Genomic DNA, 54,994 nt, shown 5'->3' on the forward strand with positions numbered 1-54,994 from the left:
ATGCGCTGGATTTCCTCCTGGGAGCGCGGCTCGTAGCTGCGCACGCCGTCGGCGGCGGTTTTCCAGGTGCCGTTGACCAGCACGGCGACGCTGACGCGGCGGATGTCGCCGGGCTCGATCACCGTTTCGCGGGCGACGTTGGAGATCTCGTAGTTGACCGTCTCCTCCTGCCGCTTGGAGTCGGTGGAGGAGCGGTTGTTCTGCGCCTGGGCCTTCACCTCGCGCTGCGGCAGGTTCTGTTCCGCCGTGACCGGCGGCTCGCCCGACGTGTCGAGGCTGCGGTCCTGCTCCTGCACGGTCTGGGTGGAGCGGACGACCTGACTCGCGGGATCGAAGCTCTGGCTGCGCACGACCTCGCGCTTGGTTTCGACATCGACAGCAACTTGAACGCGAACATTGCCCTGGCCGAGGCGGGCGACGAGCATCTGTTCGATGGCGCGGGCGATGCGCGCCTCGTGCCCGACGCGCAGGCCGTCGGCCTTGGCGGCGGTGACGGTGTCGCCGTCGTCCTCGGTCAGCTGCACCTCGCCCGACGCGTCGAGCACGGTGACCGCGCTGGCCTTCAGGTTCGGCACGGCGGCGGAGACGAGGTGGCGGATGGCCAGTGCCTGCCGCCGCTCCATCGGGGCGCGGCCACGCATGCGCACCACGACGGAGGCGGTGGGCTTGGGGGCGGTGCGCGAGAACTCCTCCCGGTCGGGCAGGACGATGTGGACGCGCGCGGCCTCCACCCCCGACAGCGTCTCGATGGTGCGGGCGAGTTCGCCCTCCATGGCGCGCAGCCGGTTCATGCGCTGCATGAAGCTGGTGATGCCCAGCGGCTTGTCGCTGTCGAACAGCTCGTAGCCGATGCCGCCGCGGGACGGCAGGCCCTTTTCGGCGAGCAGCATGCGCAGGCGCGCCACGTCGGAGTCCGGCACCTCCACCGCCGTGCCGTCGAAGGCGGCGGCGACCGGCACGCCCATGGCCTCCACCGCCTTGACGATGCGGCCGGCGTCGGCCGGCTCCAGCCCGGTGTAGAGCGGTGTCATGTGCGGGCGGGACAGCAGCACCGCCATGGTGGCGACCGCCAGGACGATGCCGACGCCAGTGCCGCCCAGCACCAGCAGGCGCCCGCGGCCCAGCGTCCGCAGATTGTCGATCAGACCGGTCACGACATCCGCACCTTTAAAGTTTCCGAAAAGCGGCGCCCGTAATCTTCGCTCCAGGCACCGGTCCACGGTACCGGTTCCGCTTTTAAGCGGAGTAAAAGCTGGAAACGTGGACCGCGAAAGAAGTCCGTAAAACTTGATCGTTTAAAATACTCGATCAAATTTTCGGGCAAATTTTCGGCAGTTTGGAGGCTCATGCCGCGATGAATACAGACGCTGGAAAGGCGCAGACGGTGTTTTCCGGCCTGCCGGGCCGGCAGCGGATGTATGTCGTCGTGCTGCCGCTGGCCCGTCTGGCGTTGGGGGCGGCGGCGCTCGGCGGCGTCGCGGCGGCGGGCTTGGGTGGCTACTGGGCGGCGGTCGGCAGCGACGGCGTGGCCCGGCTGTTCGCCGGCACGCCGATCGTGGAGCGGTCGCAGATCACGCTCGACCTGCCGGAGCTGGTGGTGAACCTGCGGCCGGAGACGCCGTCGCGCTTCCTGAAGCTCGGCATCACGCTGGCCGTCGCCCCGAAAGACAGGGCCGCCGTGGAGCAGGCGATGCCGCAGTTCGTGAACGCCGAGCAGGAGTTCCTGCGCAACCTCGACCAGCACGACCTGCAGGGCTCCGCCGGGCTGCTGCGCCTGCGCGGCGAGCTGCGCCGCCGCTTCAACCTGATCCTGGGCCGGGACGCCGTCGCCGACGTCCTGCTGCGCAGCCTTCTCACGCAATAGCGGTTCCGGGAATTCCCAGAGGACGTCGATGAGCAACCCAACCGACCATGATACGGACATCTCCGGCTTCGACAGCGTCCTGGACGGCGGGGCGGGCGAGGCGAAGGCGCTGAGCCAGGAGGAGATCGACCGGCTGCTGGATTTCGCCGCCGCCCCGGCGGAGACGCCGGGCCAGCCCGGCGCCATCGAGCGGCTGGTCAGCTCGACCACGGTCAACAAGGACCGGCTGCCGATGCTGGACGTGGTCTTCGACCGCATGGTCCGGCTGCTGAACACCTCGCTGCGCCAGTTCTCCTCCACCAGCGTGGAGGCCAGCCTGCTGCGCATCGACTGGCTGCGCTACAACGAGTTCCTGGACACCATCGAGCTGCCGGCCCTGGTCGGCGTGGCGCGCGCGGAGCAGTGGGACAACCAGCTCGTCGTGTCGGTCGACAGCGCGCTGATCTACTGCATGATGGACGTGCTGCTGGGCGGCCGGCGCAGCCGCGCCCGGCGCATCGACGGCCGCAGCTACACCTCCATCGAGCGCAAGATCACGGAACGGCTGGTCAAGGTCATCCTTCAGGACCTCAGCCAGTCCTTCGACCCGATCGCGCAGGTGGACTTCACCTTCGACCGGCTGGAGACCAACCCGCAGTTCGCGACCATCACCCGCGCCACCAACGCGGTCATCCGCGTGCGCATCGCGGTGGAGGTGGAACGCCGCGTCGGCCACGCCGAGGTGGTCATCCCCTACGCCACGCTGGAGCCGGTGCGCGGCAAGCTGGTGCAGACCTTCATGGGCGAGAAGTTCGGCCACGACACGGTCTGGGAAAGCCATCTGAAGGCGGAGCTGATGCGCGCCAAGCTGGACCTCGTCGCGGTGCTGCAGCAGACGCAGGTGCCGCTGGGCGAGGTGCTGAATTGGGAGAAAGGCACGTCGCTGAAGCTGCGCATCGACCCCGACGCGCCGGTGATGCTGCAAAGCAAGACCACCCCCCTCTTCGCCGGCCACATGGGCCAGCGCAACGGCAACATCTCCGTCAAGATCGACACCGACCTGGAGACCAAGCAGGAGCTGATCGATGGTCTCTTTTCTCATTGACGCCGTGCTGGCGGTGATGCTGGTCACCGCCACGGTCTTCCTGGTGATCGTCAACAAGCGCCTGAAGGTGATGCGGGCGAGCCAGGGCGAGATCGGCGCGCTGATCACCACCTTTTCCAAGACCATCGACGAGACGGAGGCCTCCGTGCAGCGCCTCGTCGCCGCGGCGACCGAGGCGTCGGCCAAGCTGTCCGACGGGCTGGAGCGCGCTAGGGGGGTGACCGAGGAGGTCGGGCTGATCCTCGGCTCCTGCGAGCGCGCGTCCAAGCGCATCGAGGAGTCGGTGCAGGAGGCCCGCGCGCTGGTCCGCCGGCTGGAGGACGGCCCGGTGGTCCGCCCGCGGCCCCGGCCGGCGCCTGTGGTGCCTGTGGTGGAGAAGGAGGAGGAAGAACCAGCCGCCGTTGCCGAGGAGCGCGACGACTTCCGGCCGATGCTGGCTTCCGCGCTGGCGCGGACGCAGGCGGAACTGGCGGAGTTGCGGGCGGAGCCCCGGTTGGAGGCTCCTGCGGACGGTGACGGCGCGCGGCAGGCCGCGGCCAGCGCCTTCTACGCGCGCCTGCGCACCGTCGGGACGGAGCGCTGAGCCATGCTGCGCGTCCTTCCCATCACTCTGGTCGCGATCCTGATGGTGCTGCCGCTGAAGCTCGGCGCCCTGATGGACGGCTTCCCGGTCATCGCCCAGCAGTTCGACCGTGAGTTCGGCAAGCACGAGCGCCCCTGGGCGACCGACCTGAAGGGCGACGGCACGGCCGAGCCCGCGAAGGATCCCGCCTTGGCGATGCCGCCGGTGTCCATCGCCCCGCCGCCGCCCGTGCCCGCCGAAGTCGCGCTGGCGACGCCCAGCTGCACCGACCCGGCGCTGCGCGCCGCCATCACGGAGCAGAAGGCCGACGTGGCCGCCCGCACCCGCCACCTGACGGAGGCCGAAGCCGTGCTGGCCGCCGCGGAGACGCGCGCCACCGCGCAAATCCAGCGGCTGGGCGAGATCAAGCGCGATGTGGAGGCGCTGATGCAGCAGCGCTCCAGCCTCCAGCAGGAGGACCTGAAGCGGATGGTGTCGATCTACGAAACCATGAAGCCGCGCGACGCCGCGCGCATCTTCAACGACCTGGAGACGGACATCATCATCGACGTGCTGGACCGCATGCCGGAGCGCCGCTCCGCCCCCATCATCGCGGAGCTGGAGGACACCAAGGCACGCGAGGTCACGCGGCTGGTCCTGCAACGGCGCGCCCTACCCGGCGACCGCCCGGCGCCCCAGGCGGCAGCGCGCGTGCAGCCGGCGGCAGCAGGCTTCCCCGCAGCCTCCCGGTCGGTGAACTGACGCCATGCCCGCCCTTCCCGACGCCATCGCCGCCCCGCCGCCCCGGCCGGTTCGCCCGGCGGAAGCCCCCCGGGGGGAGGAAGACACCGCGCCCGGCACGCCCTTCGCGGACCTGCTCGACGAGGCGGACCCGGTGGACGACGCGGCTGCCGATGACGAGACGAAGCCGCCCAAGGGCGGCGCGCCGGCCAACGCGGACGCGGCGCTCGCCGCGCTGCTGCCCTTCCTGGCACCTCCGCCGCCTCAGGCACCAGCCGCGGCGATCACGGGGCCGGGCTTGACGGCACCACCGCAGGGTGACGGCGCCGCGATTCCCGTCGATGAGGCCGTGGCGTTGGCGACGCTGGCGTCCGCCGCCAAGGCGGAGGCAACCACCGGCGCCGCCCTGCCGAAGGGAAGCGACGCCGTCCTGGCGGCAGCGGTGACACCGCCTACGGGGTCTGAACCGCAGGGTGATGCCGTGCCGCTGCCCGCTGTGACACTCGCCGAGGCCATTCCGATGGATGCGGCGCCGGTGCCGGTGGTGTCGGGCACGCCGGCCAAGCCGACCGACAAGCCGTTGCCGAAACCCGCGGACGCGACGCCGACCGCCGCTGCACCCGATGCTGGAGCGCCCGACACGTCGGCGCCGGTGACAGCCTCCGCGGCACCGAGCGCGGGCAATTCCGGAAACAATGGCCCTGGAAATAATGGCGCAGGGGCGAACGGAAGCGGCCAGCGCCCCTCCCCCGCTCCGGAGGTGGTGTCGGCTGCGCAGGCCCATGCCGACGCCGTGCCGCCGCCGACCGTCGCCACGGTGCCGGCGCACGCCGCGGCGCACTACGCGGCCAGCCCGGCCGACGGTGCCCAGGCCCCGCGCTTGCCGGCGGCGCAGCTGGCCCAGCCGCTCGTCCGGGTGGTCGAGGCCGGGGGCGGGGAGTTCCGCATCGACCTCGCCCCGGACGACCTCGGCCCGGTGCGCGTGGTGGCGGAGCTGCACGCCGGCCGCGTGGCGCTGACGATCCAGGCGGAGCAGGCCGACACGCTGTCCATGCTCCGCCGCGACATCCACCATCTGGAGCGCGCGCTGAACGACGCCGGCTTCGAGCTGGACGGCGGCACCCTGCAATTCTCCCTGCGCGGCGACAACCAGCCGCGGGGCTTCGCCTCCCCCCGGCAGGAGTTCGAGGGCCAGGGCGGCGCGCGCCCGGCGTGGCGGGAGGATGCCGCGCCGGCAGTCCCGGCCGAACGGCGCGCCGTCCTGCTCGACGGTCTTGTCGACATCAGCGTCTAGGGGATTTCCAAGGAACAGCCATGACGACCACTCCGACCACGACCGGCTCTCCGACCGCCAAGGCGGCGAAGGACGCCATCAATCAGGCGACCACCCAGAAGCTGGGCACCGCCGGGGCAACCGGGGCCGATGCTGGTGCGAACAAGCCGACGGTCGATTACGAAGCCTTCCTGAAGCTGCTGACCGCGCAGCTGCGCAACCAGGACCCGCTGGCCCCGATGGACGCGTCCCAGTTCATGACGCAGCTCGCCCAGCTCTCCACCGTCGAGCAGGGGGTGCGGACCAACGACACCCTGGCCCAGGTGCTCGACACGCTGAAGAACAGCGGCATGCGGATGGACATGGCCTATCTGGGCCGCAGCGTGGAGGTTTCCACCGACCAGCTGAGCCTGTCCGGCGGCAAGGCCCAGATGGCCTACGCGGTGGAGGGGGCCGCCGCCTCGGTGAAGATCGAGGTGCTGAACGACGCCGGCCAACCGATCTACAGCGCCGCGGGCTCGCCCCAGACCGGCCGGCAGACCTTCGCGTGGGACGGCAAGCGCGCGGACGGCAGCGCGGCGCCGGACGGCGTCTACCGCGTGCGCGTCACGGCCAAGGACAAGACCGGCGCCGCGCTGAAGGCCGCGACCGTCGTGACCGACACGGTGAAGGAGGTCCGCACCGCCGACGGCGCCACCAAGTTCGTGCTGAAGGGCGGCGCCACCGTCAGCGGCACGGACATCCTGTCGGCGTCGTAGGCGGTGGGGAATTTTTTACCCTCTCCCCTCCGGGGAGAGGGAGGGGACCCGCGCCGCAGGTGCGGGGAGGGTGAGGGGGACGGCGCGCTTCGCGCGCCGCCAAGGGGCATTCTGCCCCTTGGCAATCCCCTGGCACAGGCGCTGCCTGTGCTGCCCCCTCACCCTCCCCTCTCCCCGGAGGGGAGAGGGTTGCTTGCGCGGCCTACCAGGTCCAATTGTTGGGCGGCGGGTTGGACAGGCCGTAGGTGGTCAGGTTCACGTCGAGGTTGTTGACCGTCAACGAGCTGGAGCCGTTGGTGATCTCCGCCCCGAGCTGGACGCCCGAGATCCAGTCGTCGCCCTTCAGCACGCCGGTTTTTTCGAGATTATCGATGATACCGCCGAGGTCCAGCTTGCCCGACTGGATGTCCTTGTCGTACTGGACGGCGGTGTAGTCCCAGGTTCGGCCGACGGAGTTGTTCGCTTCCGGCTCGTGGAAGATGTGGGCGGACCCCATGCCGTCGCTGAAGACGCCGGTTTCCTCGCCGTCCGGGCCGAACCAGCCCGTGTGGACCCAGACCATCACCTCGTCCTGGATGTTCTGGCCGACCGCGTTGGGGTCGGGCTTGGTCCAGAGAGAGAAGGCGACGTTGTGCCCCTCCGGGTTCTTGCCCAGGTCGTAGTCGAAGTCGACCTTCAGGTCCTTCACGTCCTTGACCTGGACCGGAAATTCCTTGCTCGTGGTGTCGTAGTCCTCCCAGGTGTCGCGCCCGGCGGTGAGCGTCGGGTAGGACAGAACCGGATATTGGTCCCACGGGGCTTCCCACCAGCGGTCCTCGGACGGGTTGCCGTCGGGAAAGCTCCACTTGATCGAGGTGCCGGCGGGGTCCTGCGTGTTCGGCACGGTGATGGACTGGCTGTACCCCTTGCCGTCCGGGACGGCCCAGGCGTTCCACACATTGTTGTGCGCAACGAAGCCGTTCATGCGGATCTCGTCGTCGTTTCCCGTAATGGTCTTGGCCATTCTTCTTCCTTCTGCAACGGAACTGGGCAAGGGGCGCAGTGATACAGCAGGAAGGACGAGCGATCCCGGTCGCACCGGTGGTGGTCTAACCTCAAGGATGAGGGTTCATCGGGGCGGTTTATGGGGCATGGGGTACTCCCCCGGTTCGTTCCACCCCGCCGCCGAACGCACCCGCGGATCGGCGTGAAAGCCTTGGCACGCCTGAGCTGGAGGTGCGCTGCGGGTGCGAAGGCGGGGGGATGGAGGAGGCGTGTCCGTCCGTACGGGCCTTTCGACGCGACCAGGCCGAAGGCCATAGAAGGCACCCATGGGGCAGAAACGCCCCGCGACCGTAGGTTGGGTGGAGGCGCAGCCGCAACCCAACAGGCGTGGCATTGGCATGGATGTTGGGTTGCGCTGCGCTCCACCCAACCTACAAACAAAAACGCCTTCCCTGGCTGGCCGGGAAGGCGTTCTTTATTTTGTTTTTTACTTGGCGGAGACGGTGCCGGTCCAGCCGGGTTGGACGCCGTTCATGTCGGGCAGGCGGTGGGCGATGCCCTTGTGGCAGTCGATGCAGGTCCGCTCGCCGGTGAACAGGTAGGTTTCGTGCATCTTGGCCGCCCGCGGGTTCTGGCGGGTGATGTCCATGGACTCCGCGCTGTGGCAGTTGCGGCATTCCAGGGAGTTGTTGGCCTTCAGGCGGCTCCACTCGTGGTTCGCCAGCTCCAGCCGCTTGTCCAGGAATTTCTCGCGCGTGTCGATGGTGCCGAAGATCTTGCCCCAGACCTCCTTGGAGGCCTGCATCTTGCGGGCGATCTTGTCCGTCCATTCGTGCGGCACGTGGCAGTCCGGGCAGGTGGCCCGCACGCCGGAGCGGTTGGTGAAGTGGATGGTCTGCTTCAGCTCTTCATACGGGTTGTTCTTCATCTCGTGGCAGGAGATGCAGAAGGCCTCCTTGTTGGTGGCCTCCAGCGCGGTGTTGAAGCCGCCCCAGAACAGCACGCCCGCCAGGAAGCCGCCCAGCGTCAGGAAGCCCAGGCTGAAATGCACGGAGGGGCGCGCGAAGACGCGCCAGACGCGCGCCGCCAGATTGAGAGCGCAGGAGATCATTTGGCGCCTTCCTTCCCGCCGCCCAGCGCTCCATTGCCAAGGACCTTGTCAATATCGACGAAGCTGTTGCCGACGATCGGCTTGGCGTCGGTCTGCGGGACGTGGCACTGGATGCAGAAGTAGCGGCGCGGGGATACGGTGCCCAGGGTCTGGCCGTCGCGGTCCTGGAAGTGCGTGACCGAGATCATCGGGGCCTGCGAGCCCTCGGTGTTCTTGCGGTCGTGGCAGGTCAGGCACTTGTTGATGTTCAGGTCGATCTGGTAGTCGCGGATGGCGTGCGGGATCAGCGGCGGCTGGTCGGCGTAGTTCCGCACCTTCTTGATGTCGTCGGTGACCTCGCGGCCCATCGGCTCGGCCGGGATGTCCTGGGTGATCGGGTGCGGGCCGGAGGGGACCTTCGGCGCGTCGGCGGCGAACACGCCCGACGCGAGCACGGGAATGGCGGCGGCGAGCGCGAGGGCGCCAAACGTAAGACGGATCTTCATGGTCGGGCTCCTCACGCGACGGGGACGATCTTGACCGCGCACTTCTTGAAGTCGGTCTGCTTGCTGATCGGGTCGGTGGCGTCCAGCGTCACCTTGTTGATGAGCACGGTGTGGTCGAAGAACGGCACGAAGACGAGGCCCTGCGGCGGCTTGTTGCGGCCCCGCGTCTCCACACGGACGCGCACCTCGCCGCGGCGGGAGACCACGCGCACCTCCTGCCCGCGCCGGACGTTCAGCGTCTTGGCGTCGTCGGGGTGCATGAAGACCACCGCGCTCGGGAAGGCCTTGCGCAGTTCCGGCACGCGCAGCGTCATGGAGCCGCTGTGCCAGTGCTCGATCACGCGGCCGGTGGACAGCCAGAAGGGGAATTCCGCGTCCGGCGCCTCGGCCGGCGGCTCGTAGGGCAGCGCGAAGACGTTCGCCCGGCCGTCCTTGTTGCCGTAGAACTTCACGCCCTCGCCGGCCTTGACGTAGGGGTCGAAGCCTTCGCGGTAGCGCCACTTCGTCTCCTTGCCGTCCACCACCGGCCAGCGCAGGCCGCGCTCCTGGTGGTAGAGGTCGAACGGGCCCAGGTCATGGCCGTGGCCGCGGCCGAAGGCGGCGTATTCCTCGAACAGGCCCTTCTGCACGTAGAAGCCGAAGTGGGCCGATTCGCGGTTCTCGTAGGCCGGGTCGCAGTCCGACAGGGGGAAGGCGTTGACCTGCCCGTTGCAGTAGAGGATGTCGAACAGCGTCTTGCCGCGCACCTCCGGCTTCTTGGCGATCAGCTCTTCCGGCCACACTTCCTCCACCGCGAAGCGCTTGGAGAATTCCATGATCTGCCACAGGTCGGAGCGCGCCTCGCCCGGCGCGTTCACCAGCTGGCGCCACAGCTGCGTGCGGCGCTCCGCGTTGCCGTAGCCGCCTTCCTTCTCCACCCACATGGCGGTCGGCAGGATCAGGTCGGCGGCCAGCGCCGTCACCGTCGGGTAGGCGTCGGACACGACGATGAAGTTGTCCGGGTTGCGGTAGCCCTGGTAGGTCTCGTTCGCCGTGTTCGGCGCCGTCTGCATGTTGTTGTTGCACTGGACCCAGTAGACGTTGATCTTCCCGTCCTTCAGCATCCGGTCCTGCTGGACCGCGTGGTAGCCGACCTTGTCGGGGATCGTGCCTTCCGGCAGCTTCCAGATCTCCTCGGTGTGCTTGCGGTGGGCGGGGTTGGTCACCACCATGTCGGCGGGCAGCCGGTGGGAGAAGGTGCCGACCTCGCGCGCCGTGCCGCAGGCGGACGGCTGGCCGGTCAGCGAGAAGGGGCCGCAGCCCGGCTGGCTGATCTTCCCGGTCAGCAGGTGGATGTTGTAGACGAGGTTGTTCGCCCAGACGCCGCGGACATGCTGGTTGAAGCCCATGGTCCAGAAGGACACCAGCTTCACCTTCGGGTCGGCGTACAGCTCGGCCAGCGCCTCCAGCCGGTTCTTCGGCACGCCCGACAGCTCGTGCGCCTTGTCCAGCGTGTAGGGCTCCACGAACTTCGCGAACTCCTCGAAGGAGATCGGGTCGCTGTCGTTTGCGTTGCCGGCGTTCTTGGCCTTCTTCTCCAGCGGATGCTCCGGCCGCAGGCCGTAGCCGATGTCGTCGCGGCCGCGCTTGAAGTTGCAGTGCTTCTCGATGAACTCCTTGTTCACCCGGCCGGTCTTGATGATGTGGTTGGCGATGTAGTTCAGGATCGCGAGATCCGAGCCCGGCGTGAACACCATGCCGATGTCGGCGAGGTCGAAGCTGCGGTGCTCGTAGGTCGACAGAACGGCGACCTTGGCGCTCTGGTGGCTGAGGCGGCGGTCGGTGATGCGCGTCCACAGGATGGGGTGCATCTCCGCCATGTTGGAGCCCCAGAGGACGAAGGCGTCCGCCTGCTCCATGTCGTCGTAGCAGCCCATCGGCTCGTCCATGCCGAAGGTGCGCATGAAGCCGGCGACGGCCGAGGCCATGCAGTGGCGGGCGTTCGGGTCCAGGTTGTTGGAGCGCAGGCCGGCCTTCATGAACTTGGAGGCGGCGTAGCCCTCCATGATCGTCCACTGGCCGGAACCGAACATGCCCACGGCGGTCGGGCCCTTCTTCTTCAGGGTCTCCTTCCACTTCGCGGCCATGATGTCGAAGGCCTGGTCCCAGGTGATGGGCGTGAATTCGCCCTCCTTGTGGAACTTGCCGTCCTTCATGCGCAGCAGCGGCTGGGTCAGCCGGTCGTCGCCGTACATGATCTTGGACAGGAAGTAGCCCTTCACGCAGTTCAGGCCGCGGTTCACCTCCGCCTTCACGTCGCCGTGGGTGGCGACGATGCGACCGTCCTTCACGCCCACCATGACGCCGCAGCCGGTGCCGCAGAAGCGGCACGGCGCCTTGGACCATTTCAGCTTGGCGTCGTCGCCGGTCGGCAGGATGCCGGCGTGTGCCGGCAGGCTCACACCGGCCGCCGCTGCCGCGGTCACCGCGGCTTGGACCTTCAGATAATCACGGCGGGTCAGGGACATGGGGAGGTGCCTCCTAAAGGCGGGAATTCTTGGGCGGGTTGTTGTCGGGTGGGTTTATCGGGCGGGCGGGACGAGTTCGGCGTCGGCGGGCATCGGCTCGTCGCAGGAGGCCTCGTCCTCGTAATGGTGGTAGACCAGCGTGGTGGCGTGGACGCCGGGCATGACGTTGATCGCGTCGATGCGGTCCAGGACCTGGCCCTCCGTCGCGGTCACGACGGTGACGACGGCCTTGCCCTTGTCCGCCACGTGCCATTCGATCCCGGCGAGCGCGGTCACCGCCTCCTTCAGGGCGGCGGTGCGGTCCGGCGCGTGCTGGATGACCAGGCTGGAGATGTGGACCTCGGCCATCACAGGCCCCCGCCGTGGGACAGGAGCTGGTACATCCAGACGGAGAAGCCGTAGGCCCCGACCACGCCGATGGCCAGCACCGGCCAGATGAGGACGGACAGGGCGAGGAAGACCAGCCCTTCGAAGCGTCGGGTCGGGGTGTCGGCGGTGCGGAAATGGGGCGCGGTCATGGCATACCCGTGGAATGATCGGAACAGCGAGCCTGCTTTGGTCGCGTCCGAGCTTCGTCCGTCCGGGGCCGGAATGGCTTGACCAAGGTCAAGAGTCGGACCGGTTGCGGTCCTTAGGTGCCGGTACTTATGGGTGTGCGGTCGTTTTGTCGCAGGGCGGGGCGCCTTGTCCCCTCGCCCGCCTCCGGCGGGAGAGGGAGGGGCCCGCCGCGCAAGCGGTGGGAGGGTGAGGGCTTGGTTTCTCGGAACGACCAAGCCCTCACCCTCCCGCTTCGCGGGTCCCTCCCTCTCCCTGCGGAGCAGGGAGAGGGGTGTTTCAAAGCCGTGTGTTTTCCTGGCGCATCAGGCGGTCGATCAGGACCGCGCGGACGAGGCCGGGGCCGAGCTGCTCCCCGGCGGCCTGCTTCAGGGAGCGGGCGACCGCGGCGGGGTCGACCGAGGGGCCGTCGAAGGCGCCGGAGCCGGCGAGGCCGAACAGGGCCTGCAACAGCGCGTTGCGGGCGTGCGGCAGGCGGCGGCGGATCAGGTTCGCCTGGTCGGCGCTGCCGGTCTGGAGCGTGACTTGGGTCAGGATGAAGGCGTTGGTCCGGCCGTCCGCCAGCACCGGCACCATCAGCTGCCCGACGTCGACGTAGAAGGGGCCGCCTGCATCCTCGGGCTTCTCGGTGGCTTTGTCGGCCGTGGCGCCCGGGGCGGCGGCGGTCGCGGCCTCCGCGCGTTGCAGGCGGCCGAGGCCGTAGCCGCCGGCCGCCGCCAGGGCCGCGCAGAGCACGAAGACGGCGAGGCCCGTCGGCCTGCGGCGTTCCTTCCGGCGTTCCATCGGCGTCGCCCCGTCAGAAGGGCATGATGATGTCGAACAGCTGCTGGCCGTAGCGCGGCTGCTGGACGTCGGTCATCTGGCCGCGGCCGCCGTAGGTGACGCGCGCCTCCGCGACCTTGTCGTAGTCGATGGTGTTCACGTTGGTGATGTCCTCCGGCCGGATGACGCCGGCGATGCGCATCTCGCGCAGCTCGTAGTTCACCCGCACCTCCTGCCGGCCGGCGATGACGAAGTTGCCGTTGGGCAGCACCTCCGTCACCACGGCGGCGACGCGCATGGCGATGCGCTCGTTGCGCTGGATGGTCCCCGTGCCGGAGGAGTTGCTGGAACTGTCCATGGTCACGAGGTTGGACGGGTCGACGGAGCTGGGCACCTTGTTCTCCAGCCCGAAGAAGTTGGGGATCCCGGCCGCTTCGGCGTTGGAGCGCTGGCGCTGGGTCTGGTTCTGCATCTGCGCCTGGTCGGCGATGTTGATGATGACGGTCAGCAGGTCGCCGGTCTGCTTGGCCCGCGGGTCGCGGAAGAAATCGCGCGAGCCGGCGCGCCAGAGCGAACTCGGCACCTGCTCGTTCGGCAGCGCGCGGGGCATGGGCATGGAGACGACGCGCGCCTCCGGCGCCATGGCGGGGTTGGAGATCTCCGACAGGCGCGGCGCCTGCCCGATGTCGGCCAGCCGGGCGCAGCCGCCGAGCGCGCACAGGACGACGATGAGCGGGATGGATGCGCGGCGCATGGGGATGTCCTCTCTCAAGGGCGGGCGGCCATCGCGGGCGAACCGGCGACGGAGACCGTCTGCGGGCCGGTGATGGTGCCGGTGACGACGATGTTGCTGGCGATGTTCATGACCCGCACGGCGTCCCCCACCCCGCCGTCCTGGAGCGCGCGGCCGCGCGCCATCAGCTGGAGCGGGCCGTCCTCGTACAGCAGGCTGACCGGTTTGTTGCGCTGGACAACCACGGGCGTGCCAACCGCGCTGGCCTGGATCAGGCGCCCGGCGGAGAGCTGCCGGCGGCTGGCCATGCCGACGAGCGCGTCGCGGGAGGTGACCACCGTGTCGTTCAGCCGGTCCATCGGCATTTGGATGAAGGTCAGGTCACCGTCGGTGATGATGTCCCCCGGCAGGATGCGGCGGGTCGGCACCGGCACCTCCACCAGGATGTCGGCCTTGGCGCGGACCTCCACGATGCGCCCATCGCTGCTGACCAGCGCGCGGACGTTGCCGCTGCGCGGGTCGTAGGACAGGTCGCGCACCGCCTCCACCGGGCCGGCAAAGGGGGCGGTCAGCACCAGCGAGACGCGCGCGTCGGCCGGGACCGCGCTGCCCAGCGACGCCGCCAGTTCGTGCGCCAGCAGCGACTCCACGGGTCCTTCGGCGGTGGAGAGGAAGGCGGCGTTCGCCGCCCCGCCGTACAGCAGGTGCAGCGCCAGGGCGAAGGCCAGCTTGCGGGTGCCGCGCGCCATGATGGTCACCGCATGTTGGAGAGGGTGGAGGCCATCTGGTCGCCGGCCTCGACCACCTTCGCGTTCATCTCGTAGGCGCGCTGGGCGGAGATCAGCTCGGTGATTTCCTGGACGACGTTGACGTTGGAGGATTCCAGGTACTTCTGCCGGATCGTGCCGAAGCCGGCCTGCCCGCCGGTGCCGTCCTGCGGCTCGCCCGAGGCCGGGGTGGAGCGGAACAGGTTGTTGCCCATCGCCTCCAGCCCCGATTCGTTGACGAACACCGTCATGACGAGCTGGCCCAGCGTGCGCGGCTTGGTCTGGCCGTCCACATAGGCCTGCACCTCGCCGGAGCTGTTCACCGCGATCTCCCGCGTGCCCTGGGGGACGGTGATGTCCGGCATCACCGGGTGGCCGTCGCCGGTGACGACGGTGCCTTCCGGCGACAGCTTGAAATTGCCGGAACGGGTGTAGGCCGTCTCCCCGCCCGGCATGCGGACGTTGAAGTAGCCGCGCCCCTCGATGGCCAGATCCAGCTCATTCCCGGTGGAGGTCAGGTTGCCCGTCGTGTTGATGCGGTTGACCGAGGCCGGGCGGACGCCGAGCCCCACCTCGATGCCCGTGGGGATCAGCGTGCCGGCGTCGGTGGACTGGCTGCCCTGGCGCCGTTCGGACTGGTACATCAGGTCCTGGAACTCGGCCCGGCCGCGCTTGTAGGCGGTGGTGTTGATGTTGGCGATGTTGTTGGAGATGACCTCGACGTTCAGCTGCTGGGCCATCATGCCGGTCGAGGCGATGCTGAGCACGCGCATGGACAATTGCTCCTGTTAGGATGCCTTACCAAGGCGGTTGATGGCGGAGCGGAGGAGATCCTGCCCCTCGTCCATCATGCGGGTGACCGCCTGGTAGTCGCGGGACAGCTCCATCATGCGGGTCACCTCGCCGATGCCCTGGACGTTGGACTGCTCCACCTTGCCCTGGATCAGGCGGGTGTCGGGGGCGGGCTGCGGGTCGGTGCCCGGCTCCACGTCGAACAGCACGTCGCCGGTCTGGCGCAGCGCCTGCGGCCGGTCGAAGCGGACGACGCGCAGGCGGGCCAGCATGTCGTTGTCGGCGGAGACGAGGCCGTCCGTGCCGACCGACAGGCGGCTGCGGTCGGATGGGATGACGATCGGCTGCTGGTTGTCGTCCAGGTACGGGAAGCCGCTGGCGTTCACCAGCTGCCCGTCCACGTCGCGGCGCATGCGGCCGTCGCGGGTGTAGCGGACGCCGTCCGGCGTGCGGACCTGGAGCCAGCCGTCGCCGTCCAGCGCCACGTCGTAGGGGTTGTCGGTCGGCGACAGGCTGCCGGCGCGGTGGTCGGTGTAGGTGGCGCGGTCGATGGTGAAGGCGATGCGGTCGTTGGGCTTCGTGCCGCCGGGCTCCATGGCCGCTTCGAACAGCATCCGCTCCGCCCGGAAACCGGCAGTGTTCATGTTGGCGACGTTGTTGGCGACCACCTCCAGCTGCCGGCGCAGCGCCACTTGCCGCGACAATCCGATGTAAAGGGGATTCTCCATCGCCGACCACCCGCAGTTTGAACGCGGGTTTAACCTAGGTGATGCAGTTTAAAGCCGGGTTTCAACCTGGGACGCCGCGACGGAGACTGATCGGTGTCTTGCAAGGTTTGAATCCGATTTAGATAAAATTTGCGACGGCTGCGATGCATCCCTGGACGACTCCCACCGGCGTGATCCGATTGAGCGTGGCCCTGCTGCTGGCGAGCACCGCCTTCACGGCGCTTCCTGCGCTGGCGGCGACGCGGGTGAAGGTGCAGGCCGGCGACCACGCCGACTTCTCGCGCCTCGCCCTGGTCAGCCCGCAGGGCGCGCCGGAGGTGGATGTGGAGAGCTGCGGCGGGCGCATCACCTTGCCGAACCGTGCGGCTTGGCCGCTGGAGACGCTGGGCGCCGCCTATTCCCGGCGCCTGACCGATTTCCGGGTGGCCGACGGCGGGCGCAGCCTGACCCTGCAATGGCCCTGCGGCGCGCGCGTCGCCGTCCGGCAGGAAAAGAAGGTGACCTTCCTGGATGTGGCCGAGCCGCCGGTTCCCGCCCGCAAGCCGGGCGCCCCGGCGGTGGAGCCGGAGGTGGTGGACGTTCCGGTGGCGGAGGCGCCGCCGTCGTCCCCTCCCCTGCCCTCTCCTCCTCTGCCGGCAACGCCCGTCGCGGCCCCTCCCCCCTCCCCCGCCGACCCGGCGATCCGGGCCTTCGACCTGGACGCCTGGGCGGGCGACGACTTCCCGGAGCGCAAGCGGGCGCTGGAGCAGGCCATCGCGGAGACGCAGGGGCGCGCGCGGGTGGACGCGCTGATCGCCATGGCGCGCTTCACCCTGGCCCGCGCCATGCCGGAGGAAGGGCGTGCGGCGCTCGACGCGGCGGACAGCCAGCGCCCGGCGACCGACCAGCGGTACGAGCTGCGCCTGCTGCGCGACGCCTTCCGCGCGTTGGACGGCACGGCCGATCCGGACGACAGCGTCTTCGTGCGCACGCCGCCGGGGCCGGCGGCCGACCACCATGTCTGGCGCGCCGCCACCCTGGCGCCGACGCGCTGGGCCGAGGCGAAGCCGGGTCTGCCCATCGTGCTGAAGCGGCTGCTGTCCTACCCGGCCGACCTGCGCGGCCGTCTGCTAACCCTGCTGGCCGACGCCGCCGGGGAGAGCGACCCGGCGTCGCTGAACCTGATCGTGATGGCGATGATCACGCTGGACGGCGTCGGGGCCGGCGACGGGCGGCTCGACTATTTCCGCGGGCGGCTGGCGGAGTTGCAGGACAGTGCCGCCGACGCGCTGCGCCATTACGGGAACGCCGCGTCGGCGCCGGGCCTGTATGGCCACCGGGCGCAGGTGCGCGCCATCGAGCTGCGGCTGGCCGGCGGCGCGCTGGCTGGTGGCGTTATGGACGACGCCCGCGCCATCGCGGAGCTGGAGACTCTGCGCTACGCCTGGCGCGGCGACGATGTGGAGACGGACGCGCTCGCCGTGCTGGGCGCCGCCTACGCACGGGTCGGGCGGACCGACGCGGCGCTGGACATCTTCGGCCTGCTGGGGCGGCGCTTCGGGGCGACGGCGCGCGGGCGTGCGGCGCTGACCACCGGGCGGACGCTGCTGACCGCGGTCGTGGACCGGCTGGAGGAGTCCTCGGGCGGCGCGCTCGACGCGCTGGCCTTGCAGGTGCGGCACGGGCGGGTCGTGGCGCTGATGGACGACGAGGCCGGGACGCAGCGGCGCCGGCTGGCGCGGCGTCTGGCGCGCGACGGTTTCACGCTGGAGGCGGCGAAGCTGCTGCACGGGCTGGCCGAGGACGCGCGCGGCCCGCGCCGGGTCGAAATCGGGCTGGAACTGGCGCGCGTGCTGCTGGACTCCGGGCGCGGTGGGGAGGCGCTGGCCGTGCTGGACCACACCGGAGGCGGCAGTGCCGACCCCGCCCTGGCGGAGCGCCGCGCCCTGCTGCGCGCGGAATCTTTCGCGGTGGAGGGCGAGGCCATGCGCGCCTTCGACGCCCTGCGCGGCCTGTCCGGTCCTGCCGCGGTGCGCATCCGGGCGCGGAGCCTGTTCCAGGCCGGGGAATGGGCGGCCTCGCGCGCCGCCTACGCCGAGATGCTCGACAAGGTGGACGCGCCCGATCCGGACGACGTCGCGCAGTACGCGCTGGCCGCCTTCCGCGCCGGCGACGCCGAGGCGGTGGGGGCTGCGGCGGCCAAGCATGGCAAGCGGCTGGCCGGCACACGCTGGGCCGGTCTGCTCGACGCGCTTGCCGCCCCGGTCGAGCCGCGCGGCAAGCCGCTGTCCACCGCCGCCGTCAGCGGGCAACTGGCCTCCGCCGGCGCCCTCGCCGACGTGGTGCGCCGCTGGCGGGCTGCGCCGTGATGCCGACGATGTCGGAAGCAAAGCCCTTCTCCCCTCGTGGGCTCGGAGCCGGCCGCGTAGCGGCTGGGCGCCGAAGGCGACCAGAGGCGAAGAGTGGTTGGGATGAGGGGGCGGCCGAAGGCCGGAAAAACGCAATCGTTGTCGACGTTTACCCCTCACCCCAACCCCTCTCCCACAAGGGGAGAGGGGCTTTAAAGAGCCTGACAACCGCTCTCAAGCCCGCCCCTTAGTTCGGCCGAGCCGAAGGAGTCCATCATGCGTTTGCTGTTCGGTATCGTCGCGGTCTTCCTCAGCGTGCTCGGCGGCTTCGTCGCCATGGGCGGGCGGCTGGGGGTGCTGTGGCAGCCCGTGGAGATCGTCATCATCATCGGCGCCGGCATCGGCGGCTACGTCATCGCCAACGCGCCGCCGGTGCTGCGCGGGACGCTGCGCACCATCGGCGCCGTGGCCCGCGGCCGGCGCACCAGCAAGGACGAGTATCTGGAGCTGATCGCCCTGCTCTACGCCCTGCTGCGCCAGGCCAAGTCGAAGGGCATGTCGCACATCGAGGGCGACATCGACAAGCCCGAGGACAGCCCGATCTTCGCCCAGCACCCGTCGGTGTTCCGCCAGCCGCGCTGCGTCGCCTTTCTGTGCGACTATCTGCGCCTGATCGCGCTGGGCCAGGACAACCCGCACGACCTGGAGGCGCTGATGAGCGAGGAGATCGAGACCATCGCGCGGGAGCTGAACCAGGTGCCGAAGGCGCTGCAGAACCTCGCCGACGCGCTGCCGGCGCTGGGCATCGTCGCCGCCGTGCTGGGCGTCATCAACGCCATGAGCGCGATCAGCGAGCCACCGGAGGTGCTGGGCCACATGATCGGCGGGGCGCTGACCGGCACCTTCCTGGGCGTGCTGCTGTCCTATGGCCTCGTCGGGCCGATCGCGGCGGCGGCGCGGCACCGGCGCGAGGCGGAGCTGACCCTGTTCATCTGCGTCAAGGCCGGCATCGGCGCTTACTTGCGCGGCAGCCCCCCGCAGGTCTGCGCGGAGTTCGCCCGCAAGGTGCTGTTCGCCGACACGCAGCCGAGCCTGGCCGAGGTCGAGGTCGCCACCACCCTGTCCTCGCAGGCGAAGGCCCGCGAGGCGAACCAGCCCGCCTGAGGCCGCGCCATGCCCCGCAGCAAGCGCATCCAGCCGACCGTCATCGTCAAGCGCCGCTACGAGGACGAGGGGGAGGAGCACAACAGCGCCTGGAAGCTGGCCTACGCCGACTTCGTGACGGCGATGATGACCTTCTTCCTGATCATGTGGCTGATGAACGTCACCACGGTGGAGCAGCGCAAGGGCATCGCCGACTATTTCAACCCCGTCGCCCTGTCGCAGGCCAATTCCGGCGCCGACGGCATGCTGGCCGGGCGGTCGGTGGACAAGACCGGCGCGCTGAGCACCCCCAACGCGCCCGGCGAGCACAGCGTGCCGGTGGCCGCCCCGCCGGTCGTCGCCTCGCTGGGCGACAGCGACCGCCAGCCCGCCGGCCGCAAGGATCCGATGCCGAACCCGCCCGGTGGGAAGGCGGCGCCGGACCGGAATGCGCGGGCGGAGTTGGAAGCGATGCTCGACCGGCAGGCCGCCGCCCTGACCGAGCAGCAGGCGCTGGACGAGGCGGAGCGCGACCTGCGCCGGCGGATCGCGACAACACCGGACCTCGGCGCGCTGGCCGACGGCGTGCTGATCCAGCAGACGCCGCAGGGGCTGCGCGTGCAGCTGACCGACCAAGTGAAGGCGTCGATGTTCAACGTCGGCTCCGCCCAGATGAACGACCAGGGCCGCCGCCTGATGCGGCTGGTCGCCACGGCGGTGGCGGCAGCACCCAACCGGCTGAGCATCAGCGGCCACACCGACGCGCTGGGCTACGCCGACGGCGCGAAGTACGGGAACTGGGAGCTGTCGAGCGACCGCGCCAACGCCGCCCGGCGCGAGCTGATCGCCGCCGGCATCCCGGCCGCCCGCATCGTCCGCGTGGAAGGCCGCGCCGACCTCGACCACCTCGACGCCGCCAACCCGCTGGCCCCGCGCAACCGCCGCATCAGCATCACCCTGCTGAGGGGCGGGGAGTGACGGCCAAATCCTTGAGAAGGCACAAGCCCGCCACCTAAGACCAAGCGGTGGCTTGCCAACAGCCATGCGCCCCATGTACCACGGCGGACCACCCCTCCGCCGGACGACCCGCCCGCATGTTCGAAAGCTTCCTGCTCGCCTTTCCCGCCCTGTTCTCGATCGTCAACCCGATCGCCATGGCGCTGATCTTCAGCCAGGTCACGGCGGGGCGGAGCCCGCGGGAGCACATGCAGCTGGCGACGCTGGTCAGCGTCTATTCGGCCATCGTCATGCTGGTGGCGCTGTGGGCGGGGTCGTACCTGCTGAACTTCTTCGGCATCTCGCTGGCGGCGCTGCGCATCGCCGGCGGCTTCGTGGTGGCGGAGCGCGCCTGGGCGCTGCTGTCCGCACCGGAGGAGCACGAGGCGCGCAAGCAGGAACAGGCGGCCCCGGCCGGTGCGGTGGAGGAGTCGGCCTTCTTCCCGCTGACCATCCCCTTCACCACGGGGCCGGGCACCATCTCCGTCTGCATCGCGCTGGGCGCCAACCGGCCGGCCGATCCGGCGGGGCTGCCCAGCTTCTTCTTCGGCGTGTCGGCGGCGGCGCTGGCGATCGCGCTGCTGATCTGGCTGTCCTACCGCTCCGCCGACCGGCTGGTGGCCCTGCTCGGGCCGACGCGCGCCCGCGTGCTGACGCGGCTGTTCGCCTTCCTGCTGTTCTGCGTCGGCGTGCAGATCCTGCTGAACGGAGTCAACGACGCGCTGGGCCCGCTGCTGGCGCAGCGCCCCCGCTGATCTTCCTTCAGCCCGCGCGCTCGCCGTAGCAGTAGGTCGACCAGTCCGCCTCGCGCTGGGCGAAGGGGACCGGGTCGATGCCGTCGTTCCCGGCCCCGGTCTCGTCCAGCCGGCCGTCGCGGTCGGCGTCGAAATAGTAGCGTTGCGTCCCGAAGTCGAAGATCAGGAAGGGCCGGCTCTCCAGCCGGTGGTCGCAGGCGTTGTAGAAGGCGACCAGCTCGTTCGGCCCCTCCGGTTCCGTGACGTAGTAGAGCCCCTTGATGATCCGCCCGTGGCCCTGCACCCGGGGATCGGTCCGCGCGGACAGGCCGCTCAGGTCCGGCATGCCGCGGGCCTTGTCGAGCGACGAGGAGCTGGCGTCGCCCGGACCCGGCCACAGGACGGGAAGCGCGGCCAGCGCGGACAGGCAGAACAGGATCGGGAGCGTCGGTGTCATGGCGGTCTCCACGGGAATGGGCCATCACGGCGCGGTCCCTCTTTCCAACACCGACCGTGGAAAGCCGGTTGCGCGGGCAAAAGGGCAGACGACGCAATTAAGCGGTGCCGGAACCCATTGGGGTCGACTCTTGCCGCCGTCCCCTGATCAACAGTGGTATTGAGTTGCTGCGACATCTTGCAGCATTATTCTTGAACTGGAAGAAATGACGCGCCAAGCGCCTCGCACCTTTAGCCTGTGTTTGTGAAGCTTTGCCACCCGGCCCCAGCGGCATCGGGGAAGGAGGCGCGTGCGCTCCGGTCCAAAAAGTCCGTTGGACCAACCAATCAACAAAGCGAGCCCAATCAACAAAGCGAGTGATGGGAGGAACATCCGAATGACGGTGAAGCATCGCATCCCGACTCTGCTCTGCGCGACCGCCATGACCGTGGCTTTGGCGACCGGCGCGTCCGCGCAATCCACCAACCAGCCCAACAACCTGAACAAGCTGCAGGACTTCAAGACCACCGGCGCGCCGCTGCGCATCCAGACGGTGGAGCAAGGCGGTGCCCGCGCCGCGGCGATCCGCGAGAACCTGAAGCAGGTGAAGCTGCCGCCGGGCTTCAAGATCGACCTCTACGCCATCGTGCCCGACGCCCGCCACATGGCGGTCGGCACCAACGTCGGCGTGGTTTTCGTCGGCACGCGCAAGGCCGACGTCTGGGCGGTGACCGACCGCGCCAAGGCGCGCGTGGCCGACGAGGTGAAGCGCTTCGCGCCGTCCATCGACTTCAAGGTGCCGAACGGCGTCTGCTTCAGCAAGGACGGCTTCCTGTTCATTGCGGAGCACAACCGCGTCCTGGTCTTCCCCGCCGCCGAGTTCTTCTATGAAAGCCCGGACGTCGCGGTCGGCGTGGTCGCCGAGACGCTGATCCCGAGGGAGGAGGAGTCCTTCAACCACGGGGCGCGGGTCTGCCGCATCGGCCCCGACGACAAGCTCTACGTCGCGCTCGGCCAGCCCTACAACGTGCCGCCGCCGGAGAAGGCGAAGCTCTACAACGAGCAGGGCATCGGCGGCATCGTCCGCATGGACCGCGACGGCAAGAACCGCGAGGTCTACGCCCGCGGCGTCCGCAACTCCGTCGGCATGGACTTCAACCCGGCCAACGGCGAGCTGTGGTTCACCGACAACCAGGTGGACGGCATGGGCGACGACCAGCCGCCGGGCGAGCTGAACCGCGCCACCAAGATGGGCCAGAACTTCGGCTTCCCCTGGTACGGCGGCGGCATGGTCCGCACGGTGGAGTACAAGGCCAGCGAGCCGCCCAAGGACGCCGTCCCGCCGATGGTGGAGATGGCGCCGCACGCCGCCGACCTGGGCATGACCTTCTACAGCGGAGCCATGTTCCCGGCGAAGTACAAGGGCGGCATCTTCAACGCCGAGCACGGATCCTGGAACCGCACCAAGCCGGTCGGCGCGCGCATCATGTTCACCGAGGTGAAGCCCGACGGCAGCAACGGCAAGACGGAGGTCTTCGCCGAAGGCTGGCTGAACGACAAGACCGGCGAGTATCTGGGGCGGCCGGTGGACGTCGTGCAGTATCTCGACGGCTCGATGCTGGTGTCCGACGACCTGGCCGGCGCGGTCTATCGCATCTCCTACACCGGCCAATAATGTGGAGACGGTTAAGGTGGGGATGGTGCGGATGCGCAGTGCTTCAGCCCTTCGGGGCGCCTTCTGCCTTGCGCTCGCCCTTCTCGGCACGGCGCCGGCCAATGCTGCCGGCGACCGTGCGGCGGGGTCGGCCAAGGCGACGCAGTGCCAGACCTGCCACGGCCGCCAGGGCATGGCGACGATGCCCGGCGTGCCCAACCTCGCGGGGCAGAGCGACGTCTATCTGGCGGCCCAGCTCCGGGCCTTCCGCGAAGGCGTTCGCAACAACGAGCAGATGTCCATCGTCGCGAAAAGCCTGTCGGACGCCGACATCGAGAACCTCGCGGCCTATTTCTCGCAGATCAAGGTGACCGTCGGTGCCGATTGAGCGTTGATTACGGGTTGGATCCCCTCGCCCCCTGGGGCTACGGCATTCACACCTGTTGCTGTGTGGTAAGTTGTTGAAAACGCTGGAAAAGCCCCTCTCCCCTTGGGGGAGAGGGGTTGGGGTGAGGGGTCGTTACGGGCGGTAGCCCGGAGACGATCTCAATCCGGCCGCATTGGTCGGTTCCGGCCGGCCAGAGGCCGGCGCCACCCTCACCCCAAACCCCTCTCCCCTCAAGGGAGAGGGGCTTTTTCCGAACTGCCTCAGCGACTTAACGCATAAGCGAAATGTGTGAATGCCGTAGCCCCTCTGGGGAGAGGGTTCAAGCGACAACCCTGAACGTTGACCATTCCGTTCATGACCCAGAGGAGGATGACCATGAAAACCTGGACCAAGCCGAAGATCGTCGAAATCGCCGTGGGTACGGAGATCAACGCCTACGCCTGCGCGCGCCTGTAAAAACGGCGCTTTCCGGCCCCCTTGCGGGCGGTCGGCGCGGCGCCCTGCCGGCCGACTGCCCGCAAGGTCTTCCCATTCTGGTGCAACGAGTTTCACTTCCGGCTGTTGCCGAACGGAATACGTTCCGGAGGGTAGCAATGCCGGCCCATACCCCTTGCGCGCCAGCGCCCGTCGTGACTCACCGCACCTGGTCGGGCCCATCCGGTTCGGGCGGGGGGGCGGGCCGGGGCGCCGCCGAGTCCTGGACCTACACCATCGGCTTCGACCTGGGCGGAAACCCGGTGCGCTTCGACATCGCGCGCCCGGAGGAGAGCGCCGCCCCCGGGGAGGGGCCGGAGGAAGGGCTCCGGCCCCTGGTCCAGGGCTGGCGGACGGCGGGCGGGGAGTGGTATGGGCTCTACCGCTGCGCCACCGGCTGTGCCACGGCCCGCCTCTCGCCGCTGGAGGTGGAGTCGATCGAGACCGCCGCCAAGATGGCCCTGGTGGCCGGCAGCCCCGAACAACATCCTGCGGAGGTCACCCCACCCGAACCTGGGCGATGAAGCGGTCGACCTCGTCCGACAGGACGGTCGCCTGCTCCGCCAGCCCGTCGGCCGCGTCGGACAGTTCGGACGCGGCCCGGCCGGTGCCCTGCGCTGCGTGCTCCACGCCGGCGATGTTGGACGACACCTCCTCCGTGCCGTGCGCCGCCTGCTGAACGTTGCGGGCGATCTCCTTGGTGGCGGCGTCCTGCTCCTCCATCGCCGCGGCGATCGTCGTGGCGATCTCGTTGATCTGGGTGATCGTGTCGGAGATCTCGGCGATCGCCTGCACCGCCTCCCCGGTGGCCTGCTGCATGCCGCCGATCTGGGTGGCGATCTCGTCGGTGGCCTTGGCGGTCTGGTTGGCGAGGTTCTTCACCTCCGACGCCACCACCGCGAAGCCCTTGCCGGCCTCGCCCGCCCGCGCCGCCTCGATGGTCGCGTTCAGCGCCAGCAAATTGGTCTGGCTGGCGATGTCGGTGATCAGCTTCACCACGTCGCCGATGGCACCGGCCTGGGCGGCCAGATCCTGGATGCTCTGGTTGGTGCCCTGCGCCCGGCTCACCGCCTGCCCCGCGACCTCGGCCGAGCGGTTCACCTGGCGGCTGATCTCCGCGATGGTGCTGGACATCTCCTCCGCCGCGGTGGCGACGGTCTGCACGTTGGCCGACGCCTGCTGGGTCGCCGCGGCCACCGCGACGGCCTGCGCCTTGCTCTGGTCGGCCATGGCGGACAGTTCCCGCGCGTTGCCCTGCACCTGAGTCACCGCGCTGGACACCTGGGCGACGACGGTCTTGACCGACGCTTCGAACCGTTCGGCCATGCCGTTCATCAGCGCGTGGCGCTCCTCCTCCGCGCGGGCCGTCTGCTCGGCCTGTTCGGCCTCCATGCGGCGCTTGGCGGCGGCGTTCTCCTTGAACACCAGCACCGTCCGCGCCATCGGCCCGATCTCGTCCTTGCGGTCGTGGCCCCGGACATCGACCGCATCGTCGCCGGCGGCCAGCCGTTCCATCGCCGCGGCCAGGGTGCGGATCGGCAAGGCGATGCCGTAGCGCGCGATGGCCAGCGCCAGCCCGAGGCACAGCGCGATGCCGACCAGCGCGATGGTCAGCGTCAGGGTGTGGATGTGGTTGGCGGTGGCGGTCGCCTCGTCCGACGCGTCGTCCAGCCGCTTGATCAGCTGGTTGGTCAGGGAGACGAGGTCGGCGCTCAGCTTCAGCGACGCCGGGCCGAAGGACTCGCCCATCAGCCTGTCGGCCTGCGTGTCGTCCTGGGCGACGGCCGCTTTCTGCACCTCGGCCACGATGGCCGTCAGGCGGCGGAACTCGGCCTGGACGCGCTCGACCTCGTCGCGGACGCCCGGCAGTGCCTGGGCCTCGTTCGTCCGCTTCAGGAACATCGTCGCTTCCTCGTCGACGCGCCCCGACAGGCGGCGGGTTTCCCCGTCCTGGTTCTCCGCGATCATCTTGTAGAGCAGGCGCCCGATTTCCGACAGGGACCGGTTGGCACGGGGCAGAGCGACGGCCGCCTTGGCTTCCTGGTCGATCAGTTCGGAATATTCGGTGCTGATCTTCGACATGGACGACAGCGCGTTGAGGCTGGTGCCCAGCGTCAGTGCAGCCATGAGGAGAAGTGCTGCAACAATCTTCGTGGTTATGCTCAGGTTTCTTAGTTTCACGATCGGCCTGCAGCGTGTTGGGGGTTGAGTGTCAAAGATGGCAGGACACACAACCGCTAAAGAGATAATCATAAAAATGCGTAAATGCGCCGCCAGACTTTCGGTTCTTTTCCAATCACCGAAATTCGATGTATTTTCCCTATCAACAGCGGATCAAACCCAGCGATCCTGAACGCTTCGGCAATGCCGCGCCTGATGCAAGGCGTTCCCGCAGCTGCTATTTTTGATACGCACCGCACGCCTCAGGAGCCGCCGCCCCATGCCCGTCCAGATCGCCGAACGCTGGTTCGAGACGCGCCGCATCGACGACGACATCACCCTGCTGTGGGAACCGCACGTGGTCCCGCTGCTCCGCTGCAACATCTGGCACATCCGCGGGCGCGACCGGGACCTGCTGGTCGACACCGGCATGGGCATCTGCAGCCTGCGCGAGGCCGCCCGCCACCTGATCGACAAGCCGGTGATCGCCGCCGCGACCCACACCCACACCGACCATGTCGGTGGCCACCACGAGTTCGATACCTGCCTCGTCCACCGGCTGGAGGCCGACCGCCTGCGCCAGCCGCGCGGCCGGTCGGCCCTGCACACGCGTGATTCCGGCGCGGAGGAACTGCAGAAGCTCCGCGACGCCGGCTATGAGGTGGGGGAGGAGCTGATCACGGCGCTGCCGCACGCCGGCTACGACCTGGACGACTACCGGGTGCGGCCGGCCAACGCGGCCATCGTGGTGGAGGAAGGGGACGTGGTGGATCTCGGCGACCGCCGCTTCGAGATCCTGCACCTGCCCGGCCACTCGCCGGGCGGCATCGGCCTGTGGGAGGCGTCGACGGGGACGCTCTTCTCCGGCGATTCCATCTACGACGGCCCGCTGCTGGACGACATCCCCGGCGCCAACGTGGAGGACTACGTCCGCACCATGGAGCGGCTGCGTGACCTTCCCGTCACGGTGGTCCACGCCGGCCACGACCCCAGCTTCGGCCGCGACCGGCTGGTGGAACTGACGACGGCGTATTTGAAGCGGCGGGGGTGACTGTCCCTCTCCCGCCCCGGGAGAGGGAGGGGCCCGCCGCCCTGCGGCGGGAGGGTGAGGGTGCCGCCAAGAATCAGCGCCCTGATCCTCGCCCGACCCTCACCCGGCGCCTACGGCGCCACCCTCTCCCGGGGCGGGAGAGGGAGTTCTAACGCGCCCGCCCGACCTTCTGCCGCGCCATGCGGTCCGCGACAGCCGCGGTCGGCCGGTGCTCCGCATCCGCGCGGGCGAAGATTTCCGTCAGCGTGTCGGCGATGCTCTCGACGTGGCGCATGACGCGTTCGTGGTCGTGGCCGGCGCGCTCGTAATAGACGTCGATCACGCCGCCGGCGTTGATGACGTAGTCGGGCGCGTAGAGGATGCCCCGGTCGGACAGCGCTTGGCCGTGGCGCTCCTCGGCCAGCTGGTTGTTGGCGGCCCCGGCGACGACCGGGCTGGTCAGCCGCGCGATGGTGTCGTCGTTGAGCACGGCGCCCAGCGCGCAGGGGGCGAAGACGTCCACGTCCAGGTCGAAGATCGCGTCGGGGGCGACCGCCGTCGCGCCGACGGCATCCGCCACCCGGCGCGCCTGCTCCGCGTTGATGTCGGTGATCCACAGCCTCGCCCCGGCGTCGCGCAGGAAGTGGGCGAGATGCCCGCCGACGCTGCCCACGCCCTGGATCGCCACGGTCAGCCCCTCCAGGTCCGTCCGGTTCAGCCGGTGCCGCACGGCGGCCTTCAGCCCGACGAACACGCCGTAGGCGGTGGAGGGCGACGGGTCGCCGCTGCGCGTGCCGCCGTTCCCCGTGGTTTTTTCGACGACGCCGGAGACATGCGCGGTCTCCTGCGCCATGGTCTTGATGTCCGGCACGCCGGTGCCCGAATCCTCGGCGACGATGTAGCGTCCGCCCAGCCGTTCGACGTTCCGCCCCATGGCCCGCAGCAACGCCCCGGTCTTGTCGGTGCGCGGGTTGCCGATGATCACCGACTTGCCGCCGCCCAGCGGCAGCCCGGCCAGCGCCGACTTGTAGGTCATGCCGCGCGACAGGCGCAGCACGTCGCGCAACGCCTCCGCCTCGCTGGCATAGGGCCACATGCGGCAGCCGCCCAGCGACGGGCCGAGCGTCGTGTCGTGCACGGCGATGATGGCGCGCAGGCCGGACTCTGGGTCGGCGCAGAACACGACCTGCTCGTGGCCGTCGAAGTCGGGGTGGTCGAACAGATGCACGGTTTCCTCCTTATCGTTCTTCTAGGTGGAAAATCCGGCCTTGCCGAAGCGTAAGCGCCAGCGTCGCGCACAGGACAGTCCCATGCGCCGGCATCACGGCCCGCGGTTCCGGTTTTCCTTGTCCTGTGCTTCCCGTCGTCTTGTGCAGTGCGGGATTACACGGATGCTTCTCTTACAGAGAACCTAGATACGATTGTAAATGCTGGCAAGACTGACCATCCGTGCCTTTGAAAAAAGCAAGGACGTGAGCGGCGCACGGGGTCCGGCATGGGGAAAGTGTCCCGGGAACAAGCACGCAAGATAATTTCCGTTCCAGCCGCATCCTGCCGGGGGCAGAGCCCCCCTCACCCTCCCCTCTCCCCATGGGGAAACAGGGAGACTCTCCTGGAAAGGAAGAAGAGCGGCAAATTTTAAGTAAATACCCTGTCCACTTCCTTTAAAGCGCCTTTAAAACCGCATCCGTACTCTGCGCTGGAAAGTCCATCGTGGAGAATCCCGGGACTTCCCCTTGCTTCGGCAGTCTTGACAAGAGGATCCCTCGATGAGCCTGTTCAGCGCCATGCGGTCCGGCGTCAGCGGCATGTCCGCGCAAAGCTCGCGGATGGCCGCCATTTCGGACAACATCAGCAATTCGGCGACCATCGGCTACAAGCGGGCGGCGGTCGATTTCTCGACGCTGGTGACCTCGTCGGGGTCGGACACGAGCTATTCGGCCGGCGGCGTGCGCTCGAACATCCATTACCAGGTGACCAAGGACGGGACGCTCCAGGGCACCCAGTCGGCCACCGACATGGCCATCGACGGCGGCGGATTCTTCGTCATCGCCAACCACGCCACGGCTGCCGAGGGCGCGCCGAGCTACGCGCTGACCCGCGCCGGCAGCTTCCAGCCGGACGACCAGGGATACCTGCGCAACAGCGCCGGCCAGTATCTCCAGGCCTGGAAGCTGAACCCCGACGGCTCTCTGCCGTCCGTCAGCAAGACCAGCTTCGACGGCTTGCAGGCCGTCTCCGTCGCCGGGCTCGCCTACGGCGGCGCCAAGACGACGGCGATGACCTTCTCCGGCAACCTGCCGGCGCAGGCCGCGACGGGCACCAGCTTCGACACCACGACCAGCCTGTACGACGGCATCGGCAACCCGCGCGACGTCACGCTGACCTGGACGAAGACCGCCAACCCCAACGAGTGGACGGTCAGCGCCGCCGGGCCGGCTGGCTACACGGTGTCCCCGGCGAGCAGCACGGTGACCTTCGACGCCACCGGGGCGAACGCCGGCCTGCCGTCCGCGGCGATCCCGCCCTTCACGCTGACCTCCCCGGCCGCGCCCAGCGCCGACACGGTGACGCTCAACCTCGGCAACGTCACGCAGCTGAATGGCGACTATGTCCCGCAGCTGGTCGGGGATGGCGCCAAGGCCGGCCAGGTCAGCTCGGTCGAGGTCGACAAGGGCGGCAAGCTGTGGGCCATCTACGACAACGGCGCGCGGCAGGCGCTCTACCAGGTGCCCATCGCCAACGTGGTGAACCCGGACGGGCTGACCGTCCAGGACGGCAACAGCTTCACGCTGGGCACCGACAGCGGCGCGCTGACGCTCGGCACCGGCAACAGCGGCAAGACCGGGGCGGTGGCCGGCTACGCGCTGGAGCAGTCGAACGTCGACATCGCGGACGAGCTGGTCTCGCTGATCGAGACGCAGCGCGCCTACTCCTCCAACGCCACCATCGTCCGCACCGCCGACGAGATGGTCGATGAGACCAACCGCCTGAAGCGCTGATGCCACCGGACCCGGAGACCCTGCCATGAGCCTTCAGACGGCCCTGACCGCCGCCCTGTCCGGCCTGCGCGCGACCCAGCAGCAGGCGGCGCTGGTGTCGCACAACATCAGCAATGCCACCACCCCCGGCTTCGTCCGCAAGGAGCTGGACCTGTCCACCGCCGTCACCGGCGGCCTTGGGCAAGGCGTCCGCGTGGACGGCGTCGCCCGCCGGGTGGACGAGCTGCTGATCCGCGACGCGCGGTTCGAGCGGAGCCGCTACACCGCGCAGGAGGCGCGGGCGTCGGCGCTGGCCGACTACGCCAACGTGCTGGGCCAGCCGCAGGACGAGCGGTCGGTCTCCACGGCTGTGGCGAAGCTCCAGCAGGCCTTCTCCACGCTGCGCGACCAGTCCGACAACGAGGCGGCGCAGGCCGCCGTGGTGGACAAGGCCGACGCGCTGGTCCGCCGCCTGCACGACACCGCCGCCGCGGCGACCGCGACGCAGACCGATGCGAAGACCCGTCTGCAAGCCTCCGTCGATCAGGTCAACAGCGCGCTGGTCCGCGTCGGGGAGCTGAACGGCACCATCGCCCGCCAGACCGCGCAGGGCGCCGACACCAGCGACCTGCGCGACCAGCGCGACCGCCTGCTCGACCAAGTGTCGGAGGAAATCGGCATCCGCACCTACACCCGCGACACCGGCGAGGTTGTGGTGATGACCCGCAACGGCCAGACGCTGCTGGACCGGGAGCTTCCGGCCGGCGCGCAGCCGTTGCAACTGGTCGGGACCGACCTGATGGCCGGCGGCAAGGTGATCTCCATCAACCCCGAGCAGGACATCCAGAGCGGCCGCATCATGGGCTACGCCCAGGCCGCCTTCCAGGACATGCCCCGCGCGCTGGCGCAGCTCGACCAGCTGGCCGCCGGCCTCGTCCAGCAGTTCCAGGGGGCGGAGGCCGACCCGACGCAGCCCGGCCTGTTCACCGATGCCGGCGCGGCCTTCGGGTCCACCGCCGGTCTGGCCGGGCACATCGCCGTGAACGACGCCGTCCGCACCGCCACCTGGAAGGTGCAAAGCGGCGTGCAGGCCACCGCCCCGCGCGCCCCCGGCGACCAGACGCAGATCGACCGGTACCTGGGCGCCTTCACCGCCACGCGCGCCTTCGCCGCGCCGGACCTGCCGGCCAATGCGACGCTGGGCGACTTCGCCACCAGCCTGGTGTCCACCCAGCAGGGCTACCGCACCACCGCGGAAGCCGACCTGACGACGCGCAAGATCAGCGCCGACGCGCTGAACAACGCCCGCATCAACCGCGACGGCGTCAACGTCGACGACGAGATGCAGAAGCTGCTGCTGATCGAGCAGAGCTATGGCGCCAGCGCCCAGGTGATCCAGGTCGCCGGGCGGATGCTCGACACGCTGCTCCAGCTGCGGAACTGATCCCATGATCTACAACAGCGTTTCCACCGTCGGCCTCAGCCTCCGCCTCCAGACCGCGGCGACCGCGCTGCAATTGGAGCAGCTGCGCAACAACGACGAGATCGCCAGCGGCAAGCATTTCGACGTGGCCCAGGCGCTGGGCGCCCGGACCGGCCACGACATCGCGCTGCGCAACCTGTACGACGAGACCGAGCAGTTCCAGAAGTCCGCCGCCCTGCTGCAAGCGCGCATGACGACCATGGACAGCGCCCTGACCAACATCCTGGCCGCCGGGCAGGACGTGCTGGCCGCGGCCTCCACCGGGCTGGGGCAGCCGTCGCCGACCGGCACCTCGTTGCAGGTGCGGGCGCGCGGGGTGCTGGACCAGGTGGTCGGCATGCTGAACGCCTCCTCGGGCAACGGCTACCTGTTCGGCGGGGTGGAGGTGAAGACGCCGCCAATGCGCGCCGTGCAGGGCGACGCCTCCGGCCTGCCGGCGCCGATGACCATCGTGCAGGACGCCATCACGGCGGCGAGCGGCGGCTCTCCGGCGCCGCAGACGGCGACCGACACGGCCACTGTCGTGGCGACGCTGGGCGACCTGTTCGCGGTGCGCGACCCCGCCCTGCCCCCTCCCCCACCGCTGGCGCAAGGCTTCGAGGGTGGTTTCTACGTGGGGGCGACGGCGATGCAGCCGGGGGGAGCGGCGACGCCGCGCCTGTCGGGCCGGCCGGACCGCACGACCGACATCCCCTACGGCGTCCAGGCCAACGACCCGGCCATGCGCGACCTGCTGCAAGGGCTGTACATGCTGGCCAGCATCGACACCAGCAAGCTGCCGCAGGACGCCTACCAGCCCTACATGCAGGCGGCGGTCGGCAAGGTCTCCGCCGGGCTGGACGGGGTGCGCAACGCCACCGCGCAGCTGGGCAGCCAGCACAAGCAGCTGGACGAGATCGCCGAGCGTCACGCCGCACAGCTGAAAATCCTGAACGACCAGATCGATGCGCTGGAAGGCGTGGACCCGGCCGAGAGCAGCGTCCGGCTGAACCAGCTGGAGGCGCAGATCGAGGCGACCTCCGCCGCGACCGCCCGCATTTCCCGGATGCACCTGTCCAATTACCTCTAGGCCAAGGCAGAACGCCCGTGCCAACTCGTTGTTCGACCCGCAATGCTCTGATGGCCGTCGGCCTTGCGCTCGCCGTTTTGGGGCCTGCCCTGCCCGCGATGGCGCAGACGCGGGTGAAGGACCTCGTGACCTTCGACGGCGTGCGCCGCAACCAGCTGATCGGCTATGGCCTCGTGGTCGGGCTGAACGGCACGGGCGACCGGCTGATCAACACGCCCTTCACGGAGCAGAGCCTGAAGGGCATGCTGGAGCGGCTGGGCATCAACACCCGCGACGAGGTGCTGCGCACCCGCAACGCCGCGGCGGTGATGGTCACCGCCTCCCTGCCGCCCTTCGCGCGGCAGGGCACGACCATCGACATCACCGTGGCGGCTCTGGGCGACGCCACCAGCCTGCTGGGCGGCACGCTTCTGGTCACGCCGTTGCTGGGCGCCGACGGGCAGGCCTACGCGGTGGCGCAAGGGGCGCTGTCGGTCAGCGGATTCTCGGTCGGCGGGAGTGCCGCCAACGTGACCAAGGGCGTGCCGACCAGCGCCCGCGTCGCCAACGGCGCGATCGTGGAGCGGGAGCTGAAGTTCGCGCTGGACGAGGTGGCCGGCGTGCGCATGGCGCTGCGCAACCCGGACTTCACCACGGCCAACCGCATCGCCGACGCGGTGAATGTGCGGCTGGGCACCGGCAACGCCCGCGTGCTGGACGCCACCACCGTGGACGTGCGCATCCCGCCGCGCTACAGCGGCGCGGTCGCCCGGCTGATCGGCGACATCGAGCTGCTGACCGTGCGCCCGGACGGCGTCGCCCGCGTGGTGGTGGACGAGCGCAGCGGCACGGTCGTCATCGGCGACGACGTGCGCATCAGCAAGGTCGCCATCACCCAGGGCAACCTGACCGTCCGCGTGGTGGAGACGCCGCAAGTTTCGCAGCCGCAGCCCTTCTCCGACGGGCAGACCGTCGTCGTGCCGCGCACCGACGTGCAGGTGCAGGAGGGCAACGGCCGCCAGTTCGTCACCATCGGCGGCAACGTCAGCCTGCAACAGCTCGTCAACGGGCTGAACGCGCTGGGCGTGGGGCCGCGCGACATGGTCGCCATCCTCCAGGCGATCAAGGCGGCGGGCGCCCTGCACGCCGACCTGGAAATCATCTAGGGACAGGACAAAAGCGCCATGGACGTGACCGCCCTCCCCTCCCCTGCTCCCGCCCCGGTGCGGGCCGCGACCGCAGCCAAGGCGCCCGATCCGGCGCAGCACGCCGCCAAGGATTTCGAGGCGATGATGGTCGGCCAGATGCTGGAGTCCATGTTCGCGGGCGTCGACGCCGGCAACGCCTTCGGCGGCGGCCAGGGCGAGCGGACGTGGCGCAGCTTCATGCTCCAGGAATACGGCAAGGCGATTGCCGAGGCCGGCACGCTGGGCATCGGCCGCATGGTGCAGGCTGACGTGGCGCGGCTCTACGCGCAACAAAACGAGGATGCCGGGGCATGAGCCGCCGTTTCAAGGACCTGATCCGCGAGTTCGCCCCGGACGCCAAGCCGGCCGCACCATTGCCGGAGGCTCTGGCGGAACCGGACGCGCCCGTGCTCGCCGACGGCCCGACCGCCGTGGTCATGACCGCCTTCCTGGACGCGGTGGCCGAGCTGACCGCGCTGTTGGAGGAAGAGACGGCGGCCATCGCCGCCGGAACGCTGGACGGGCTGGAGGGTTTCGCCCGGCGCAAGCAGGCCATGGCCGACCGGCTGGACGGCATCATGGCCGAGGCGAACGCGGCCCCCCTGCGCCTGACCGACGACCTGCGCGCGATGATCCTGGACCGGGTGGAGCGGCTGGACCGCGCCATCAACGCCAACGCCGCCGGGCTGGTGGCGATGCGCCGGGCGGTGCTGGCGATCAACCGCAGCCTGCTGTCGGCGCTGGAGAAGGCGGCCAGCGACGGGCTCTACGCCCCGACAGGGCAGGCCGTGCGACCGGTCGAACTGTCGGCCGCGGGGCTGAACGCGGAGCTGTGACGGGACGGCGAACCTTCAGCGCGCCAGGACGAGCGCCAAAGCGGCGGCGATCGGCGCCAGCGTGAGGATGCCCACGGCGGCCACGCGTTCGGCTGGGCTCCACGAAGCCCAGTCGCGCTGAAGCGAGGAAAAGAGCGACTTCATATCCCCTCCAAGCCCGAACAGTCCGAACGCCTTTGCTGCCCGCACACACTTGCTGCGGTGCATATAAGATACGGTCTGAGTGGTTGTTTGGCTTGTGAGAGTGACAGCGCCGACGCGAAATATCAGACAGTGATGCACGGCCGCAACAGATCCCGTTGCGCCCTCGGCTTTCGCGCATCGAGGTACGGCTTTCCCCCGTTGGAAGAGCATTCGGGAAGCTCATCCGAACGCGAGATCTCCAGATTTACTTGGAGTGTTCAAAGAGTATGGTCTGCGAACGGGGATATCTGGATTTCCGCTTTCACGGGAATGACGTATGCGCAAGACCGGTTGGAAACGGGTGTCTCCAAGAGGGCAAAAAAGGCTGCGACGGAGGCTGAGGTAAGCGGAGGCTTCAACGTCCAGACCCGCGGGGTGGCAGAGATTTCGACTTCGAAAGCGCGTTTTGGTTGCTTGGAGTGGCGACTCCTGAAACCTAAGCGCGCTTTCGAGATCGAAAGCCCAAATCAGTCGACCAGAGTCACTCGCCCAGAAGGGCGTCGATGCGGCTTCGCAGGTCGCGGAGCAGGTCGCGGTGTTCCTTCTGCAACGCGCTGCTGACCGAGCTTATGGCGGTCAGGTCCTTGTCGATGCGGTTGATCGCCTTGCCGAGCACGCGCAGCGGTTCGGGCGAGGCCGGGTCCTTGCTCGCCCGCGCGGCGCGGACGGACTGCACGGTCAGCCCGCCGGTGCGCGCCGACTTCCACAGGCGCCGCACCTCCGCCTCGTCGCCGACGAAGGCCAGCTCCACCAGGGCGGAGCGGGACACGGCGTCGGGGTTCTCCCGGTATTCGGTCAGGATGTCGCCCGGCAGGTCCAGAACCTTCAGCCGCTTCGACACCTCCGCCTCCGACACGCCGATGGCGGCGGCGACCTCGGCCTGGGCGTAGCCGTGGGCGTCGATCAGCTGGGACAGCCCGCGGGCGAGGTCGATGGCGTCCAGGTCCACGCGCTGGACGTTCTCGATCAGCGCGATCTCCTCCGCCTTTCCCTTGGTGATGATCGCCGCGATGGTGGGGCGGCCGAGCATCTGGTGGGCGCGCAGGCGGCGTTCGCCGGCGACCAGCCGGTAGACGCCCTTCTCTGCCGTCTCCTGCACCAGCACCGGTTGCTGGAGGCCGTGGCGCTCGATGGACTCCGCCAGCGAGGCCAGCGCGGCCTCGTCGAAGACGGTGCGCGGCTGGTCCGGGTTGGTGCGGATGTTGGCGACGTCGACCTCGATCAGGCGGGGCAGGGTGCCCGTCAGGCCGAACATGCGGTCGGTTTCCAGCGCCGGGGCGGCGTTCTTCACCTGCAACACGGCCGCGGCGGTCTGGCGCGTCAGCTTCTTAGGCGGCATCGGCGGCCTCCCGGATGCGGCCGGCCGCCTTCAGCAGCGCACCGGCGATGGCGGCGTAGCTCTCCACGCCCGGCGCGCCGATGTCGGCGTCCAGCGTGATGACGTTGGCCCCGGCGGCCTGCGCGTAGATGGTCGCGCGCGGCACCGGCGGGAACACCCGGTAGTCGGTGCCCCACAGCCGCCCGATGTCCTCCAGCGAGGAGCGGTCCTGCGTCTGGCGCGGGTTCAGCATGGTGGGCAGCACGCCCAGCACCTGGAGCCCCGGGTTCAGCCGGCGCTGGATGCGGGCGACCGTGTCCAGGAAGGCGTTCACGCCCAGGATGGCGTGCGGCTCCGCCTGGCAGGGGATCAGGACGTAGTCGGCGGCGGTCAGGGCGTTGATGGTGACCGCGCCCAGGTTCGGCGCGCAGTCGATCAGGATGAAGTCGTAGTCGCCGCGCACCGTGTCCAGCATCTCCGCCATGGCGGTCTGCGCGTTGGTCAGGTTGCCCGGCAGCTCCGTGTCGGCGCTGGCCAGCGCGATGCTGGAGGGCACGACGTCCAGCCCCTCCACGCCCGTGGGCCAGATGACGTCGGCCAGCTTCGCCTTGCCCATCAGCGCGTGGTAGAGCACGCGGCCGGCCTCGGTCAGGGTCACCACGTCGGCCTGCGGTACACCCACATGCACCGTGGCGTTGCCCTGCGGGTCGGCGTCCACCAGCAGCACGCGGTTGCCTGCGCGGGCCAGCATGAAGGCGACGTTGATGGAGGTGGCGGTCTTCGCCGTGCCGCCCTTCTGCAGGCCGACGGCGATCACCGTGCCCCGCCGCGGCGGCTCCGTCGGGGGCTGTTCCAGCGACAGCAGAAGCAGCCGGCCCAGCACGTCACGGGGCAGGGCCTCCTTGCCCGTTTCCCACTTGCTCAGCCGCTGCTTGTCGTATTTGCGCCCGGTCAGTTCGTTGACGAACGCGGCCATCTGCGTCTGCGTGAGTCCGCGCTTCTCACGCAACGCCTTCAAATCGTCGCCGTTCATTGCCCCCTCGTCGACTTCGTGAGTCGTCGCGGAAGCTATCAAGTCGTCCCAACCGCCGCAACGGGTGACTACCGCGCGCCTTGGTGAAAAATGCTTCGTTCTTTATCGGAGACTGGCGGGGCAGGGCCGGTCGGGTGCATAACAGGGGGGCGGGGCAGGCGAGGGATGCGACGATGGCGGCGAACTGGTCGGTGCGGCAGCTGGTGTGCCAGGCCCATGGTTGTGAGCTGGTCGTGACGTGGCGCGCCGACGCCCGCTGGACCTGGGCCGTCTCGGTGGCCGGCGAGCGCATCGCGGTCGGCGTGGCGAACTCGCAGGAGGGCGCGCAGGACGCGGCCCTGCACGCCGCCGACCGGCACGCCCGCGCCGACGGCACCGTGCAACTCACCATGTTCTGATTCAGGGTTTTTGGGGGCAGGGCGACCGCAGCTGTTCGCAGAAAGCGTGGGCCGCGTGGCTCATGTGCCTCTGCCGGTGGTGGATGAGGTGGAAGGGGCGGTCGGGCAGCGGGAAGGCGATCCGGTGCAGGCGCCCGGATGCCAGTGCGCCGGCCGCGACCAGTTCGGAGATCACCGTCGCCCCCGCCCCCGCCGTCACCGCGGACAGCACCGCCTCGTTGGACGGCAGCTCCAGCACGACGGGAAGCCGTTCCGGGGCGACGCCCTGCCGGCGCAACGCCTCCTCGAAGGCGGAGCGCGTGCCGGACCCGACCTCACGCAAGACCCAGGGAGAGGCCGGCAACTCGTCGGCCTCCAGCCGCGCGCGGCCGTGCCAGGGGTGGCCGCCCGCCACCACCAGGGCCATGCGGTCGCCGGGCAGGGTGGCCTGCGCCAGCAGCGGGTCGTCCACCTCCCCCTCCACGAGGCCAAGGTCGGCGGCGCCGTCCAGCACGGCCTGGGCGACCTGCGCCGTGTTGCCGGCCGCCACGCCGACGTCCACGTCCGGGTAGCGGTCGCGGAAGGCGACCAGCCGTTCCGGCAGCCAGTAGCCGATGATCGTCTGGCTGGCGTGCACCGTGACCCGGCCGCGGCGCAGCGCCGACAGGTCGGCCAGCAGGCGCTCCGCCGCCTCCGCGCGGGCCAGGACCGCCCTCGCCTCGTCCAGGAACAGGGTTCCGGCCTCGGTCAGCTCGATCCGGCGCCCCACCCGGTTGAACAGCTGGACAGCGTGCCGGGCCTCCAGGTTGGCGATGGCGGCGCTGACCGCGGACTGCGTCAGGTGCAGCGCGCCGGCGGCGCGCGTCACGTGCTGCTGCTCCGCCACCGCCACGAAGATGCGCAACTGCTCCAGCGTCATGGATCGCGTCCCGCTTTTGCCGACCGTTCGATTTTAGCGAACGATTCGAGCAACACAATGCGTTGGATCGATTGGTCGGCGGAGAACAGATTCGTGGACATCCGAACCGGAGGTCCACCATGCGCCACGTCCTTGCACGATTTCCCGACCTGCTCCGCCCGCTGCTGCCCGGCGTGGCGCTGTGCGGGGCCGTTTCCTTGCTGGCGACGATGGCGGCCGGCGTGGAGGTGCGGCTGTTCGGGCAGGCGTGGCTGGAGCCGCTGGTGCTCGCCATCCTGATCGGCACGGCGTTGCGCACCGCCTGGACGCCCGGCCCGCGCTGGGTTCCCGGCATCCACGCCAGCGCCAAGACGCTGCTGGAGGTGGCGGTGATGCTGCTGGGCGCCTCCATCGACCCGAAGACGATCCTGGCGGCCGGGCCGGGGCTGCTCGCCGGGATCGCCGGCGTGGTGGCCGCGGCGTTGACGGCCAGCTATGGGATCGGGCGGCTGCTCGGCCTGCCGAAGCGCATGGCGGTGCTGGTCGCCTGCGGGAATTCGATCTGCGGCAATTCGGCCATCGCGGCCACCGCCCCGGTGATCGGCGCCCACAGCGACGACGTCGCCGCGTCCATCGCCTTCACGGCGGTGCTGGGCGTGCTGGTCGTACTGGGGCTGCCGCTGCTGGTCCCGCTGCTCGGGCTCAACCCGATGGAATATGGCGTGCTCGCCGGGCTGACGGTCTACGCGGTGCCGCAGGTGCTGGCGGCCACGGCGCCGGTCGCCGCGGTCAGCGTGCAGGTGGGGACGCTGGTCAAGCTGGTGCGCGTGCTGATGCTGGGGCCGGTCGTCTTCACGCTGGCGCTGCTCGCCGCGCGCCAGCCGCAGGAGGAAGGGCAGGCGGGCGAGGGAACTGGCCGCCGCCTGCGGGCCCATCACCTCGTCCCCTGGTTCATCCTGGGCTTCCTGGGGCTGGCCGGTTTGCGGGCGGCGGGGCTGGTGCCGCAGGCGCTGCTGGCCCCCATGGCGGCGGCGTCGGGCGTGCTGACCGTGCTGTCGATGGCCGCGCTGGGGCTGGGGGTGGACGTCCGCATGGTGGCGCGGGCGGGGGTGCGGGTCACGGCGGCGGTCGTCCTGTCGCTGCTCGCCCTGGGCGCGATCGGCGTCGGCCTGATCGACCTGCTGAATCTGTGATGAAGGGGGCAGGAAGGGGGCAGGGAAGGGCGTGAATTTTGCCCATAAAATGTGTGAATTGGGCAAAAAATGTGCATAGAATACATTTTATGCCTTGACCTCAACTTAGGTTGAGGTTTTAGGTTCGCGCCCGTTGGTCGTCATGTCCTGGGAGAGCGAGACGAATGCCCAAAGAAAAACGGTCGATCCTGCGCAGCCTGGTGGTCGTCCTTTCAAAAAAGCACCGCAATCGCCGTCGCATCGCCCTGTTCAACCCGATCCTTCCCGGCGCCAACCTGCGGGACCGGATCATCGCCTGCTGCGGCGCCCTGCTGGGCATCGCGGCGACCGGCCTCCTGTGCCACTTCGCCCTCAGCAGCATGGTCAGCGTGCCGGTGCTGATCGCGCCGATGGGGGCGTCGGCGGTCCTGCTGTTCGCGGTGCCGACCAGCCCGCTGGCGCAGCCCTGGCCGATCATCGGCGGGAACACGCTGTCGGCCGTCGTCGGCATCCTGGTGTCGGCGCTGGTCCCCGACCCGATGCTGGCCGGCGCGCTCGCCGTCGCGCTGGCGATCGCGACCATGTCCATGACGCGCTGCCTGCACCCGCCGGGCGGGGCGGCCGCCCTGACCGCGGTGCTGGGCGGGCCGGCGGTGGCGTCGGCCGGGCTGGGCTTCGCCCTGTTCCCGGTGGCAGTGAACTCCATCCTGCTGGTCACGGCCGGCTGGCTGTTCCACCGCTTCTCCGGCCATTCCTACCCGCACCGCCCGGCCGCCAAGCCCGCCAACCCGCACCGGACGAACGACGTGTCGGCGCCGGCGCGCGGCGGGGTGACGCCCGACGACGTGGAGGAGGCGATCCAGGGCTTCGGCGAGGCGTTCGACGTCAACCCGGACGACCTGAAGGACCTGCTGCTGAAGGCCGAGCGCGTCGCCCTGGAGCGGCTGAACGCCCACATCGCCTGCTCGGAGGTGATGTCGCGCGACGTGGTCACCGTGTCCGCCGACGCCCATCCGGACGTGGCGCGGACCAAGCTGGTCCAGCATTCCTTCCGCACCCTGCCGGTGGTGGACGCGCGCGGCACGGTGGTCGGCGCGGTCGGGCACGAGCAGCTCGCCAAGGCGGGCGCGCGCGTCGCCGACGTGATGGAACCGGCGGTCTTCGAACGGCCGGAAACGCCGGCCTTCCGCCTGCTAGGGCCCCTGTCGGACGGGCGCACCCACGAGGTGATGATCGTCGACAGCAAGGGCACGCTGCTGGGCGTCGTCACGCAGACCGACCTGCTGATGGTCCTGGCGCGCGCCGCCCTGGCCCGGTCGGAAGAGGCGCAGAAGGGCGCCGGGCTCTCGATGATACCGAACCGGTGATACGCTTCCGGGAGGGGTGGCGCCGTCGGTGATGGGGCCGCCCGTTCCGCGGGCGAACCGGGCGCATCCGCATGATGTGCCTGATTTCGCGGGGCTTCAAGCCCGCAACGGGCCGCTGCAAAAATCGCGCGTGCAACACGGCCGCCAGACCTGTTGGACGTCGCATGACGACGGAATCGCCCGAGGATCTGGTGAAGAAGTTGTCGGCGTGGCGTCTCTATCTGGAAGCGATCAGCCGGCAACGGAAGGACCGAATGGCTGCCCTGCTCGACGCCGCGGACGCCGCAAGCGCCCGCGCGCGGCGGATCCGTGACGAGGCGGAACAGGCGCGGCGCCGGCTGGACGCGCTGTCGCAGGGGCGAAAACCGCAGACGCCGCCGCCAGGGCACGCCGTCACGAACCGGGGCAAGCCGGACCCGGACGGCGCGCCGTGACCACCCACGGTCAATGCGCCGCGGCCAGCGGATAGGCGCGCTTCACGGTGGCGGCGGCGAAGGCGGCGACGCCCGCCTTGATCAGGTCGCCGGGGATGAAGGTGAGCGATCCCAGCGCCGCCTTCTCCAGCGGCAGGCCGCTGACCATGGACAGCCAGGGGATGCCCAGCGCGTAGTCGGCGCCGATCCCGCCCAGCGCGCAGGCGACGAACAGCGACGGAAGGCTGCCCCGGCGCGGCAGCCGCTCCGCCAGCCAGCCGACGGTGAAGGCCGCCAGCGCGAAGCCGATGGCGAAGCCGCCGGTCGGCCCCAGGAAGACGCCGAAGCCGCCGCGCCCGCCGGACAGCAGCGGCAGGCCGGCCGCGACCAGCAGCAGGAACAGCAGGAGCGACAGCCCGCCAAGCCGGGCGCCCAGGACGGCGCCGGCCAGCATGACGCCCATCAGCTGCGCCGTGATCGGCACGGGCAGGAAGCCCAGCGGGATCGGCGGCACAAGGCCCAGCACCGCGACGATGGCGGCGAACAGGGCGCAGTGGACGAGGTCGCGCGTGGTCAAAGGTTTCATCGTTCCGGTCTCGGATGCTCTCAGTTTCCAGGTGGTGTGGTCGTACCGTCACCGCGGATCATAGCCGCGGGCTTCCAGCGCGTCGCTCAAATGATCGGCCATGCGCATGGTCTTCACCAGCAGGGGAACCAGCAGCGCCAGGGCGGAGCGCTCCACCCCGCGCGCCCGCTGCGCCATGCGGATCTCCTGCACGAGGTCGAGCAGGACGGGGATCAGCCGGATCGTCAGGGCCAGCATCAGGCTGACCTTGCCGGCGTTCACCCCCAGCGGCCTCAGCCAGCCCAGCCCCCGCTCCAGCGCGTCGATGGTGTCGGAGGCGCGGGTCGTCAGCGTCACCAGCGACGCCAGAAGGACCAGCAGGGCCAGCCGGCCGGCCGTCGCCGCCCCGGTCTCCCACCCGGCGAAGGCCGCCTGGACGGCGAACAGCAGGACCAGCACCGGCAGCAGCGGGCGGATCTGGCCGAGGACGGCGCCCAGGGGAAGGCGCGCCAGCGCGAACAGCCCCAGCGCGCCAACCAGCGCGGCGCCGATGGCGACCGGGTTGGAGACGAAGAACAGGCCCGTCGCCGCGACCGCCAGCGCCGCCAGCTTCCAGCCCACGGGGAAGGCGTGGACCGGCGAGTCCCGGTGGAGGTAGAGGCCAAGCATCAGCCCATCCGCGCGACATAGGCGGCGATCGCCGCAGCGGGCGCATCGTCGGCCACCACGCGCCCCTCGTCCAGCACGATCACCCGCTCCGCCTCGGCGACGAGGTCCAGGTCGTGGGAGATCAGCAGGGCGGTCTGCGGCAGGTCGCGGATCACGCCGGCGATGCGGCGGCGGTTGCGCAGGTCGAGCAGGGTGGTCGGCTCGTCGAAGACCACGTAGGCCGGGTCCAGCACCAGCACCGACGCGATGGCGAGCAGCTGCTTCTGCCCGCCGCTCAGCCGGTGGGCGGGCCAGTCGCGGTGCTCCGTCAGGCCGAAGCGCGCCATCACCGCGTCCACGCGCCGGGCGATCTCGTCGCGCGGCAGCCGCAGGTTCTTCAGGCCGAAGGCGATGTCCTCCGCCACTGTGGGGTAGACGATCTGCACGTCGGGGTCCTGGAAGACGAAGCCGACCTTGCGGCGCACCGCCCGCGCGTCGCTGCGGGTGTCCAGCCCGTCCACCAGCACCCGCCCCTCGTCCGGCAGCAGCAGCCCGTTGAGCAGGCGCGCCAGCGTGCTCTTGCCCGATCCGTTGCTGCCGACGATCGCCACGCGGCGTTCCGCCAGCGTCAGGTCGATCCCGCGCAGCACCTCCCGCTCGCCATAGCGATGCCGGACGTTCCGGAGTTCAATCACCGCAGCAATCCCACCAGCCCTTCAACGTGCCCCTTTCATAGACCGGGAGGCGGGCAAGAAAAAGGCTGAGCGCTCCGTCGGAGCAAGGCCGTTGCATTTGAAATCCCCTCTCCCCTCTGGGGAGAGGGTTAGGGTGAGGGGGATGCGCGTGTGCCGAACGTACGAAGGTGGCGGGACCCCCTTACCCTGCCCTCTCCCCAGAGGGGAGAGGGTTCAATGGCCAATAAGCAATGGCCGAGCGCTCGATGGAGCGCTCGGCCGTTCTGGGACCCTGATATCAGACCTGCGCCTGCCCGCCGTCGGCGAAGAGTTCGGCGCCGTTCACGAAGCTGGAATCGTCGGACGCGAGGAACAGCGCGGCCTTGGCGATCTCCTCCGCCTCGCCGACCCGGCCGAGCGGAATGCGGGAGGCGAGATAGTCCAGCAGACCCTGGCGCTGCGCCGCATCGTCGCCGGCCAGCTCGACCAAGCCCGGCGTGCGGGTGGCGCCGGGGCTCAGCACGTTGACGCGGATGCCCGTGTCCTTGAGGTCGAGCGCCCAGCTGCGCGCCAAGTTGCGCACCGCCGCCTTGGAGGCGGAATAGACGCTGAAGGCGGCCGTGCCCTCCGTGCCGGCGGTCGAGCCGGTGAGGATCACGGAGGAGCCGCGGCCCAGCAGCGGCAGCGCCTTCTGCACGGTGAAGATCACCGCCTTCACGTTGCGGCCGAAGGTGTCGTCGACCTGCTCCTCGGTGATCTGGCCGAGCGGCAGCATGGACCCGCCGCCGGCGTTGGCGAACAGCACGTCGAGGCGCCCGTGCTCCGCCTTCACCCGCTCGAACAGGCGGTCGAGGTCGGCGCTGCGGCTGGAGTCCGCCTGGACGCCCGTGGCACGGCCGCCGATCTCCGCGACGGCGCGGTCGAGCGCGTCCTGGCGGCGGCCGGTGATGTACACGTGCGCGCCTTCGGCGGCGAACAGCTTGGCGGTGGCGAGGCCGATGCCGCTGGTGGCGCCGGTGATGACGGCGACCTTGCCATCGAGACGGTTGGACATGATCGATTTCCTTTCAGAACGGGCGACCGTCGGCGGTGTGGCGCGTCTCGGCGCGCGGCCGGCCGGCGGTCGGTTGTGTTTCGGGTGAAGGGAAGGACGTCAGCGTCTTTTCGGCGGCGTCCGTTTGCCCTTGCTGAGGACAAACCTAGGCCCCGGCCGTCGTCCGGAGAAGACAGCCCGTGTGGAATGATTATCCATGCGTATGGATAATCGGGCCCCTTGGATAATCGGAATGGATCAGCCCGCCCGGTGGTCGATCCGGCCGAACAGCTCCGCGACCCACTCGGAAAAGACGCGGAGCTTGGCGCTGGGGTGGCGGTTCGCCGGGTAGACGAGTTGGAGAGGGTGCGGGCTCTGCGTCCAGTCCGGAAGGATCCGGACGAGCCGCCCGTCCTCCAGGAAGGGGCGGGCGACGAAGCCGAAGGTCTGGCCGATGCCCAGCCCCGCCAGCAGGGCGGTCACGTGCGCCGTGCTCTCGTTCACGCCGACGACGGACGGGCCGGCGATCTCGTGCCGCTCCTCCCCGCGCTGGAAATGCAGGGGAAAGACCTTGCCGGTGAGGGCGGAGCAGTAGCTGCACACCGCGTGTCCGGCCTCGATCTCCGCCGGGTGCGCCGGGATGCCGTGGGCCTCGATGTAGGACGGGGCGGCGCAGGTGACATAGTCCAGTTCGCACAGGCGCCGCGCGACCAGCGAACTGTCGGCCAGGGCGCCGCCGCGGATGACGCAGTCCACGCCCTCCCCGATCAGATCGACCGGCCGGTCGTTGACGCCCAGGAACAGCTGCACGTCGGGATAGCGCCCCCGGAAGTCGGGCAGGGCGGGGATCAGGACGAGGTTGGCCAGCGAGGACCCGATGTCGACGCGCAACCGCCCCCGCGGCAGGGCGCGCGCGTGCGCCGCCGTCGCGTCCATGTCCTCAAGCTCACCCAGGAGGCGCACCGCCCGCTCGTGGTAGGCGGCGCCCTCCGGCGTCACCGTGACGGCGCGGGTGGTCCGCTGGACCAGCCGCGTGCCCAGGTGATGCTCCAGGTCCTGCACCAGCTTGCTGACCGTCGAGCGCGGCAGGTTGAGGCTGTCGGCCGCCTTGGCGAAGGATCCCGCCTCGGCGATGCGGACGAAGGCCCTGATGGCGAGAAGCTGGTCCAAGCTGCGGCTCCCGTGGTGCGGCCCCGATCCTACCGCCGCACCGGACAGGATCAAGCCGGACCAGCCTGCGCTCAGCCGCCGGCCAGCTTGGCGAGCTTGATGGAGGTGTCGACGATGGTCTTCAGGGTGGAGCCGATGAAGATCAGCGTGTCGGCCGTTTCCTTCGTGATGCCGATCTTCTGGAGCGGCGCCCCGCGCATCGCCTTGTAGACCTCGTGGTGCTGGCTCATCTGCTCGTAGAAGGCGTCCTTGGTCTTCACGTTGGCTTGCAGCTCGTGGATCTTGTCGAGCGTGATGGTGACCTTCTCGCCCAGGATCTTCGCCATCGCCTTGGCTTCCTTGGGCAGCTTTTCCTTTTCCAGCTTTTCGATCTGCTTCATGAGCTTGTTGGCATACTCATAGAGCTTGTCGGACTTCTCTTCGATCTTGGCGGTCTTGGCGTGGAACTCGACCAGCAGCTTCTCCATGCCGCCGACCGACTTGATGAAGGGCACGCCGAGGATCGACGCCAGCTCGCGCGCGGTCGTCTTGGCGGTCAGCGTGCCGCTGCTGTAGGCGTCGGCCAGCGTATCGTCGGTGGCGCGCAGGTCCTTTTCCGCTTTCTCGATGTCGCGGGCGTAGGTGTAGATCTCCGCCGCCATGGACACGGCGGTCTTGGCCATGCTGCCGACCGTGGCGCAGATGCCGAGGATGGCGACGGGCGTCGCCCCGCCGGCGCTGGCCGCCGCACCGGCGATGTTCACCGCGACAGAGACGGTGCCGGCCAGGATGCTGATGGAGCCCTGCACCATCTTCCAGCCGAACTGGAGCTTGAACTTGGCCAGGTCCTTCTTCTTGCTGACGTAGCTGGCCCAGGCCTTCTCCACCGCCTTGACGGCGAGGCCGCCCTGGGCGTCGGCGATCTGCTTGCACAGGACGTTGATGGTCTTTTCGCGGTCGGCCAGTTCCTTCTCGCTCGCCGGCGGCTTCTTGTCCAGGTTGGCGTCGAAGTCCTTCAGGGCGCCGTGGATGTCCTTCCGGGACGAGTTCAGCTGCTCGTAGGCCACCGCGACCAGGTTCTGGACGATCAGCTTGTCCTTGTCGATGGCCTTCTGGAGGTCCTTCGGGATGTCCTTCAGCTCGACGGTGGCCTTCATGGCCGGCACCTTCAGGTGCTTCGTCTTCAGGCCATCGGAAAAGTCCATTTCGGCAAGCTTCACGGCCGGCATGCGCAACCCCCCGTCGTCGTAAGGCCACGGGCGGAACAGGCCGCGCATGGCGCCGCGCGGCGCACGCCATGACTTGGCGCCGCCGCGGCATTGATTGGAAACGTGCCCACAATCACTGACACAGGCGGGGGAGACGGGCGACGAGGACTTGCTCCGGAATGGACGGACCGCGCCTCCTCAACAGAGAGTCCCCCCGCGTTCCGGAATGGCGCTACCATGGGCGCCGACGGGGCGCCGGGAGCGCCCATGGGAAAGGCCGGTGCATGGGTGTGAGCGTGGAGCGTCCGGGGATGGTCGGTCCCGGTGACGACGTTCTGGGGAACGATGGCGAAACCTGGCTGGTGCGGGTGGCGCGGCCGGGGCAGCCCTTTCCCTTCCTGGTCAGGATGGCGGATCCGGACGGCCTGATGGCAGGTGGCCGGATCGCGGACACGCTGTCCCGGCTGCGCCGGGAGCACGACCTCGCCGACCGGCTCGACCCCGCCTGGGCGGTGAAGCCGCTCGACTTGGGCCGTCCCGGCGACGCGCCGGCCGGGATGGCGGAGGCGCTCACCCTCGCGGATCCCGGCGGGCAGCCGCTGTCGGAACTCGCGACGGCGCCGATGCCGCTGGGCCAGAGGCTGACCATCGCGCTGCGGGCCGCCGAGGCGGTCGGGCAGCTGCACCGGCGCGGGCTGCTGCACCGGGACCTGCGGCCGTTCAACCTGATGGTCGGGGACGACCGGACCGTGCGGCTGACCGGCTTCGGCCGGGCCTGCGCGCTCTCCGCCGCGCTGCCGAATGGGCCGTCGGGCGGTTCTGGAGTGGCGGAATTCCCCGGCCAGATCGCCTACATGGCGCCGGAACAGACCGGGCGGATGAACCGGCCGGTCGACCGGCGCAGCGACCTCTACGCGCTCGGCGTCACGCTGTACGAGCTGTTCACCGGGGCGCTGCCCTTCAACGCGCATGAGCCGATGGAGTGGATCCACGCGCATCTGGCGCGTCCCCCCATTCCGCCGGAGGTGCAGCGTCCCGACCTGCCGCCGCTCCTGTCCGACATCCTGCTGCGGCTGCTCGCCAAGACGGCGGAGGACCGCTACCAGACCGCCGACGGCCTGGCGCGTGACCTCGCCGACGCGTTGCGGTCGTGGGAGACGCGCGGATCCGTCCCCCGCTTTTCCGTCGGCCGGCGCGACCTGCCGGAAGGCCTCCGCCCCCCCTCCACCCTGTACGGGCGGGAGCAGCCGGTCGCCACGCTCCGCGCGGCCTTCGACCGCGTCGCCGAGCGGGGGCGGATGGGCGTCGTCCTGATCGCCGGCCGGTCGGGCATCGGGAAGTCCTCCGTCGTCCATGCCCTGCGCGGGCAGGTGGTGCCGCCGCGCGGGCTGTTCGTCGCCGGCAAGTTCGACCAGAGCCGGCGCGACCTTCCCTACGCCAGCCTGTCGGAGGCCTTCCGGGCGCTGGTCGACCGCATCCTGGAACAGCCGGCCCCGCAGCGCGACCACTGGCGGCGCGCGCTGCGCGAGGCGGTGGGCGGCAACGGCGCCCTGATGACGGTGCTGGCCCCGAACCTCGCGCTGCTGATCGGGGACCAGCCGGCGGTCGCCGACCTGCCGCCGCAGGAGGCGCAGCACCGCTTCGACCGGCTGTTCCGGCGGGTCCTGCAGGTCTTCGCCCGGCCCGAACACCCGCTCGTGCTGTTCCTGGACGACCTGCAATGGCTGGACCGCGCCACGCTCGACCTGCTGGACCGGCTGCTGGCCGACGGCGGCCCCGGCCATCTGCTGCTGGTCGGCGCCTACCGCAGCGACGAGGTCGGCCCCGGCCACCCGCTGGAAACGCTGATCGAGCGGGTGCGGGCGGCCGGGCCGGACCCAGACCGGGAGGAGATTGACCCCCAGGAGATTGATCGGGAGGAGATCACGCTGGCGCCGCTCTCCCCCGCCGACCTGCGGCGGATGATCGCCGACAGCCTGGACCGCCGGCCGGAGGAGGTGGCGGATCTCGCCGGCCTGCTGCACGGCCGGACGGGCGGCAACGCCTTCTTCGCCGTGCAGCTGCTGATCGCGCTGGAGCGCTCCGGCCGCCTGCGCTTCGACCGCGCCGACCGGCGCTGGCGCTGGGACATGGCGACGATCGAGGCGGCGCGGTCGGGCGACAGCATCGCCACGCTGATGACCGAACGGCTCGGCCGCTTTCCGCCGCTGGCGCGGACCCTGCTGGCCCGTTTCGCCGGCCTGGGCGCCGCGGTGCGGCTGTCGACGCTGGCCACCGCCGCCGGCGTGCCGGCCGCCGAGGTCGAGCGGTCCCTGGACGCGGTCGTGGCCGAAGGGCTGCTGCTGCGGACGGAGGATGGCTACCGCTTCCTCCACGACCGGGTGCAGGAGGGCGCCTACGCCCTGGTCCCGGAGGAGGAGCGGGGCGCCCTCCATTGCCACATCGCGCGCGCGCTCAGCCGCGGCTTCGGCGACGACCTCGCGGGGGAGCGGCTGTTCGAGCTGGTCGGCCAGTACGACCGCTGCCTGCCCCTGGTGGTGGACGACGGGGAGCGGGCGGAGGTCGCAGCACTCTACCTCGCCGCCGGCCGGCGGGCGAAGGCGACCAGCGCCCACGGGTCGGCCCTCACCTACGTGCTGGGCGGCCTGTCCCTGCTCGACGACCAGCGCTGGGAGCGGCAGCACCGCCTGAGCTTCGCGCTGGAGCTGCTGCGCGCGGAGTGCGAGTTCCTGGGCGGCGACCTTCAGGCGGCCGAACAGCGCCTGCTCGACCTCGTCGGGCGGGCGGAGGGACCGCCGGACCGCGCCGCCATCGCCGCACTCCTGGTGACCCTCTACACCGCCATCGACCGCAGCGACCGGGCGATCGACAGCTGCCTCGCCTACCTGCGCGACGTCGGAATCGATTGGCCGGCGCATCCGCCCGCGGACCTCGCCCACCGGGAATACGCGCGGCTGCGGGAGGCCATCGGCGACCGGACCATCGCGTCGCTGGCCGGGCTTCCCGGGATCGACGACCCGGACCGCCGGGCGACGCTGGACGTGCTGGCCGCCGCCCTTCCGCCGGCCTTCTTCAGCGACCGCAACCTGGTCTGCCTGATCCTGTGCCGCATGGCGAACCTGTCCTTGCAGCACGGCGCCGGCGACGCCTCGGCCCTCGGCTTCGCCTATCTCGGCATGGTCGCCGGGCCCTATTTCGGCGACTACGCCGCCGGCTACGACTTCGGGCGGCTCGGCTACGACCTGGCGGAGCGCCACGGCCGGACCCGCTACCGCGCGCGGGTGCTGATGACCTTCGCCTACCATGTGGTGCCCTGGACGCGCGACGTGCGCAGCGAGCGTCCGCTCCTGCTGCGCGCCTTCGAGGAGGCGCGGGAGGCCGGCGACGTCACCTACGGCGGCTTCACCAGCGTCACGCTGGTCACCAGCATGATCGCGGCCGGCGACCCGCTGGCGACCGTCCAGCGCACGGCGGAGGCGCGGATGGCCTATGTCCGGCAGGTCAAGTTCGGGCTGTGCGCCGACATCCTGACCACCCAGCTCCAGATGGTGCGGGCGCTGCGCGGGCTGACCCACGGGCTGGGGACCTTCGACGGGCCGGGCTTCGACAACGCGGCGTTCGAGGCGCGGCTGCTCGCCAACCCCAGCCTGGATATCGCCACCTGCTGGCACTGGATCCGCACGCTCCAGCTCCGCTGCGTCGCCGGCGACATGGCCGGCGCGGTGGAGGCCGCGGAACGGGCGGAGGGGCTGCTGTGGACCACCTCCGGCCATCTGGAGATGGCCTCCTACCAGTTCCACGCGGCGCTGGCGCGGGCGGGCGCGATGGATGGTGCTTCAGACGAGGAGCGAGACCGTCACGCCGCGGCGCTGGCGCGGCACCGGGACCAGCTGCGCGCCTGGGCGGGCCACAGCCCCGACAGCTTCGAGGCCCGCTTCCAGCTGGTGGAGGCGGAGGCGGCGCGGATCGATGGCCGGACGGAGGACGCGATGCGCGGCTACGACCGGGCGGTGCAGGCCGCCCAGCGCACCGCCCTGCCGCATGTGGAGGCGCTGGCCCAGGAACGCGCCGCCGCCTTCTACCGCCGGCTGGGCGTGCCGACCCTGGAACTCGCCAGCATCCGGGAGGCGCGGGGCTGCTACGCCCGCTGGGGGGCGACGGCCAAGGTCCGGCAGCTCGACCAGCGCTACCCGGCCCTTCTGGGGGAGCGGGGCGACCCGGCCGCGGCAGGACCCCCCGGCGGCTTCGACGGCGTGGACCTGGCGACTCTGCTCGACACCCTGCGGGCCGTGTCCGACCAGGCGAGCGTCGAGCAGCTGACCGCCACGCTGCTGACCCTGGTGCTGGAGCATGCCGGGGCCAGCCGCGGGCTGCTGATCCTGGCGCGCGGCGAGCGGCTGCGGGTGGAGGCGGAGGCGGCGACCGGCCCCGACGGCGTCTCCGTCCGCCTCGTCCAGGAGGATGTGGAGCGGGTCCCGCTGCCGCACGCGATGATCCACGGCGCCATCCGCGACCAGGAGACGGTGATCGTCGACGACACCCGGGCGACGGGCCCCTTCTCCGCCGATCCCTATGTCCTTGACACCGCGGCGCGCTCCATCCTGTGCATGCCGCTGGTCCGCCAGGGGCGGGTCGTCGGGCTGCTGCACCTGGAGAACACGCTGGCGACCCACGCCTTCACGCCCAAGCGGGTCAACGTGCTGACGCTGCTGGGCGCGCAGGCCGCGACATCCCTGGAGAACGCGACGCTGGAGGAGAAGGAGGCGCTGCTGAAGGAGGTCCACCACCGGGTCAAGAACAACCTCCAGCTGGTGACCAGCCTGCTCAACCTCCAGGCCAACCGGATCGAGGACAAGGCGGTGGCCGCCCTGTTCGCCGACAGCCGCGACCGGGTGCGCTCCATGGCGCTGGTGCACGAGAACCTGTACCGCATCGGCAACTTCGCGCGGGTGCCGATGCGGGCCCATCTGGAATCGGTGTGCGCCCATCTGCTGCGCGCCTACGCCTCCCACGGCGGGGCGGTGCGGCTGGAGACCGAGCTGGACGACCTGAAGCTCGACCTCGACCGGGCGGTGCCCTGCGGCCTGATCGTGAACGAGTTGGTCTCCAACGCGCTGAAGCACGCCTTCCCGGCCGGCCGACGCGGGGTCTTGCGCGTTTCCCTTACCGCGGCCCTGACCGCAGAAGGGGAGCAGGGGCGCCTCTCCGTCCGCGACGACGGCGTGGGCTTGCCGGACGATCATGATCCCGATAGTCTGGACACCATCGGACTGCAACTTGTTGATGATTTGACCAGCCAATTGCACGGAACTCTACAATACAGCTCCAGCACAGGCACCGAATTCGTGGTCACCTTTCCTTTGAAGGGTCGCAACCGGGGACATGAATGATCGCGGCCCGCATCCTGATCGTTGAAGATGACCGCGTCGTCGCACGCGATATTCGGGAGCAGCTCGCCCGCATGGGCCATGTGGTGGTCGGCACATCCGCCAGCGGCGAGGACGCGATCCAGCTCGCCAACCGCCACCAGCCCGACCTCGTGCTGATGGACATCCGGCTGGAGGGGGAGATGGACGGGATCGAGGCCGCGCGGCGCATCCGCGACGCCCACCAGATCCCGGTCGTCTTCCTGACCGCCTACGCCAACGACGAGACCGTGCAGCGCGCCAGCATGACGGAGCCCTTCGGCTATCTGCTGAAGCCGTTCGAAGAGCCGCAGATGCGCACCGTCATCCAGATGGCGCTGTACAAGCACGCCAGCGACGCCAAGCTGCGCCTGGGCGAGCGGCGCTACGCCGCCACGCTGGCCAGCATCCGCGACGGCGTCATCCTGTGCGACGGGCGGGGCCGGGTCGACTTCATGAACCGGGTGGCCGAGACGATGACGGGCTGGACCGCGGCGGAGGCGGTGGGGCAGCCCCTGTCGGCCGTCTTCGCCGTGATCGACGAGGAAACGCAGGAGCCGCTGGAGGATTTCGCAGCCCTCGTCCTGCGCAGCCGCGACCTGGCGCCGCCGGAACGGCTGTCCAGGCTGCTGCCCCGCTGCGCGGCGGGCGGGGCGGCCAACGTCTCCACGCCCGGCATTGTTGTTGAGGAGCGCTGCTCCGCCATCATCGACGACCGGGGCGACGTGGCCGGGGCCATCCTGGTGTTCAGCGACCTGACGCTGCGCCGGCAGATCGCCGAGGCGCTGCGCAAGGCGCAGGCCGACCTCGCCCAGATCGGCCGGCTGACCATGATGGGGGAACTGGCCGCGGCGATCGCGCACGAGGTCAACCAGCCGCTGATGGCCATCGTCACCAACGCCGGCACCTGCCTCCAGCACCTGTCGAAGGCGAAGCCGGACCTGTCCAAGGCCCGCGCCGTGGTCGAGCGCATCGTGCGCGACGCCCAGCGGGCGGGCGACGTGGTGCGCAGCATCCGCGCGCTGGCCCGCCGGACCCCGGCCGACCCCGGCTGGGTGGACATCAGCGCGCTGATCGCCGACACGCTGGCGCTGGTGCGGGCGGAGCTGCGGCGGGCGCGGATCGCGGTGGAGACCGACCTGCTCCGCGGGCCGCCCTGGGTGCACGGCGACCGGGTGCAGCTCCAGCAGCTGATGCTGAACCTGGTGACCAACGCCATCGAGGCGATGGACGCGCCGACGGTGGCCGACCGCCGGCTGCGCATCACCACCAGCGCCGAGGACGGCTGCATCCGCGTGCGCGTCGAGGACAGCGGCGTCGGCTTCGCGGAAACGGACGTCGACGTCCTGTTCAAGGCGTTGTACACCACGAAGGCCGACGGCCTGGGCATGGGCCTGTCGATCAGCCGGTCGATCGTCGAACTCCACGGCGGGCAGCTGACCGCGGCGCGCGGCACCCCCAGCGGCAGCGTGTTCGAGGTCGTGCTGCCGGTGTCGTCCGGTGGAGCGGGAGAGAGCTGATGGGGACGAAAGCCGAGGGCAATGCCACCGCCACCGCCGCCGCCACGGCCACCGTCGTGATCATCGACGACGACGAGGCGGTCCGGGAAGCGCTGGAAGGGCTGCTCGATTCCGTGGGGCTCCGCGTGGAAAGCTTCGCGTCGGTGCAGCAGTATGTGGATGGTCGGCCGTCCATCGACGTCGGCTGCATGGTGCTGGACGTCCGCCTGCCCGGGCGCAGCGGCATGGATTTCCAGGCCGAGCTTGCCAAGTCCGGGAACAGCCTGCCGGTGATCTTCATCAGCGGCCACGCCGACGTGCCGATGTCGGTCCGCGCCATGAAGCTGGGCGCCTTCGAGTTCCTGACCAAGCCGGTCCATCACCAGGAGCTGCTGGACTCCATCCAGGCGGCCATCGCCCGCCACCGCGCGCGGCGCGACCAGGAACGCGCGCTGGTCCTGCACCGCGCCCGCTTCGACACGCTGACGGCGCGCGAGCGCGAGATCACGCTGATGGTGGTGTCCGGCCTGCGCAACAAGCAGATCGCCGGCGACCTCGGCCTCAGCGAGGCGACGGTGAAGCTGCACCGCGGCCAAGCCATGCGCAAGATGGAGGCGCGGTCGGTCGTGGACCTGGTCCGCATCGTCGACACGCTGGTCCCGCAGGCCGAGGGGGCGTAGGCCGTCGGCAGGGCTGTCGCATTTGGCCGTTCAACCCTCTCCCCTCTGGGGAGAGGGGAGGGTGAGGGGGCCCCGCCATCTGGTACGTCCGGCAAAAGCGCAACCCCCTCACCCTAACCCTCTCCCCAGAGGGGAGAGGGGATTAGCGCCCCTCAGCCACCGTCCTCGGTTTCTGACAGGACGCGTTCGGCGGTCAGGTCTTCCAGGTCAAGCTCCGCCTCCAGGCGGTGGAGGACGGAATCGTGGATGCGGCCGGAGCGGTGCAGCGCCAGGATCTCCGCCCGGGCGGCGCGGTTGGCGGTCAGCACGGCCGCGAAATGCTCCCGCCGGTCGTCCGCGAGGCTGCCGTTGCTGTCCCTGAAGCGCACCGCCATCTCGGCCCGGTGGCTGTACTGCTCGACGAGGCGGGGGTGACGCTCCCCGCCGTCCAGCGTGCGGGAGCGCTTGCGCATTGCCTCCAGCGCGGCCTGGGCCATGCGGACGCGGGCCTCCGGCTCCGACAGGGTGGGCCGCCGCTCCAACGCGAAGCCGCCGAGCCGCATCGCGCGGACCAGCGGGGCGAGCGTCGTCCCCTGCACGAGGATGGAGACGAGGATCACCGCCCAGGTGGTCACCAGGATAACGTCGCGCCCCGGGAACGCCTCCGGGATCGACAGGGCGACGGCCAGGCTGACCACGCCGCGCATCCCGGCCCAGCTCATGATCACCGGCACGGCGACGGACGGGTAGGGATCGCGGCGGCGCAGGCCGGGCAGCAAGAAGCGGGGGATGTAGGTCGACGGGAAGATC

At 70.0% G+C, this 54,994-nt stretch carries 54 protein-coding genes (2 of these 54 only partly in view); 28 read left to right on the forward strand and 26 right to left on the reverse strand.

The genetic code is table 11. The features are described from left to right. A protein-coding gene (gene fliF, locus J2851_RS28845; protein WP_209770694.1) for a flagellar basal-body MS-ring/collar protein FliF crosses the window boundary here: on the reverse strand, positions 1-1,154 show its 5' portion. 547 nt of this gene lie to the left of the window's left edge; the window shows 1,154 of its 1,701 coding nt (coding positions 1-1,154); it begins with the start codon at positions 1,152-1,154; its stop codon lies beyond the left edge, outside the window. Positions 1,155-1,354: 200 nt separating this feature from the next. Here fliF and J2851_RS28850 point away from each other — a divergent pair, with 200 nt between their 5' ends. From J2851_RS28850 to J2851_RS28875, 6 genes are read left to right on the forward strand one after another with little or no spacing between them, the layout of a single operon-like run. Then, the gene (locus J2851_RS28850; RefSeq protein WP_209770695.1) at positions 1,355-1,864 is read left to right on the forward strand and encodes a flagellar basal body-associated FliL family protein; all 510 of its coding nucleotides are present in this window, start codon (positions 1,355-1,357) and stop codon (positions 1,862-1,864) included. A 28-nt stretch (positions 1,865-1,892) separates the two neighbouring features. Next, positions 1,893-2,948: a flagellar motor switch protein FliM gene (fliM, locus tag J2851_RS28855; RefSeq protein ID WP_209770696.1), complete on the forward strand. Its 1,056-nt coding sequence runs from the start codon at positions 1,893-1,895 to the stop codon at positions 2,946-2,948. Continuing rightward, positions 2,929-3,531, forward strand: a complete 603-nt coding sequence (locus J2851_RS36435) for a DUF6468 domain-containing protein (RefSeq protein ID WP_209770698.1) — start codon at positions 2,929-2,931, stop codon at positions 3,529-3,531. Before fliM ends, J2851_RS36435 begins: the two co-directional genes overlap by 20 nt. 3 nt (positions 3,532-3,534) lie before the next feature. Further along, positions 3,535-4,272: a MotE family protein gene (locus tag J2851_RS28865; protein ID WP_209770700.1), complete on the forward strand. Its 738-nt coding sequence runs from the start codon at positions 3,535-3,537 to the stop codon at positions 4,270-4,272. A gap of 4 nt (positions 4,273-4,276) precedes the next feature. After that, complete coding sequence (locus J2851_RS28870) at positions 4,277-5,545, forward strand: flagellar hook-length control protein FliK (RefSeq protein WP_209770701.1); 1,269 nt, start codon at positions 4,277-4,279, stop codon at positions 5,543-5,545. A gap of 20 nt (positions 5,546-5,565) precedes the next feature. Then, complete coding sequence (locus tag J2851_RS28875) at positions 5,566-6,282, forward strand: flagellar hook assembly protein FlgD (protein ID WP_209770702.1); 717 nt, start codon at positions 5,566-5,568, stop codon at positions 6,280-6,282. Between the two features lie 202 nt (positions 6,283-6,484). On the opposite strand, the gene J2851_RS28880 is transcribed toward J2851_RS28875, so the two are convergent. From J2851_RS28880 to flgF, 11 genes are all read right to left on the reverse strand, one after another. Further along, the gene (locus tag J2851_RS28880) at positions 6,485-7,285 is read right to left on the reverse strand and encodes a GH12 family glycosyl hydrolase domain-containing protein (protein ID WP_209770703.1); all 801 of its coding nucleotides are present in this window, start codon (positions 7,283-7,285) and stop codon (positions 6,485-6,487) included. Positions 7,286-7,753: 468 nt separating this feature from the next. Further along, on the reverse strand, positions 7,754-8,377 hold the full coding sequence (locus J2851_RS28885) for a cytochrome c3 family protein (RefSeq protein ID WP_209770704.1): 624 nt from the start codon (positions 8,375-8,377) through the stop codon (positions 7,754-7,756). Further along, positions 8,374-8,862, reverse strand: coding sequence for a nitrate reductase cytochrome c-type subunit (locus J2851_RS28890; protein WP_209770705.1), 489 nt, complete (start codon positions 8,860-8,862; stop codon positions 8,374-8,376). Before J2851_RS28890 ends, J2851_RS28885 begins: the two co-directional genes overlap by 4 nt. A gap of 11 nt (positions 8,863-8,873) precedes the next feature. Further along, the gene (gene napA, locus J2851_RS28895) at positions 8,874-11,369 is read right to left on the reverse strand and encodes a nitrate reductase catalytic subunit NapA (RefSeq protein WP_209770706.1); all 2,496 of its coding nucleotides are present in this window, start codon (positions 11,367-11,369) and stop codon (positions 8,874-8,876) included. A gap of 54 nt (positions 11,370-11,423) precedes the next feature. Beyond that, a complete protein-coding gene (locus J2851_RS28900) occupies positions 11,424-11,717 on the reverse strand; it encodes a chaperone NapD (protein ID WP_209770707.1) in 294 nt (97 codons plus the stop codon). Then, the gene (locus J2851_RS28905; RefSeq protein WP_209770708.1) at positions 11,717-11,887 is read right to left on the reverse strand and encodes a periplasmic nitrate reductase, NapE protein; all 171 of its coding nucleotides are present in this window, start codon (positions 11,885-11,887) and stop codon (positions 11,717-11,719) included. Before J2851_RS28905 ends, J2851_RS28900 begins: the two co-directional genes overlap by 1 nt. A 316-nt stretch (positions 11,888-12,203) precedes the next feature. Then, positions 12,204-12,707, reverse strand: coding sequence for a hypothetical protein (locus J2851_RS28910; protein WP_209770709.1), 504 nt, complete (start codon positions 12,705-12,707; stop codon positions 12,204-12,206). A gap of 13 nt (positions 12,708-12,720) precedes the next feature. Then, positions 12,721-13,440, reverse strand: coding sequence for a flagellar basal body L-ring protein FlgH (flgH, locus tag J2851_RS28915; RefSeq protein WP_209770710.1), 720 nt, complete (start codon positions 13,438-13,440; stop codon positions 12,721-12,723). Between the two features lie 14 nt (positions 13,441-13,454). Further along, positions 13,455-14,168, reverse strand: coding sequence for a flagellar basal body P-ring formation chaperone FlgA (gene flgA, locus J2851_RS28920; protein WP_209770711.1), 714 nt, complete (start codon positions 14,166-14,168; stop codon positions 13,455-13,457). 5 nt (positions 14,169-14,173) lie between these two features. Then, positions 14,174-14,959: a flagellar basal-body rod protein FlgG gene (gene flgG, locus J2851_RS28925; RefSeq protein WP_209770712.1), complete on the reverse strand. Its 786-nt coding sequence runs from the start codon at positions 14,957-14,959 to the stop codon at positions 14,174-14,176. Positions 14,960-14,974: 15 nt separating this feature from the next. After that, positions 14,975-15,706 (reverse strand): flagellar basal-body rod protein FlgF, encoded by a 732-nt coding sequence (gene flgF, locus J2851_RS28930; protein WP_209770713.1) that lies wholly within the window; start codon positions 15,704-15,706, stop codon positions 14,975-14,977. A 170-nt stretch (positions 15,707-15,876) separates the two neighbouring features. Between flgF and J2851_RS28935 the strand changes: the two genes are divergently transcribed. The 4 genes from J2851_RS28935 (at position 15,877) to J2851_RS28950 (ending at position 20,927) form a co-directional block, all read left to right on the forward strand. After that, positions 15,877-18,054, forward strand: a complete 2,178-nt coding sequence (locus J2851_RS28935; protein ID WP_246500999.1) for a hypothetical protein — start codon at positions 15,877-15,879, stop codon at positions 18,052-18,054. Between the two features lie 255 nt (positions 18,055-18,309). Then, positions 18,310-19,197 carry a flagellar motor stator protein MotA gene (gene motA / locus J2851_RS28940; RefSeq protein WP_209770714.1) on the forward strand — a complete coding sequence of 296 codons (888 nt, stop codon included), beginning with the start codon at positions 18,310-18,312 and terminating at the stop codon, positions 19,195-19,197. A 9-nt stretch (positions 19,198-19,206) separates the two neighbouring features. Continuing rightward, positions 19,207-20,154, forward strand: coding sequence for a flagellar motor protein MotB (locus J2851_RS28945; protein ID WP_209770716.1), 948 nt, complete (start codon positions 19,207-19,209; stop codon positions 20,152-20,154). A gap of 116 nt (positions 20,155-20,270) precedes the next feature. After that, positions 20,271-20,927 carry a MarC family protein gene (locus tag J2851_RS28950; RefSeq protein WP_209770719.1) on the forward strand — a complete coding sequence of 219 codons (657 nt, stop codon included), beginning with the start codon at positions 20,271-20,273 and terminating at the stop codon, positions 20,925-20,927. Positions 20,928-20,934: 7 nt separating this feature from the next. On the opposite strand, the gene J2851_RS28955 is transcribed toward J2851_RS28950, so the two are convergent. Beyond that, entirely contained in the window at positions 20,935-21,363 is a 429-nt protein-coding gene (locus tag J2851_RS28955) for a hypothetical protein (protein WP_209770721.1), read from the reverse strand. A 376-nt stretch (positions 21,364-21,739) separates the two neighbouring features. Between J2851_RS28955 and J2851_RS28960 the strand changes: the two genes are divergently transcribed. The 4 genes from J2851_RS28960 to J2851_RS28975 all read left to right on the forward strand — a co-directional run bounded on the left by J2851_RS28960 (position 21,740) and on the right by J2851_RS28975 (position 24,382). Continuing rightward, positions 21,740-23,017 carry a PQQ-dependent sugar dehydrogenase gene (locus J2851_RS28960; protein ID WP_209770723.1) on the forward strand — a complete coding sequence of 426 codons (1,278 nt, stop codon included), beginning with the start codon at positions 21,740-21,742 and terminating at the stop codon, positions 23,015-23,017. A gap of 31 nt (positions 23,018-23,048) precedes the next feature. Then, positions 23,049-23,384, forward strand: coding sequence for a c-type cytochrome (locus J2851_RS28965; protein ID WP_209770725.1), 336 nt, complete (start codon positions 23,049-23,051; stop codon positions 23,382-23,384). Positions 23,385-23,738: 354 nt separating this feature from the next. Beyond that, positions 23,739-23,840 carry a pyrroloquinoline quinone precursor peptide PqqA gene (gene pqqA / locus J2851_RS28970; protein ID WP_246501000.1) on the forward strand — a complete coding sequence of 34 codons (102 nt, stop codon included), beginning with the start codon at positions 23,739-23,741 and terminating at the stop codon, positions 23,838-23,840. 137 nt (positions 23,841-23,977) lie between these two features. Further along, the gene (locus J2851_RS28975; RefSeq protein ID WP_209770726.1) at positions 23,978-24,382 is read left to right on the forward strand and encodes a hypothetical protein; all 405 of its coding nucleotides are present in this window, start codon (positions 23,978-23,980) and stop codon (positions 24,380-24,382) included. Here the strand turns inward: J2851_RS28975 and J2851_RS28980 are convergent. Next, complete coding sequence (locus J2851_RS28980) at positions 24,357-26,090, reverse strand: methyl-accepting chemotaxis protein (protein WP_307420573.1); 1,734 nt, start codon at positions 26,088-26,090, stop codon at positions 24,357-24,359. The two genes, J2851_RS28975 and J2851_RS28980, sit on opposite strands and share 26 nt — an antisense overlap. A 208-nt stretch (positions 26,091-26,298) precedes the next feature. Between J2851_RS28980 and J2851_RS28985 the strand changes: the two genes are divergently transcribed. Then, a complete protein-coding gene (locus J2851_RS28985) occupies positions 26,299-27,069 on the forward strand; it encodes an MBL fold metallo-hydrolase (RefSeq protein WP_209770730.1) in 771 nt (256 codons plus the stop codon). 148 nt (positions 27,070-27,217) lie between these two features. Here the strand turns inward: J2851_RS28985 and J2851_RS28990 are convergent, their stop codons facing one another. Further along, complete coding sequence (locus J2851_RS28990) at positions 27,218-28,276, reverse strand: Glu/Leu/Phe/Val dehydrogenase dimerization domain-containing protein (protein ID WP_209770732.1); 1,059 nt, start codon at positions 28,274-28,276, stop codon at positions 27,218-27,220. A 541-nt stretch (positions 28,277-28,817) separates the two neighbouring features. Here J2851_RS28990 and J2851_RS28995 point away from each other — a divergent pair. The 6 genes from J2851_RS28995 to J2851_RS29020 are packed head-to-tail and all read left to right on the forward strand — an operon-like array spanning position 28,818 to position 34,583. Continuing rightward, positions 28,818-30,050, forward strand: coding sequence for a flagellar hook protein FlgE (locus J2851_RS28995; protein WP_209770734.1), 1,233 nt, complete (start codon positions 28,818-28,820; stop codon positions 30,048-30,050). 25 nt (positions 30,051-30,075) lie between these two features. Then, complete coding sequence (flgK, locus tag J2851_RS29000; protein WP_209770736.1) at positions 30,076-31,473, forward strand: flagellar hook-associated protein FlgK; 1,398 nt, start codon at positions 30,076-30,078, stop codon at positions 31,471-31,473. 4 nt (positions 31,474-31,477) lie between these two features. Then, entirely contained in the window at positions 31,478-32,581 is a 1,104-nt protein-coding gene (locus J2851_RS29005; RefSeq protein WP_209770738.1) for a flagellin, read from the forward strand. Positions 32,582-32,631: 50 nt separating this feature from the next. Next, positions 32,632-33,726 carry a flagellar basal body P-ring protein FlgI gene (locus tag J2851_RS29010; RefSeq protein WP_211114471.1) on the forward strand — a complete coding sequence of 365 codons (1,095 nt, stop codon included), beginning with the start codon at positions 32,632-32,634 and terminating at the stop codon, positions 33,724-33,726. An 18-nt stretch (positions 33,727-33,744) separates the two neighbouring features. Then, on the forward strand, positions 33,745-34,062 hold the full coding sequence (locus tag J2851_RS29015; RefSeq protein WP_209770742.1) for a rod-binding protein: 318 nt from the start codon (positions 33,745-33,747) through the stop codon (positions 34,060-34,062). Beyond that, entirely contained in the window at positions 34,059-34,583 is a 525-nt protein-coding gene (locus J2851_RS29020) for a flagellar protein FlgN (RefSeq protein WP_209770744.1), read from the forward strand. Before J2851_RS29015 ends, J2851_RS29020 begins: the two co-directional genes overlap by 4 nt. 15 nt (positions 34,584-34,598) lie before the next feature. On the opposite strand, the gene J2851_RS36440 is transcribed toward J2851_RS29020, so the two are convergent. From J2851_RS36440 to J2851_RS29030, 3 genes are all read right to left on the reverse strand, one after another. After that, positions 34,599-34,727 carry a hypothetical protein gene (locus J2851_RS36440; protein WP_281416102.1) on the reverse strand — a complete coding sequence of 43 codons (129 nt, stop codon included), beginning with the start codon at positions 34,725-34,727 and terminating at the stop codon, positions 34,599-34,601. Between the two features lie 520 nt (positions 34,728-35,247). Then, the gene (locus J2851_RS29025) at positions 35,248-36,105 is read right to left on the reverse strand and encodes a ParB/RepB/Spo0J family partition protein (protein WP_209770745.1); all 858 of its coding nucleotides are present in this window, start codon (positions 36,103-36,105) and stop codon (positions 35,248-35,250) included. Continuing rightward, complete coding sequence (locus J2851_RS29030; RefSeq protein ID WP_209770746.1) at positions 36,095-37,117, reverse strand: AAA family ATPase; 1,023 nt, start codon at positions 37,115-37,117, stop codon at positions 36,095-36,097. The genes J2851_RS29025 and J2851_RS29030 overlap by 11 nt, the downstream gene beginning before the upstream one ends. 173 nt (positions 37,118-37,290) lie before the next feature. Here J2851_RS29030 and J2851_RS29035 point away from each other — a divergent pair, with 173 nt between their 5' ends. Beyond that, positions 37,291-37,515 (forward strand): hypothetical protein, encoded by a 225-nt coding sequence (locus J2851_RS29035; RefSeq protein WP_209770747.1) that lies wholly within the window; start codon positions 37,291-37,293, stop codon positions 37,513-37,515. A 1-nt stretch (position 37,516) separates the two neighbouring features. Here J2851_RS29035 and J2851_RS29040 read toward each other — a convergent pair whose 3' ends face one another. After that, positions 37,517-38,413, reverse strand: a complete 897-nt coding sequence (locus J2851_RS29040; protein WP_209770748.1) for a LysR family transcriptional regulator — start codon at positions 38,411-38,413, stop codon at positions 37,517-37,519. Between the two features lie 119 nt (positions 38,414-38,532). Between J2851_RS29040 and J2851_RS29045 the strand changes: the two genes are divergently transcribed. The 3 genes from J2851_RS29045 to J2851_RS29055 all read left to right on the forward strand — a co-directional run bounded on the left by J2851_RS29045 (position 38,533) and on the right by J2851_RS29055 (position 41,365). Further along, the gene (locus tag J2851_RS29045) at positions 38,533-39,585 is read left to right on the forward strand and encodes a YeiH family protein (RefSeq protein WP_209770749.1); all 1,053 of its coding nucleotides are present in this window, start codon (positions 38,533-38,535) and stop codon (positions 39,583-39,585) included. 164 nt (positions 39,586-39,749) lie between these two features. Then, positions 39,750-40,931, forward strand: a complete 1,182-nt coding sequence (locus J2851_RS29050) for an HPP family protein (RefSeq protein WP_209770750.1) — start codon at positions 39,750-39,752, stop codon at positions 40,929-40,931. 164 nt (positions 40,932-41,095) lie between these two features. Continuing rightward, on the forward strand, positions 41,096-41,365 hold the full coding sequence (locus tag J2851_RS29055) for a hypothetical protein (protein WP_209770751.1): 270 nt from the start codon (positions 41,096-41,098) through the stop codon (positions 41,363-41,365). A 10-nt stretch (positions 41,366-41,375) separates the two neighbouring features. Here J2851_RS29055 and J2851_RS29060 read toward each other — a convergent pair whose 3' ends face one another. The 6 genes from J2851_RS29060 to J2851_RS29085 all read right to left on the reverse strand — a co-directional run bounded on the left by J2851_RS29060 (position 41,376) and on the right by J2851_RS29085 (position 46,642). After that, complete coding sequence (locus J2851_RS29060) at positions 41,376-41,930, reverse strand: biotin transporter BioY (RefSeq protein WP_209770754.1); 555 nt, start codon at positions 41,928-41,930, stop codon at positions 41,376-41,378. Positions 41,931-41,978: 48 nt separating this feature from the next. After that, entirely contained in the window at positions 41,979-42,578 is a 600-nt protein-coding gene (locus J2851_RS29065) for an energy-coupling factor transporter transmembrane component T family protein (RefSeq protein ID WP_209770756.1), read from the reverse strand. After that, on the reverse strand, positions 42,578-43,252 hold the full coding sequence (locus tag J2851_RS29070) for an energy-coupling factor ABC transporter ATP-binding protein (protein ID WP_209770757.1): 675 nt from the start codon (positions 43,250-43,252) through the stop codon (positions 42,578-42,580). Before J2851_RS29070 ends, J2851_RS29065 begins: the two co-directional genes overlap by 1 nt. Before the next feature lie 277 nt (positions 43,253-43,529). Then, positions 43,530-44,285, reverse strand: a complete 756-nt coding sequence (locus J2851_RS29075) for an SDR family NAD(P)-dependent oxidoreductase (protein WP_209770759.1) — start codon at positions 44,283-44,285, stop codon at positions 43,530-43,532. A 237-nt stretch (positions 44,286-44,522) separates the two neighbouring features. Next, on the reverse strand, positions 44,523-45,434 hold the full coding sequence (locus J2851_RS29080; protein ID WP_209770761.1) for a LysR family transcriptional regulator: 912 nt from the start codon (positions 45,432-45,434) through the stop codon (positions 44,523-44,525). Between the two features lie 71 nt (positions 45,435-45,505). Further along, positions 45,506-46,642, reverse strand: a complete 1,137-nt coding sequence (locus J2851_RS29085; RefSeq protein ID WP_209770763.1) for a hypothetical protein — start codon at positions 46,640-46,642, stop codon at positions 45,506-45,508. A 263-nt stretch (positions 46,643-46,905) separates the two neighbouring features. Here J2851_RS29085 and J2851_RS29090 point away from each other — a divergent pair, with 263 nt between their 5' ends. Genes J2851_RS29090 through J2851_RS29100 form a run of 3 tightly spaced genes read left to right on the forward strand, consistent with a single transcriptional unit; the run spans position 46,906 to position 54,205 of the window. Further along, positions 46,906-52,011 carry an AAA family ATPase gene (locus J2851_RS29090; protein WP_209770765.1) on the forward strand — a complete coding sequence of 1,702 codons (5,106 nt, stop codon included), beginning with the start codon at positions 46,906-46,908 and terminating at the stop codon, positions 52,009-52,011. Further along, on the forward strand, positions 52,008-53,546 hold the full coding sequence (locus J2851_RS29095) for a response regulator (protein ID WP_209770767.1): 1,539 nt from the start codon (positions 52,008-52,010) through the stop codon (positions 53,544-53,546). Before J2851_RS29090 ends, J2851_RS29095 begins: the two co-directional genes overlap by 4 nt. After that, on the forward strand, positions 53,546-54,205 hold the full coding sequence (locus J2851_RS29100; protein ID WP_209770769.1) for a response regulator transcription factor: 660 nt from the start codon (positions 53,546-53,548) through the stop codon (positions 54,203-54,205). The genes J2851_RS29095 and J2851_RS29100 overlap by 1 nt, the downstream gene beginning before the upstream one ends. A 152-nt stretch (positions 54,206-54,357) precedes the next feature. Here the strand turns inward: J2851_RS29100 and J2851_RS29105 are convergent, their stop codons facing one another. Next, a protein-coding gene (locus J2851_RS29105; RefSeq protein ID WP_209770771.1) for a Na+/H+ antiporter crosses the window boundary here: on the reverse strand, positions 54,358-54,994 show its end. 968 nt of this gene lie beyond the right edge of the window; the window shows 637 of its 1,605 coding nt (coding positions 969-1,605); the start codon falls outside the window, past its right edge; its stop codon occupies positions 54,358-54,360.

The organism is Azospirillum rugosum (assembly GCF_017876155.1).
Classification (GTDB): Bacteria; Pseudomonadota; Alphaproteobacteria; order Azospirillales; family Azospirillaceae; genus Azospirillum; species Azospirillum rugosum.

What these genes read in the sequence shown, in the direction of transcription:
- J2851_RS29005 (WP_209770738.1), top strand. Translation starts at nt 31,478, where the DNA reads ATGATCTACAACAGCGTTTCCACCGTCGGCCTCAGCCTCCGCCTCCAG.
- flgH (WP_209770710.1), bottom strand. Translation starts at nt 13,440, where the DNA reads ATGCGCCGCGCATCCATCCCGCTCATCGTCGTCCTGTGCGCGCTCGGC.
- J2851_RS28875 (WP_209770702.1), top strand. Translation starts at nt 5,566, where the DNA reads ATGACGACCACTCCGACCACGACCGGCTCTCCGACCGCCAAGGCGGCG.
- J2851_RS36440 (WP_281416102.1), bottom strand. Translation starts at nt 34,727, where the DNA reads ATGAAGTCGCTCTTTTCCTCGCTTCAGCGCGACTGGGCTTCGTGGAGC.
- J2851_RS28870 (WP_209770701.1), top strand. Translation starts at nt 4,277, where the DNA reads ATGCCCGCCCTTCCCGACGCCATCGCCGCCCCGCCGCCCCGGCCGGTT.
- flgA (WP_209770711.1), bottom strand. Translation starts at nt 14,168, where the DNA reads ATGGCGCGCGGCACCCGCAAGCTGGCCTTCGCCCTGGCGCTGCACCTG.
- fliM (WP_209770696.1), top strand. Translation starts at nt 1,893, where the DNA reads ATGAGCAACCCAACCGACCATGATACGGACATCTCCGGCTTCGACAGC.
- J2851_RS29100 (WP_209770769.1), top strand. Translation starts at nt 53,546, where the DNA reads ATGGGGACGAAAGCCGAGGGCAATGCCACCGCCACCGCCGCCGCCACG.
- pqqA (WP_246501000.1), top strand. Translation starts at nt 23,739, where the DNA reads ATGACCCAGAGGAGGATGACCATGAAAACCTGGACCAAGCCGAAGATC.
- J2851_RS36435 (WP_209770698.1), top strand. Translation starts at nt 2,929, where the DNA reads ATGGTCTCTTTTCTCATTGACGCCGTGCTGGCGGTGATGCTGGTCACC.
- J2851_RS29025 (WP_209770745.1), bottom strand. Translation starts at nt 36,105, where the DNA reads ATGCCGCCTAAGAAGCTGACGCGCCAGACCGCCGCGGCCGTGTTGCAG.
- napA (WP_209770706.1), bottom strand. Translation starts at nt 11,369, where the DNA reads ATGTCCCTGACCCGCCGTGATTATCTGAAGGTCCAAGCCGCGGTGACC.
- J2851_RS28900 (WP_209770707.1), bottom strand. Translation starts at nt 11,717, where the DNA reads ATGGCCGAGGTCCACATCTCCAGCCTGGTCATCCAGCACGCGCCGGAC.
- J2851_RS28880 (WP_209770703.1), bottom strand. Translation starts at nt 7,285, where the DNA reads ATGGCCAAGACCATTACGGGAAACGACGACGAGATCCGCATGAACGGC.
- J2851_RS29050 (WP_209770750.1), top strand. Translation starts at nt 39,750, where the DNA reads ATGCCCAAAGAAAAACGGTCGATCCTGCGCAGCCTGGTGGTCGTCCTT.
- J2851_RS28850 (WP_209770695.1), top strand. Translation starts at nt 1,355, where the DNA reads ATGAATACAGACGCTGGAAAGGCGCAGACGGTGTTTTCCGGCCTGCCG.
- J2851_RS29085 (WP_209770763.1), bottom strand. Translation starts at nt 46,642, where the DNA reads ATGCCGGCCGTGAAGCTTGCCGAAATGGACTTTTCCGATGGCCTGAAG.
- J2851_RS29095 (WP_209770767.1), top strand. Translation starts at nt 52,008, where the DNA reads ATGATCGCGGCCCGCATCCTGATCGTTGAAGATGACCGCGTCGTCGCA.
- J2851_RS28890 (WP_209770705.1), bottom strand. Translation starts at nt 8,862, where the DNA reads ATGAAGATCCGTCTTACGTTTGGCGCCCTCGCGCTCGCCGCCGCCATT.
- J2851_RS28910 (WP_209770709.1), bottom strand. Translation starts at nt 12,707, where the DNA reads ATGGAACGCCGGAAGGAACGCCGCAGGCCGACGGGCCTCGCCGTCTTC.
- J2851_RS29035 (WP_209770747.1), top strand. Translation starts at nt 37,291, where the DNA reads ATGGCGGCGAACTGGTCGGTGCGGCAGCTGGTGTGCCAGGCCCATGGT.
- J2851_RS28950 (WP_209770719.1), top strand. Translation starts at nt 20,271, where the DNA reads ATGTTCGAAAGCTTCCTGCTCGCCTTTCCCGCCCTGTTCTCGATCGTC.
- J2851_RS29055 (WP_209770751.1), top strand. Translation starts at nt 41,096, where the DNA reads ATGACGACGGAATCGCCCGAGGATCTGGTGAAGAAGTTGTCGGCGTGG.
- J2851_RS29030 (WP_209770746.1), bottom strand. Translation starts at nt 37,117, where the DNA reads ATGAACGGCGACGATTTGAAGGCGTTGCGTGAGAAGCGCGGACTCACG.
- J2851_RS29065 (WP_209770756.1), bottom strand. Translation starts at nt 42,578, where the DNA reads ATGCTTGGCCTCTACCTCCACCGGGACTCGCCGGTCCACGCCTTCCCC.
- J2851_RS28865 (WP_209770700.1), top strand. Translation starts at nt 3,535, where the DNA reads ATGCTGCGCGTCCTTCCCATCACTCTGGTCGCGATCCTGATGGTGCTG.
- J2851_RS28955 (WP_209770721.1), bottom strand. Translation starts at nt 21,363, where the DNA reads ATGACACCGACGCTCCCGATCCTGTTCTGCCTGTCCGCGCTGGCCGCG.
- flgK (WP_209770736.1), top strand. Translation starts at nt 30,076, where the DNA reads ATGAGCCTTCAGACGGCCCTGACCGCCGCCCTGTCCGGCCTGCGCGCG.
- flgG (WP_209770712.1), bottom strand. Translation starts at nt 14,959, where the DNA reads ATGCGCGTGCTCAGCATCGCCTCGACCGGCATGATGGCCCAGCAGCTG.
- J2851_RS28975 (WP_209770726.1), top strand. Translation starts at nt 23,978, where the DNA reads ATGCCGGCCCATACCCCTTGCGCGCCAGCGCCCGTCGTGACTCACCGC.
- J2851_RS28995 (WP_209770734.1), top strand. Translation starts at nt 28,818, where the DNA reads ATGAGCCTGTTCAGCGCCATGCGGTCCGGCGTCAGCGGCATGTCCGCG.
- J2851_RS28965 (WP_209770725.1), top strand. Translation starts at nt 23,049, where the DNA reads ATGCGCAGTGCTTCAGCCCTTCGGGGCGCCTTCTGCCTTGCGCTCGCC.
- flgF (WP_209770713.1), bottom strand. Translation starts at nt 15,706, where the DNA reads ATGGAGAATCCCCTTTACATCGGATTGTCGCGGCAAGTGGCGCTGCGC.
- J2851_RS28885 (WP_209770704.1), bottom strand. Translation starts at nt 8,377, where the DNA reads ATGATCTCCTGCGCTCTCAATCTGGCGGCGCGCGTCTGGCGCGTCTTC.
- J2851_RS29045 (WP_209770749.1), top strand. Translation starts at nt 38,533, where the DNA reads ATGCGCCACGTCCTTGCACGATTTCCCGACCTGCTCCGCCCGCTGCTG.
- J2851_RS29040 (WP_209770748.1), bottom strand. Translation starts at nt 38,413, where the DNA reads ATGACGCTGGAGCAGTTGCGCATCTTCGTGGCGGTGGCGGAGCAGCAG.
- J2851_RS29090 (WP_209770765.1), top strand. Translation starts at nt 46,906, where the DNA reads ATGGGTGTGAGCGTGGAGCGTCCGGGGATGGTCGGTCCCGGTGACGAC.
- J2851_RS29075 (WP_209770759.1), bottom strand. Translation starts at nt 44,285, where the DNA reads ATGTCCAACCGTCTCGATGGCAAGGTCGCCGTCATCACCGGCGCCACC.
- J2851_RS28960 (WP_209770723.1), top strand. Translation starts at nt 21,740, where the DNA reads ATGACGGTGAAGCATCGCATCCCGACTCTGCTCTGCGCGACCGCCATG.
- J2851_RS29015 (WP_209770742.1), top strand. Translation starts at nt 33,745, where the DNA reads ATGGACGTGACCGCCCTCCCCTCCCCTGCTCCCGCCCCGGTGCGGGCC.
- J2851_RS28945 (WP_209770716.1), top strand. Translation starts at nt 19,207, where the DNA reads ATGCCCCGCAGCAAGCGCATCCAGCCGACCGTCATCGTCAAGCGCCGC.
- J2851_RS29020 (WP_209770744.1), top strand. Translation starts at nt 34,059, where the DNA reads ATGAGCCGCCGTTTCAAGGACCTGATCCGCGAGTTCGCCCCGGACGCC.
- J2851_RS28985 (WP_209770730.1), top strand. Translation starts at nt 26,299, where the DNA reads ATGCCCGTCCAGATCGCCGAACGCTGGTTCGAGACGCGCCGCATCGAC.
- motA (WP_209770714.1), top strand. Translation starts at nt 18,310, where the DNA reads ATGCGTTTGCTGTTCGGTATCGTCGCGGTCTTCCTCAGCGTGCTCGGC.
- J2851_RS29010 (WP_211114471.1), top strand. Translation starts at nt 32,632, where the DNA reads ATGGCCGTCGGCCTTGCGCTCGCCGTTTTGGGGCCTGCCCTGCCCGCG.
- J2851_RS29060 (WP_209770754.1), bottom strand. Translation starts at nt 41,930, where the DNA reads ATGAAACCTTTGACCACGCGCGACCTCGTCCACTGCGCCCTGTTCGCC.
- J2851_RS28905 (WP_209770708.1), bottom strand. Translation starts at nt 11,887, where the DNA reads ATGACCGCGCCCCATTTCCGCACCGCCGACACCCCGACCCGACGCTTC.